This window comes from Cedecea davisae DSM 4568, from assembly GCF_000412335.2.
Taxonomy (GTDB): Bacteria; Pseudomonadota; Gammaproteobacteria; order Enterobacterales; family Enterobacteriaceae; genus Cedecea; species Cedecea davisae.
On sequence record NZ_KE161030.1, the window covers coordinates 4,675,940 to 4,731,724 of the forward strand.

General features: G+C 52.2%; 56 protein-coding genes (1 of these 56 running past the window's edge). 31 read left to right on the forward strand and 25 right to left on the reverse strand.

The annotated features are described in order from the left end of the window. Positions 1-48: 48 nt before the first annotated feature. The gene (gene mobB, locus HMPREF0201_RS21305; protein WP_016538847.1) at positions 49-573 is read right to left on the reverse strand and encodes a molybdopterin-guanine dinucleotide biosynthesis protein MobB; all 525 of its coding nucleotides are present in this window, start codon (positions 571-573) and stop codon (positions 49-51) included. Next, positions 558-1,139 carry a molybdenum cofactor guanylyltransferase MobA gene (gene mobA, locus HMPREF0201_RS21310; RefSeq protein WP_039898985.1) on the reverse strand — a complete coding sequence of 194 codons (582 nt, stop codon included), beginning with the start codon at positions 1,137-1,139 and terminating at the stop codon, positions 558-560. The genes mobB and mobA overlap by 16 nt, the downstream gene beginning before the upstream one ends. A gap of 74 nt (positions 1,140-1,213) precedes the next feature. Here mobA and HMPREF0201_RS21315 point away from each other — a divergent pair, with 74 nt between their 5' ends. From HMPREF0201_RS21315 to dsbA, 3 genes are all read left to right on the forward strand, one after another. After that, positions 1,214-1,483: a YihD family protein gene (locus HMPREF0201_RS21315; RefSeq protein WP_016538849.1), complete on the forward strand. Its 270-nt coding sequence runs from the start codon at positions 1,214-1,216 to the stop codon at positions 1,481-1,483. 76 nt (positions 1,484-1,559) lie between these two features. Continuing rightward, entirely contained in the window at positions 1,560-2,546 is a 987-nt protein-coding gene (locus HMPREF0201_RS21320) for a serine/threonine protein kinase (RefSeq protein WP_016538850.1), read from the forward strand. 27 nt (positions 2,547-2,573) lie between these two features. Next, positions 2,574-3,197, forward strand: a complete 624-nt coding sequence (gene dsbA / locus HMPREF0201_RS21325) for a thiol:disulfide interchange protein DsbA (protein ID WP_016538851.1) — start codon at positions 2,574-2,576, stop codon at positions 3,195-3,197. A 14-nt stretch (positions 3,198-3,211) separates the two neighbouring features. Here dsbA and HMPREF0201_RS21330 read toward each other — a convergent pair whose 3' ends face one another. Next, positions 3,212-4,120, reverse strand: coding sequence for an acyltransferase (locus HMPREF0201_RS21330; RefSeq protein ID WP_016538852.1), 909 nt, complete (start codon positions 4,118-4,120; stop codon positions 3,212-3,214). Between the two features lie 40 nt (positions 4,121-4,160). Here HMPREF0201_RS21330 and HMPREF0201_RS23135 point away from each other — a divergent pair, with 40 nt between their 5' ends. The 3 genes from HMPREF0201_RS23135 (at position 4,161) to spfP (ending at position 7,565) form a co-directional block, all read left to right on the forward strand. Beyond that, positions 4,161-4,319, forward strand: a complete 159-nt coding sequence (locus tag HMPREF0201_RS23135; protein WP_157056728.1) for a hypothetical protein — start codon at positions 4,161-4,163, stop codon at positions 4,317-4,319. 247 nt (positions 4,320-4,566) lie between these two features. Next, positions 4,567-7,353 carry a DNA polymerase I gene (polA, locus tag HMPREF0201_RS21335; RefSeq protein WP_039898988.1) on the forward strand — a complete coding sequence of 929 codons (2,787 nt, stop codon included), beginning with the start codon at positions 4,567-4,569 and terminating at the stop codon, positions 7,351-7,353. 164 nt (positions 7,354-7,517) lie between these two features. After that, positions 7,518-7,565: a small protein SpfP gene (gene spfP, locus HMPREF0201_RS23575; protein WP_071892919.1), complete on the forward strand. Its 48-nt coding sequence runs from the start codon at positions 7,518-7,520 to the stop codon at positions 7,563-7,565. A gap of 81 nt (positions 7,566-7,646) precedes the next feature. On the opposite strand, the gene yihA is transcribed toward spfP, so the two are convergent. Then, positions 7,647-8,282: a ribosome biogenesis GTP-binding protein YihA/YsxC gene (gene yihA, locus HMPREF0201_RS21340; protein ID WP_016538854.1), complete on the reverse strand. Its 636-nt coding sequence runs from the start codon at positions 8,280-8,282 to the stop codon at positions 7,647-7,649. 194 nt (positions 8,283-8,476) lie between these two features. Between yihA and yihI the strand changes: the two genes are divergently transcribed. Both yihI and hemN read left to right on the forward strand, forming a co-directional pair. Further along, positions 8,477-8,989: a Der GTPase-activating protein YihI gene (yihI, locus tag HMPREF0201_RS21345; protein WP_016538855.1), complete on the forward strand. Its 513-nt coding sequence runs from the start codon at positions 8,477-8,479 to the stop codon at positions 8,987-8,989. A 190-nt stretch (positions 8,990-9,179) separates the two neighbouring features. Further along, positions 9,180-10,553, forward strand: a complete 1,374-nt coding sequence (hemN, locus tag HMPREF0201_RS21350; RefSeq protein ID WP_016538857.1) for an oxygen-independent coproporphyrinogen III oxidase — start codon at positions 9,180-9,182, stop codon at positions 10,551-10,553. A 54-nt stretch (positions 10,554-10,607) separates the two neighbouring features. On the opposite strand, the gene glnG is transcribed toward hemN, so the two are convergent. The 3 genes from glnG to glnA form a co-directional block, all read right to left on the reverse strand. Next, entirely contained in the window at positions 10,608-12,023 is a 1,416-nt protein-coding gene (glnG, locus tag HMPREF0201_RS21355) for a nitrogen regulation protein NR(I) (RefSeq protein ID WP_016538858.1), read from the reverse strand. A gap of 8 nt (positions 12,024-12,031) precedes the next feature. Further along, a complete protein-coding gene (gene glnL / locus HMPREF0201_RS21360) occupies positions 12,032-13,081 on the reverse strand; it encodes a nitrogen regulation protein NR(II) (RefSeq protein WP_016538859.1) in 1,050 nt (349 codons plus the stop codon). A gap of 137 nt (positions 13,082-13,218) precedes the next feature. Next, the gene (glnA, locus tag HMPREF0201_RS21365; RefSeq protein ID WP_016538860.1) at positions 13,219-14,628 is read right to left on the reverse strand and encodes a glutamate--ammonia ligase; all 1,410 of its coding nucleotides are present in this window, start codon (positions 14,626-14,628) and stop codon (positions 13,219-13,221) included. A gap of 376 nt (positions 14,629-15,004) precedes the next feature. On the opposite strand from glnA, the gene typA reads away from it, so the two are divergent. The 5 genes from typA (at position 15,005) to fabY (ending at position 19,863) form a co-directional block, all read left to right on the forward strand. Beyond that, on the forward strand, positions 15,005-16,831 hold the full coding sequence (typA, locus tag HMPREF0201_RS21370) for a ribosome-dependent GTPase TypA (RefSeq protein WP_016538861.1): 1,827 nt from the start codon (positions 15,005-15,007) through the stop codon (positions 16,829-16,831). A gap of 152 nt (positions 16,832-16,983) precedes the next feature. After that, positions 16,984-17,580: a glucose-1-phosphatase gene (gene yihX / locus HMPREF0201_RS21375; protein WP_016538862.1), complete on the forward strand. Its 597-nt coding sequence runs from the start codon at positions 16,984-16,986 to the stop codon at positions 17,578-17,580. Continuing rightward, on the forward strand, positions 17,577-18,449 hold the full coding sequence (locus tag HMPREF0201_RS21380) for a virulence factor BrkB family protein (protein ID WP_016538863.1): 873 nt from the start codon (positions 17,577-17,579) through the stop codon (positions 18,447-18,449). The genes yihX and HMPREF0201_RS21380 overlap by 4 nt, the downstream gene beginning before the upstream one ends. Further along, the gene (gene dtd / locus HMPREF0201_RS21385; protein WP_016538864.1) at positions 18,446-18,883 is read left to right on the forward strand and encodes a D-aminoacyl-tRNA deacylase; all 438 of its coding nucleotides are present in this window, start codon (positions 18,446-18,448) and stop codon (positions 18,881-18,883) included. The genes HMPREF0201_RS21380 and dtd overlap by 4 nt, the downstream gene beginning before the upstream one ends. A gap of 38 nt (positions 18,884-18,921) precedes the next feature. Further along, entirely contained in the window at positions 18,922-19,863 is a 942-nt protein-coding gene (gene fabY / locus HMPREF0201_RS21390) for a fatty acid biosynthesis protein FabY (RefSeq protein ID WP_016538865.1), read from the forward strand. Positions 19,864-19,879: 16 nt separating this feature from the next. Here fabY and HMPREF0201_RS21395 read toward each other — a convergent pair whose 3' ends face one another. Together HMPREF0201_RS21395 and HMPREF0201_RS21400 are read right to left on the reverse strand one after the other, a co-directional pair. Next, positions 19,880-21,562 (reverse strand): AsmA family protein, encoded by a 1,683-nt coding sequence (locus HMPREF0201_RS21395; protein WP_039898990.1) that lies wholly within the window; start codon positions 21,560-21,562, stop codon positions 19,880-19,882. 120 nt (positions 21,563-21,682) lie between these two features. Further along, on the reverse strand, positions 21,683-23,074 hold the full coding sequence (locus tag HMPREF0201_RS21400) for a nucleobase:cation symporter-2 family protein (RefSeq protein WP_016538867.1): 1,392 nt from the start codon (positions 23,072-23,074) through the stop codon (positions 21,683-21,685). A gap of 227 nt (positions 23,075-23,301) precedes the next feature. Between HMPREF0201_RS21400 and gltS the strand changes: the two genes are divergently transcribed. Further along, positions 23,302-24,504: a sodium/glutamate symporter gene (gltS, locus tag HMPREF0201_RS21405; protein WP_016538868.1), complete on the forward strand. Its 1,203-nt coding sequence runs from the start codon at positions 23,302-23,304 to the stop codon at positions 24,502-24,504. Here the strand turns inward: gltS and recG are convergent. Genes recG through gmk form a run of 5 tightly spaced genes read right to left on the reverse strand, consistent with a single transcriptional unit; the run spans position 24,501 to position 30,372 of the window. Then, entirely contained in the window at positions 24,501-26,582 is a 2,082-nt protein-coding gene (recG, locus tag HMPREF0201_RS21410; RefSeq protein WP_016538869.1) for an ATP-dependent DNA helicase RecG, read from the reverse strand. The two genes, gltS and recG, sit on opposite strands and share 4 nt — an antisense overlap. Before the next feature lie 3 nt (positions 26,583-26,585). Continuing rightward, positions 26,586-27,275 (reverse strand): tRNA (guanosine(18)-2'-O)-methyltransferase TrmH, encoded by a 690-nt coding sequence (trmH, locus tag HMPREF0201_RS23265; RefSeq protein ID WP_039898992.1) that lies wholly within the window; start codon positions 27,273-27,275, stop codon positions 26,586-26,588. 4 nt (positions 27,276-27,279) lie between these two features. After that, positions 27,280-29,400: a bifunctional GTP diphosphokinase/guanosine-3',5'-bis pyrophosphate 3'-pyrophosphohydrolase gene (gene spoT, locus HMPREF0201_RS21420; RefSeq protein ID WP_016538871.1), complete on the reverse strand. Its 2,121-nt coding sequence runs from the start codon at positions 29,398-29,400 to the stop codon at positions 27,280-27,282. Positions 29,401-29,418: 18 nt separating this feature from the next. Then, complete coding sequence (gene rpoZ, locus HMPREF0201_RS21425; protein WP_008457417.1) at positions 29,419-29,694, reverse strand: DNA-directed RNA polymerase subunit omega; 276 nt, start codon at positions 29,692-29,694, stop codon at positions 29,419-29,421. A gap of 54 nt (positions 29,695-29,748) precedes the next feature. Next, positions 29,749-30,372, reverse strand: a complete 624-nt coding sequence (gene gmk / locus HMPREF0201_RS21430; protein WP_016538872.1) for a guanylate kinase — start codon at positions 30,370-30,372, stop codon at positions 29,749-29,751. Positions 30,373-30,627: 255 nt separating this feature from the next. Between gmk and ligB the strand changes: the two genes are divergently transcribed. Then, the gene (ligB, locus tag HMPREF0201_RS21435) at positions 30,628-32,319 is read left to right on the forward strand and encodes an NAD-dependent DNA ligase LigB (RefSeq protein WP_016538873.1); all 1,692 of its coding nucleotides are present in this window, start codon (positions 30,628-30,630) and stop codon (positions 32,317-32,319) included. Here the strand turns inward: ligB and HMPREF0201_RS21440 are convergent. Then, positions 32,313-32,930 carry a trimeric intracellular cation channel family protein gene (locus HMPREF0201_RS21440; RefSeq protein WP_016538874.1) on the reverse strand — a complete coding sequence of 206 codons (618 nt, stop codon included), beginning with the start codon at positions 32,928-32,930 and terminating at the stop codon, positions 32,313-32,315. The genes ligB and HMPREF0201_RS21440 overlap by 7 nt on opposite strands. 195 nt (positions 32,931-33,125) lie before the next feature. On the opposite strand from HMPREF0201_RS21440, the gene HMPREF0201_RS21445 reads away from it, so the two are divergent. Next, positions 33,126-33,518: a hypothetical protein gene (locus tag HMPREF0201_RS21445; RefSeq protein ID WP_016538875.1), complete on the forward strand. Its 393-nt coding sequence runs from the start codon at positions 33,126-33,128 to the stop codon at positions 33,516-33,518. Between the two features lie 37 nt (positions 33,519-33,555). Here HMPREF0201_RS21445 and HMPREF0201_RS21450 read toward each other — a convergent pair whose 3' ends face one another. Next, on the reverse strand, positions 33,556-34,419 hold the full coding sequence (locus tag HMPREF0201_RS21450) for a YicC/YloC family endoribonuclease (RefSeq protein WP_016538876.1): 864 nt from the start codon (positions 34,417-34,419) through the stop codon (positions 33,556-33,558). A gap of 125 nt (positions 34,420-34,544) precedes the next feature. Between HMPREF0201_RS21450 and rph the strand changes: the two genes are divergently transcribed. Together rph and pyrE are read left to right on the forward strand one after the other, a co-directional pair. Further along, on the forward strand, positions 34,545-35,261 hold the full coding sequence (rph, locus tag HMPREF0201_RS21455; protein ID WP_039898994.1) for a ribonuclease PH: 717 nt from the start codon (positions 34,545-34,547) through the stop codon (positions 35,259-35,261). A 65-nt stretch (positions 35,262-35,326) separates the two neighbouring features. Beyond that, a complete protein-coding gene (gene pyrE, locus HMPREF0201_RS21460) occupies positions 35,327-35,968 on the forward strand; it encodes an orotate phosphoribosyltransferase (RefSeq protein WP_016538878.1) in 642 nt (213 codons plus the stop codon). A gap of 33 nt (positions 35,969-36,001) precedes the next feature. Here the strand turns inward: pyrE and slmA are convergent, their stop codons facing one another. From slmA to coaBC, 3 genes are all read right to left on the reverse strand, one after another. Further along, positions 36,002-36,598, reverse strand: a complete 597-nt coding sequence (slmA, locus tag HMPREF0201_RS21465) for a nucleoid occlusion factor SlmA (RefSeq protein ID WP_016538879.1) — start codon at positions 36,596-36,598, stop codon at positions 36,002-36,004. A gap of 120 nt (positions 36,599-36,718) precedes the next feature. Next, the gene (gene dut / locus HMPREF0201_RS21470; RefSeq protein WP_016538880.1) at positions 36,719-37,177 is read right to left on the reverse strand and encodes a dUTP diphosphatase; all 459 of its coding nucleotides are present in this window, start codon (positions 37,175-37,177) and stop codon (positions 36,719-36,721) included. After that, the gene (coaBC, locus tag HMPREF0201_RS21475) at positions 37,155-38,366 is read right to left on the reverse strand and encodes a bifunctional phosphopantothenoylcysteine decarboxylase/phosphopantothenate--cysteine ligase CoaBC (protein WP_115586372.1); all 1,212 of its coding nucleotides are present in this window, start codon (positions 38,364-38,366) and stop codon (positions 37,155-37,157) included. The genes dut and coaBC overlap by 23 nt, the downstream gene beginning before the upstream one ends. A gap of 164 nt (positions 38,367-38,530) precedes the next feature. Here coaBC and radC point away from each other — a divergent pair, with 164 nt between their 5' ends. The 4 genes from radC (at position 38,531) to mutM (ending at position 40,725) form a co-directional block, all read left to right on the forward strand. Then, entirely contained in the window at positions 38,531-39,208 is a 678-nt protein-coding gene (gene radC / locus HMPREF0201_RS21480; RefSeq protein ID WP_016538882.1) for a RadC family protein, read from the forward strand. Between the two features lie 214 nt (positions 39,209-39,422). Continuing rightward, positions 39,423-39,659, forward strand: a complete 237-nt coding sequence (gene rpmB / locus HMPREF0201_RS21485; RefSeq protein ID WP_008457442.1) for a 50S ribosomal protein L28 — start codon at positions 39,423-39,425, stop codon at positions 39,657-39,659. Positions 39,660-39,679: 20 nt separating this feature from the next. Next, on the forward strand, positions 39,680-39,847 hold the full coding sequence (rpmG, locus tag HMPREF0201_RS21490) for a 50S ribosomal protein L33 (RefSeq protein ID WP_001051798.1): 168 nt from the start codon (positions 39,680-39,682) through the stop codon (positions 39,845-39,847). A 68-nt stretch (positions 39,848-39,915) separates the two neighbouring features. Then, on the forward strand, positions 39,916-40,725 hold the full coding sequence (mutM, locus tag HMPREF0201_RS21495) for a bifunctional DNA-formamidopyrimidine glycosylase/DNA-(apurinic or apyrimidinic site) lyase (RefSeq protein WP_016538883.1): 810 nt from the start codon (positions 39,916-39,918) through the stop codon (positions 40,723-40,725). Here mutM and coaD read toward each other — a convergent pair whose 3' ends face one another. Both coaD and waaA read right to left on the reverse strand, forming a co-directional pair. Further along, positions 40,726-41,205, reverse strand: coding sequence for a pantetheine-phosphate adenylyltransferase (gene coaD, locus HMPREF0201_RS21500; protein ID WP_016538884.1), 480 nt, complete (start codon positions 41,203-41,205; stop codon positions 40,726-40,728). An 8-nt stretch (positions 41,206-41,213) separates the two neighbouring features. Beyond that, entirely contained in the window at positions 41,214-42,491 is a 1,278-nt protein-coding gene (waaA, locus tag HMPREF0201_RS21505) for a lipid IV(A) 3-deoxy-D-manno-octulosonic acid transferase (RefSeq protein WP_016538885.1), read from the reverse strand. A 378-nt stretch (positions 42,492-42,869) separates the two neighbouring features. Here waaA and rfaQ point away from each other — a divergent pair, with 378 nt between their 5' ends. From rfaQ to HMPREF0201_RS22790, 7 genes are all read left to right on the forward strand, one after another. Next, positions 42,870-43,940: a lipopolysaccharide core heptosyltransferase RfaQ gene (gene rfaQ / locus HMPREF0201_RS21510; protein ID WP_039898998.1), complete on the forward strand. Its 1,071-nt coding sequence runs from the start codon at positions 42,870-42,872 to the stop codon at positions 43,938-43,940. After that, positions 43,937-45,061, forward strand: coding sequence for a glycosyltransferase family 4 protein (locus tag HMPREF0201_RS21515; RefSeq protein WP_016538888.1), 1,125 nt, complete (start codon positions 43,937-43,939; stop codon positions 45,059-45,061). Before rfaQ ends, HMPREF0201_RS21515 begins: the two co-directional genes overlap by 4 nt. Next, entirely contained in the window at positions 45,054-45,851 is a 798-nt protein-coding gene (gene rfaP / locus HMPREF0201_RS21520) for a lipopolysaccharide core heptose(I) kinase RfaP (RefSeq protein WP_016538889.1), read from the forward strand. Before HMPREF0201_RS21515 ends, rfaP begins: the two co-directional genes overlap by 8 nt. Positions 45,852-45,871: 20 nt before the next feature. After that, complete coding sequence (waaB, locus tag HMPREF0201_RS21525) at positions 45,872-46,945, forward strand: lipopolysaccharide 1,6-galactosyltransferase (protein ID WP_016538890.1); 1,074 nt, start codon at positions 45,872-45,874, stop codon at positions 46,943-46,945. A 7-nt stretch (positions 46,946-46,952) separates the two neighbouring features. Further along, on the forward strand, positions 46,953-47,963 hold the full coding sequence (locus tag HMPREF0201_RS21530) for a glycosyltransferase (RefSeq protein ID WP_016538891.1): 1,011 nt from the start codon (positions 46,953-46,955) through the stop codon (positions 47,961-47,963). 67 nt (positions 47,964-48,030) lie between these two features. Next, positions 48,031-49,062 carry a glycosyltransferase family 8 protein gene (locus HMPREF0201_RS21535; RefSeq protein WP_016538892.1) on the forward strand — a complete coding sequence of 344 codons (1,032 nt, stop codon included), beginning with the start codon at positions 48,031-48,033 and terminating at the stop codon, positions 49,060-49,062. Positions 49,063-49,077: 15 nt separating this feature from the next. Beyond that, positions 49,078-49,863, forward strand: a complete 786-nt coding sequence (locus HMPREF0201_RS22790) for a glycosyltransferase family 25 protein (protein WP_016538893.1) — start codon at positions 49,078-49,080, stop codon at positions 49,861-49,863. A 66-nt stretch (positions 49,864-49,929) separates the two neighbouring features. On the opposite strand, the gene HMPREF0201_RS21540 is transcribed toward HMPREF0201_RS22790, so the two are convergent. From HMPREF0201_RS21540 to rfaD, 4 genes are read right to left on the reverse strand one after another with little or no spacing between them, the layout of a single operon-like run. After that, positions 49,930-51,177 carry an O-antigen ligase family protein gene (locus tag HMPREF0201_RS21540; protein WP_016538894.1) on the reverse strand — a complete coding sequence of 416 codons (1,248 nt, stop codon included), beginning with the start codon at positions 51,175-51,177 and terminating at the stop codon, positions 49,930-49,932. Between the two features lie 48 nt (positions 51,178-51,225). Further along, complete coding sequence (gene rfaC / locus HMPREF0201_RS21545) at positions 51,226-52,185, reverse strand: lipopolysaccharide heptosyltransferase RfaC (protein WP_016538895.1); 960 nt, start codon at positions 52,183-52,185, stop codon at positions 51,226-51,228. Beyond that, positions 52,185-53,234, reverse strand: a complete 1,050-nt coding sequence (rfaF, locus tag HMPREF0201_RS21550; protein WP_016538896.1) for an ADP-heptose--LPS heptosyltransferase RfaF — start codon at positions 53,232-53,234, stop codon at positions 52,185-52,187. The genes rfaC and rfaF overlap by 1 nt, the downstream gene beginning before the upstream one ends. A gap of 16 nt (positions 53,235-53,250) precedes the next feature. Beyond that, positions 53,251-54,183: an ADP-glyceromanno-heptose 6-epimerase gene (gene rfaD / locus HMPREF0201_RS21555; protein WP_016538897.1), complete on the reverse strand. Its 933-nt coding sequence runs from the start codon at positions 54,181-54,183 to the stop codon at positions 53,251-53,253. 215 nt (positions 54,184-54,398) lie between these two features. Between rfaD and kbl the strand changes: the two genes are divergently transcribed. Together kbl and tdh are read left to right on the forward strand one after the other, a co-directional pair. After that, positions 54,399-55,595, forward strand: coding sequence for a glycine C-acetyltransferase (kbl, locus tag HMPREF0201_RS21560; protein ID WP_016538898.1), 1,197 nt, complete (start codon positions 54,399-54,401; stop codon positions 55,593-55,595). Positions 55,596-55,605: 10 nt separating this feature from the next. Beyond that, positions 55,606-55,785, forward strand: partial view of an L-threonine 3-dehydrogenase gene (gene tdh / locus HMPREF0201_RS21565; protein ID WP_016538899.1) — the 5' end (the start) only. The gene runs 846 nt beyond the window's last position; the window shows 180 of its 1,026 coding nt (coding positions 1-180); its start codon is at positions 55,606-55,608; its stop codon lies beyond the right edge, outside the window.

Sequence of the window (55,785 nt, forward strand, 5' to 3'; positions counted from 1 at the left end):
TCTTATAAGACAGTAAAAATGCCACTTTGCGGCACCTTCTATTATCCTCTACTGCTGTTTTATCCAGTCAAGAATGAAATCAGCAATCATTTCCGGGTCATTGAGATCAAGACCTGGTACCGGGGCCGGCAGCGTGACGTCGCTGGCTACGGCGATAACATGCCGATCGAGCTCCAGATCTTCAGTACTGTGCCCCGTTTCACTCCGATAAAGCACTATTTTCGCTACCGGTTCATGCTTAAAACCCTCAACCAGTACCAGATCCAGCATGCTGGCGTCCATTCTTGAAACCAGATAGTCCAGGTTTAACTCCGGTTCTTCTGGTGTTTCAGTCATCAATGCCCAGCGCTTCTGGCTCGCGACTATGGTTTGGGCCGCGCCGGCCTTACGAAGCTCATAGCTGTCCTTGCCGGGTTTATCGACATCCATATCGTGGTGAGTATGTTTTATCAGCCCCGGGCGGATGCCTCTCGCGAGTAAAAGAGGGATTAATTGCCTGAGCAGGGTGGTTTTTCCTGTCCCACTCCAGGCAGCAATTGCCAGTAAAGGGGGTTTAGTTAGTTTTTTTGCCATTGGGATAGCTCATCTGGCGTGTTGATGTTGGCAAAGCTGGCTTTATCGTTATTGAAAATAACTGCATGCCCGCCAGCACTAAGTAAAAACTGCATCACTCGCCTTTCTCCGGAGCGCAAATACTCGCTCAGAGATGAACGTAGCGAGCGATGAATCAGAGTGACGCCAGGGTGATCTCGTTGGCCGTCATTGGCCCAGACTGCCAGCGAGTTGCCGCGTGCCTGCCAAAGGCGCAGAGCCAGGTCGTAGGGAATATTTGGCGTGTCGCAGGGGCAGAATAATAGCCAATCGCTTTCAACGGCCTCGATAACGGCTAGCATACCGGCCAGAGGCCCCTGATAGTCTGCTAATGAATCCTCAATTACGCGAACGTTCTGCTCGCGGTAAGTTTCGATATTCCTGTTGGCGCTAATAACGACATTGCCGACCTGCGGGGCTAAGGCTTGCAGGACATAGAGAAAAAGAGGCTTGCCGTTTAGCAGGGCTAACCCCTTATCCTTCCCGCCCATTCTGCTTCCCCGGCCGCCGGCCAATACGACACCCGTTATCTCAGTTAATCTCTGCACCAATATCGCCTCTTTTAATGTGGGTTTGAGCCTGCTAACGTGTTGCTTCTCGCATGTGATAAGGGAACACCAACATGAAATGTAAGCGCCTCAACGAACTTCTTGAACTGCTTCAGCCCGCATGGCAGAAGGAGCCAGATCTTAACCTGATACAATTCTTACAGAAACTCGCCAGCGAGTCAGGCTATAACGGTGAACTTACCGATCTCACCGACGATGTGCTGATCTATCACCTGAAAATGCGTGATTCTGCAAAAGATGAAGCCATTCCTGGTCTTAAAAAAGATTATGAAATGGACTTTAAAACGGCCCTGCTGCGGGCTCGTGGAGTAATTAAAGAGTAAAAGCTTGTAAGTCGGGGCACTTAAGCGGTTTTGAAATGTTATCCTGAAGTATTCGTATTTACTTCCGGTTGCCGGGATGACAGACAGCGCTTTTAATTTCCAGACTCTACACCCGGATACCATCATTGATGCCCTATTTGAACAGGGTATAAGGGTGGATTCGGGGCTAACGCCTTTAAACAGCTTTGAGAACCGCGTCTACCAGTTCCAGGATGAAGATCGCCAGCGCTTCGTGGTGAAGTTCTATCGTCCTCATCGCTGGTCACCTGAGCAAATTGAAGAAGAGCATCAATTTGCGCTGGAATTGCAGGCCGACGAAGTTCCTTTAGCTGCCCCTCTGCGTTTTGCCGGCAAAACCCTGTTGCAGCATCAGGGTTTTATGTTTGCCGTCTTCCCAAGCCTGGGCGGTCGTCAGTATGAAACTGATAATCTCGATCAGATGGAGTGGGTTGGTCGTTATCTGGGGCGCATTCATCAAACGGGTCGGCAGAAGCTGTTTCAGCATCGGCCTGGCATCGGGCTGGATGAATACCTTTTCCAGCCTCGCGAGCTGTTCGAGCAAAGTAAGCTTATTCCCGCAGCGCTTAAGAAAGAGTTCCTGATAGCGACTGACTCGTTAATAGAGGAAGTAAAACGCTGCTGGAACGCTGACTTTGAGCCACTTCGCCTGCACGGCGACTGCCATCCGGGCAATATTCTTTGGCGCGACGGGCCGCTGTTCGTTGACCTGGATGATGCCCGCAACGGCCCGGCAGTACAGGATATCTGGATGCTGCTTAACGGCGATAAAGCCGAACAGCGCATACAGCTGGAAACCATCATTGAGGCCTACGAAGAGTTCTCCCCGTTTGATACGGGCGAGCTGGCTCTTATCGAACCGTTACGCGCTATGCGTATTGTTTACTATCTCGCGTGGCTAATGCGGCGCTGGGATGACCCCGCATTCCCCCGAAACTTCCCGTGGTTTAGCGAGGAGGATTTCTGGAGAAGACAAACTGCAACATATCTAGAGCAGGTCCGGGTTCTGCGTGAACCTCCATTACAATTAACGCCAATGTATTAATCAGTAAAATTCAGGAGAGAGTTGATTATGAAGAAGATTTGGCTGGCGCTGGCGGGCATGATCCTGGCATTTAGCGCATCTGCAGCACAGTTTACCGACGGTAAACAGTACGTTACCCTGGACAAGCCGGCTACCGGTGAGCCGCAGGTATTAGAGTTTTTCTCTTTCTATTGCCCACACTGCTATCAGTTCGAACAGGTTCTTCATGTTTCTGATAACGTGAAGAAAAAGCTGCCGGAAGGCACCAAAATGACCAAATACCACGTCGAGTTCCTTGGCCCGTTGGGCAAAGACCTGACTCAGGCGTGGGCCGTTGCAATGGCGCTGGGTGTGGAAGATAAAATCACCTCCCCAATGTTTGAAGCCGTGCAGAAAAGCCAGACCGTGCAGAACGATGCCGATATCCGTAAAGTGTTTATCGACGCTGGCGTGAAGCCGGAAGAGTATGACGCGGCGTGGAACAGCTTCGTGGTGAAATCCCTGGTCGCTCAGCAGGAGAAAGCGGCTGCCGATCTTCAGCTGCAGGGCGTACCGGCTATGTACGTTAACGGTAAATATCAGCTGAATATGCAGGGCATGGATACCAGCAGCATGGATATCTTTGTTCAGCAGTATGCCGACACGGTGAAATACCTGGTCGAGAAGAAATAATAAGGAAAAGCCGGTCATTGACCGGCTTTTTTACCTCCAGCATGTAGCTGTTCAAGCTGCCCATCTTTTTCACTCCACAGCGTATTAAGCCACAGCTGAAAACGGCGTTTAAAATTCTTATCGTTAACGTAATCACCGTGCAGCTCTTCGCTAATCGGCACCAGCGAAATCCTCACCACAATTCTCGTCATCTTTCCTGAGAGCATATCGTAGAACGGTGATGATACATTTTCTGGATAGCACAGCGTAACGTTCAGCATCTTGTCGAACTGCTTTCCTAATACGCCCATCGCCATCGCTATACCGGCCGCTTTTGGTGGCAGCAGGTAGTTAAAAGCTGAGCGAGTCTGAGTCTGCTTTTGTGGCGTGAAGCGCGAGCCTTCGACAAAATTCACGATAGTTGTAGGGTGCGAGCGAAATTTCATGCAGGAGCGGCGAGTGGTTTCCACATCTTTACCCCGGCGTTCCGGATGGCGTAGCAAATAGGCTCGCGAATAGCGCTTCATAAAAGGCATATCCAGCGCCCAGCAGGCCAGCCCCATAAAAGGAACCCAGGCAAGCTGCTGTTTAAGAAAGTATTTATTCATCGGAATATGCTTGCGGAACAGCACGCACAGAATAACGATATCGGCCCAGCTGCGATGGTTACAAATCAGCAGATACCAGTTCTTTTTACTCAGCCCTTCCAGACCTTCCACATCCCATTTTAAATAAGGGTTGAGGCGTAACAGCAGCGCCAGTCCTTCGCACCAGCAATACATCATAAAGTCAGCAAATGCCGAGATCGAACGCCAGATGGCCGGAACGGGTAATAGCAGCTTAACGATCCCGGCAATAATGATCGGAACGGAGCAGGCGACCGTGAGCAAAATAGTCAGCACAACACTTAAAGTCAGGGTGAGCGCTGCGAGTAATCTCGACATAAATAATATTTCAGAAGGTTAGAATAGTGGAGATGCTGGTATGAACGACAATAAGCGGCAAATTTTATCAGAAACCCCTAATGGCGGCTCGGCAAATGAAAAGGATTTTAATCCGTTGCTTTTCGCGGCAGAACAAACTCTCGCCAGTTGTGGCTCGTCTGAGTATATATCCACATCAAACGATCCACTGCCTATTTAGTGCGGCTAAACTATCATTTAGTTAACTTTATGAAAATTATAAGCATTTAATATTTTCCAGAGAAGGATCATTTTATGGAGTGCATAAGCTAAAAAAATATGCACAAACTTATCCACAGCATTGATCCTGCGCAGGATCGCCCAAACTACGAATTCTTTTCAGCATATTGCTGCCAATAGTTCATGTTTTTGTTCAGGCTATGGCATCCTTGAACAATAAATTAATCACAGGCATGGAACGGAACACTATGGTCCAGATCGCAGACAACCCGCTTATCCTCGTTGATGGCTCCTCCTACCTTTACCGGGCATATCACGCCTTTCCACCGCTGACGAACAGCCGTGGAGAGCCAACGGGGGCAATGTACGGCGTGCTTAACATGCTGCGTAGCCTGATTCTGCAATACCAGCCTACGCACGCGGCGGTGGTGTTTGATGCCAAAGGCAAAACGTTCCGTGATGAGCTATTTGAAGACTATAAATCGCATCGCCCGCCGATGCCGGACGATCTGAGAGCGCAGATTGAGCCGCTCCACGCGATGGTCAAAGCCATGGGGCTGCCACTGCTGGCGGTATCCGGCGTTGAGGCTGATGACGTTATCGGTACGCTGGCGCTGGAGGCTGAAAAAGTCGGCCGTCCGGTGCTTATCAGCACCGGTGATAAAGACATGGCGCAGCTGGTAACGCCGGGCGTTACGCTGATTAACACCATGACCAACACGATTCTGGGGCCTGAAGAAGTTCAGACCAAATACGGCGTGCCGCCGGAACTGATCATCGATTTCCTGGCTCTGATGGGCGATTCGTCGGATAACATCCCCGGCGTTCCCGGCGTGGGTGAAAAGACCGCCCAGGCGCTGCTGCAGGGGCTTGGTGGTCTGGACACGCTTTATGCAAACCCGGAAAAAATTGCCGAGCTTTCTTTCCGCGGTGCTAAAACCATGGCGGCGAAGCTTGAGCAAAGCAAAGAGCTGGCCTACCTCTCCTACAAGCTGGCGACGATTAAAACCGACGTTGAGCTGGAGCTGGGCTGTGAGCAGCTTGAAGTCCAGCAGCCGGCGGCAGAAGAGCTGTTGGGGCTGTTTAAGCAGTATGAGTTTAAACGTTGGATAACCGACGTTGAAAACGGTAAATGGATGCAGGCTAAAGGCGCAAAACCAGCCGCTCAGCCGCAGAAAACTATCGAAATTGAGGCCGAACCGGAAGAGCCAGCCAGCCAGCTCTCTTATGACAACTACGTCACGATCCTCGATGAGAAAGTGCTGGTGGAATGGATTGAGCGCCTGAAAAAAGCGCCGCTTTTTGCCTTCGATACCGAAACCGACAGCCTGGACAACATCAGCGCCAACCTGGTCGGACTTTCCTTTGCCACCGAACCGGGCGTTGCCTGCTACATCCCTGTGGCACATGACTACCTTGATGCCCCGGATCAGATTTCCCGCGAGCGTGCTCTTGAGTTGCTGAAGCCGCTGCTGGAAGACGAAAAAGCGCTGAAGGTTGGGCAAAACCTGAAGTATGACCGCGGCATCATGCAGAACTACGGCATTGAGCTGCGCGGCATTGCTTTTGACACCATGCTTGAATCCTACACGCTGGACAGCGTTGCTGGCCGCCACGATATGGACAGCCTCGCCGACCGCTGGCTGAAGCATAAAACCATCTCGTTTGAAGAGATTGCCGGTAAAGGCAAAAAACAGCTGACCTTCAACCAGATAGACCTGGAAACTGCCGGGCGCTATGCGGCGGAAGATGCCGACGTTACTCTCCAGCTGCACCTGAAAATGTGGCCGAAGCTTGAGAAGACCGAAGGTCCTCTGAATATCTTTAAAAACGTTGAAATGCCGCTGGTGCCGGTGATTTCCCGCATTGAGCGCAACGGCGTTAAAATCGATCCGGCTATCCTGCACGCGCATTCCCTGGAATTAACCAAACGCCTGGCCGAGCTGGAGCTGAAGGCTCATGAGATTGCCGGTGAGGAGTTCAATCTCTCCTCCACCAAGCAGCTGCAAACGATTCTGTTTGAGAAGCAGGGTATTAAACCCCTGAAGAAAACGCCGGGCGGGGCACCTTCTACGTCAGAAGAAGTGCTTGAAGAGCTGGCGCTGGACTACCCGCTGCCAAAAGTTATCCTCGAATACCGCGGGCTTGCCAAGTTGAAGTCCACCTATACCGATAAACTGCCGCTGATGATTAGCCCAAAAACCGGGCGTGTGCATACCTCTTATCATCAGGCCGTTACGGCAACCGGTCGTCTGTCTTCAACCGACCCGAATCTGCAAAATATTCCGGTACGCAACGAAGAAGGTCGCCGCATCCGCCAGGCCTTTATTGCGCCTGAGGATTACGTGATCCTCTCTGCGGACTACTCTCAGATTGAGCTGCGTATTATGGCTCATCTCTCCCGCGATAAAGGCCTGCTAACCGCCTTTGCAGAAGGGAAAGACATTCACCGCGCTACCGCCGCTGAAGTCTTCGGGCTACCGCTGGAAAGCGTAACCGGCGAGCAGCGCCGGAGCGCCAAGGCCATTAACTTTGGCCTGATTTACGGCATGAGCGCGTTTGGCCTCTCCCGCCAGCTCAACATCCCGCGTAAAGAGTCCCAGAAATATATGGATCTCTACTTTGAACGCTACCCGGGCGTGCTTGAGTACATGGAGCGCACGCGGGCGCAGGCAAAAGATAAAGGCTACGTTGAAACCCTGGATGGTCGTCGCTTATACCTGCCGGATATCAGCTCCAGCAACGGTGCCCGCCGTGCAGGTGCAGAGCGAGCGGCCATCAACGCCCCAATGCAGGGAACGGCGGCGGATATTATCAAACGAGCGATGATAGCCGTGGATGCCTGGCTGCTGGCGGACAAGCCGCGGGTGAAAATGATCATGCAGGTACACGATGAACTGGTGTTTGAAGTACATCAGGACGATGTGGAAGCCGTCTCCCGGAAAATCCACGAGCTGATGGAAAGCAGTATGGCGCTCGACGTGCCGCTGCTGGTGGAAGTGGGCAGCGGTAAAAACTGGGATCAGGCACATTAATGCTAAAAGCTCAGATCACGTTTTTGTAACTAAGCAACATAAGTCATAGCTTTTTGTGATGATGGTTCAAGAATGTGATGCAAAAAGTGAAAAAAAACTACAAAAAATGCTTTTTTGAGCGATTAAAAAGGAGTAGAGTTATTCGCGTAGGGTACAGAGGTAAGATGTTCTATCTTTCAGACCTTTTACTTCACGTAATCGGATTTGGCTGAATATTTAGCCGCCCCAGTCAGAAATGACTGGGGCGTTTTTTATTGGGCGAAAAAAAACACGGCCTCAGCCGTGCTTCGTGATTACTCTTCAGCCGCGTCTTCTTCTACCGCCGGCGGAAGGTCGTTGTACCAGCTGTCCAGCTTGAGGCGCAGCTTATCAACGCCGATTTTCTTCAGGGAAGAAAACGCTTCAATCTCAATATTACCGCCAAACGCCAGCGCGGCTTCACGCACCATATTGAGCTGTGCTTTGCGTGCGCCTGACGCCAGCTTGTCCGCTTTGGTTAACAGCACCATCACCTCAATATTGCTGGCGACGGCCCACTGGATCATTTGCTGATCGAGATCTTTAAGCGGATGGCGGATGTCCATCAATACGACCAGCCCTTTCAGGCTGTTGCGCTTTTGCAGGTATTCTCCCAGCGCGCGCTGCCATTTGTGCTTCACTTCTTCAGGCACTTCGGCATAACCGTAGCCCGGTAAATCCACCAGACGCTTGCCTTCTGCCACTTCAAACAGGTTGATAAGCTGAGTACGCCCAGGCGTTTTACTGGTACGCGCAAGGCCTTTCTGATTGGTCAGCGTATTCAGTGAGCTGGATTTACCCGCGTTAGAGCGGCCTGCGAAAGCAACCTCAATACCGGTATCAGAAGGAAGATGGCGAATGTCCGGTGCGCTGAGCACGAACTTAGTCAGTTGGTAGTTCCAGTTTTTCACAACGGTGTCCCCGTCAGGTAATCATTTGCCGGGGATTATACCTGAACGAGCAGAAAACGCCGTGTTTCTCGCCAGAAGAGGAACAAGATGAAGAAAATGACGGCTGGTTAACCTGTCGCCTTTTTTCTTTGCTTGCTTTCTGCTAGATTCCGCCGCAATTCTATACTGAATAAAATGGCTTAAGACGACTTATTATGAAGCAACAAAATGCAGCGCCGCAGGGCAAAAAACCGGCAAAAGTACGCCGTAAATCGCGTGAAGAAGTAGATCAGGAAGCGCGTGAGCGTAAACGTCAGAAAAAACACCGCGGTCACGCGGCTGGCAGCCGCGCAAATGGTGAAAGCCAGGCGCAGGGCGGCAAATCCGCAGGTAAGACTAAAGACCCGCGTATTGGCAGTAAAAAACCGATTCAACTGGGCGTAACCGAAGCACCACCGGTCGCTAAACAGCACAAACCGAAGAGCGAGAAACCTATGCTAACACCACAGGCTGAGCTGGATATGCTGGAAAACGATGAGCGCCTGGACGGGCTGCTGGAACGTCTGGAAGCGGGCGAAACCCTGAGTAAAGAAGAGCAGTCATGGGTTGATGCGAAGCTGGACCGCATCGATGCCCTGATGGCCGAGCTCGGCATCGCCTGGGAAGACGATGAAGAGGAAGAAGAGAAAGCCGACGATTTAATGCGTCTGCTCAAGGGCGGTAACTAAAGGTTACTCCCATGGGATTACCTGTTCTTATTATGGTTATTCCGCTGGTGTGTTATCTGCTGTGGTTATTCGTTAAACTACGGCGGCTGTCGCGGCTGCAGAATTCGCTGCGGCGAAGGGCGATGGCTCGTGGAATGAGCGGGCCTCCTTCGCCTCGTCGGCGCCGGCGACATCACCGCAAGGAGTGAGTATGTCTGAGCAGTTAATCGACTGGGATCTGGCCCTGATCCAGAAATATAATTATTCAGGGCCACGTTACACCTCTTACCCGACCGCGCTGGAGTTCTCTGAAGCTTTCGGCGAGCCGGAGTTTTTGCAGGCGGTTGCCCGTTACCCGGAGCGCCCGCTCTCGCTTTACGTGCATATCCCGTTTTGCCACAAGCTTTGCTATTTCTGCGGCTGCAACAAGATTGTTACCCGGCAGCAGCACAAGGCTGACCAATATCTGGACGCGCTGGAGCAGGAAATTATCCATCGCGCACCGCTGTTTAAAGGCCGCCATGTCAGCCAGCTGCACTGGGGCGGCGGGACGCCGACTTATCTGAGTAAAGCGCAAATCAGCCGCCTGATGGCGCTCCTGCGCACGCATTTCAGCTTTAATAGCGATGCCGAGTTATCGATTGAAGTTGACCCGCGAGAAATCGAACTCGACGTGCTGGATCACCTGCGCCAGGAAGGGTTCACCCGCCTGAGCATGGGCGTTCAGGACTTCAACAAAGAGGTGCAGCGCCTGGTAAACCGCGAGCAGGACGAAGAGTTTATCTTCGCTCTTATCAAGCGCGCCAGAGAGCTGGGCTTTACCTCAACCAACATTGACCTGATTTACGGCCTGCCAAAGCAAACCCCGGAAAGCTTCGCCTTTACGCTGAAACGCGTCGCGGAGCTTAGCCCGCACCGGCTTAGCGTCTTTAACTACGCCCACTTGCCAACGTTGTTTGCCGCCCAGCGCAAGATTAAAGATGCCGATCTGCCGAGCGCCCAGCAGAAGCTGGATATTCTCCAGGAAACCATCGCTTCGCTAACGGGATCGGGTTACCAGTTTATCGGCATGGATCACTTTGCCCGCCCGGATGACGAACTGGCGATTGCCCAGCGTGAAGGCAAACTGCACCGTAATTTCCAGGGCTACACCACCCAGGGCGATACCGACCTGCTGGGGCTTGGCGTCTCGGCCATCAGCATGATTGGCGATTGTTACGCCCAGAATCAGAAAGAACTTAAGCAGTATTATCAGCAGGTGGACGAGCGGGGCAACGGGCTGTGGCGTGGGCTTGCCTTAACGCGTGATGATTGTATTCGTCGCGACGTGATTAAGGCGCTTATCTGCAATTTCCAGCTCAACTTTGCTGAGATTGAACAGCTCTGGTCGCTAAACTTTGCCGACTATTTTGCCGAAGACCTGCGCCTGCTGGCGCCGCTGGCGAAAGACGGGCTGGTGGAGCTGGACGAACAGGGAATTAAGGTGAGCGGAAAGGGGCGTTTGCTGATTCGCAACATCTGCATGTGCTTTGATACTTACCTGCGGCAAAAAGCTCGCCTCCAGCAGTTCTCACGCGTGATATAAAAACGGCGGGGTTTAGCCCCGCCGTTATTTTACCCTTCGCAAAGCGCTGAAGCGCTACTCCATTCCCAGCTCTTTTAGCTTACGAGTCAGCGTATTTCGTCCCCAGCCCAGCAGGCGGGCCGCTTCCTGTTTATGCCCCTGAGTGTGGCGTAGCGCGGTAGTCAGCAGCGTTCGCTCCATCTCCGGCTGCGCTTCTGAAAGCAGGTCCTGGTGCCCTGAACGAAGCGCTCTCTCCGCCCACTGAGCCAGCAGCATAGCCCAGCTATCGGGATTGGTTTGCGCCACGCCGCCGCTCTCGGCCACGGTGGTCTCAAACAGCTCGCTCGGCAGGTCCTGAATCAGCACTTCCTGGCCCGCGGCCATCACGGTTAACCAGCGGCAGGTATTCTCCAGCTGGCGCACGTTGCCCGGCCAGGCAAGGCGGGTTAAGGCATTTTCCGTCTCAGGATGCAGGAGCTTGGCTTCTACGCCCAGTTCGCGGGCGGCCACCTGCAGGAAGTGGCGAGCCAGCCGGGGAATATCTTCCCGGCGTTCACGTAGCGGCGGTAAATGCACGCGGATAACGTTCAGGCGGTGGAACAAGTCCTCACGGAATTTGCCTTCCTGCACGCGCAGTTCAAGGTTCTGGTGGGTCGCCGCGATGATGCGCACGTCTACTTTTACCGCGGCATAGCCGCCAACCCGGTAGAACTGGCCGTCGGCCAGCACGCGCAGCAGGCGGGTTTGTACGTCCAGCGGCATATCGCCGATTTCATCGAGGAACAGCGTGCCGCCGTCGGCCTGTTCAAAGCGTCCCTGACGGATCTGGTTAGCCCCGGTGAAGGCCCCTTTTTCATGACCGAACAGCTCAGACTCGATCAAATCTTTGGGGATAGCCGCCATGTTGAGTGCGATAAACGGTGATTTAGCCCGTGGGCTATGGCGATGCAGGGCATGAGCAACCAGCTCTTTACCGGTGCCTGATTCACCGTTGATCAGCACGCTGATGGAGGAGCGCGACAGGCGGCCGATAATACGAAAAACGTCCTGCATCGCAGGCGCTTCACCGATGATATCGGTAGTTGGCCCGCTTGCCGGGGTGTTACGCGGCTGCTGTTGCTCCTGATAATGGCTAATAGCGCGCTCTACCAGCGCCACGGCTTCATCGATATCAAACGGTTTTGGCAGGTAGTCGAAAGCGCCCTGTTGATAGGCGCTAACCGCGGCATCTAAATCAGAATGTGCCGTCATTATGATGACCGGAAGCATCGGATGGCGCTGTTTAATCTGTTTCAGCAGCGCAAGACCGTCCATGCCGGGCATGCGAATATCCGACAGCAAAACATCCGGGGTTTTGGTGGCAAGGGCGTCCAGCACCTCATTGCCACTTTCAAAGGTGGTGCAACTTAACCCGGCCCCGGTTAACGCGCGCTCAAGCACCCAGCGGATTGAGCTATCGTCGTCAACGACCCAAACTATCCCTCGTTGCATAAAGACCTCTACTTCCGAATAGGCAGGTAAACCGAAAATTCGGTATGACCCGGCCAACTGTTGAATTCGATTTTGCCCGAATGCTGATCGATAAGGCTGCGCGCTATAGAAAGCCCCAGTCCGGTGCCGCCTTCTCGTCCGCTGACCATCGGATAGAACAACGTATCCTGCAGATGAGCCGGGATACCCGGGCCGTTATCTTCAATATCAATTCTTGCTGCCAGCCGATAGCGCGTGCCGTGCAGCGTTAGCTGGAAGGCGGTACGGGTGCGCAAGACTATCTCGCCTCCTTCGCTGCCCAGCGCCTGCAGCGCATTACGCACGATGTTCAGCAGAACCTGTTCTATCTGGTCGGGATCATGTGCAAACTCAGGCAGGCTGGGGTCGTAATCCCGCACCAGCGTGACGTTAGCCGGTAGTTCCATCGACACCAGTTTCACAACGCGCTCGGCGACTTTGTGAATGCTTTCGGTGACGTGCATACCGGGCTGCTGCGGCCCCAGCAGCCTATCGACAAGGTTTCGTAGCCTGTCGGCCTGCTCGATAATAACTTTGGTGTATTCCGCCAGCGACGGATCCGGCAGCGCCTTACTTAGCAGCTGTGCCGCCCCACGCAGCCCGCCAAGCGGGTTTTTAATCTCATGCGCCAGCCCACGCACTAAATCTCGGGCGGCAATCTGCTGTGCGTGCTGTAGCTGTTCCTGGCTTAAACGACGCTGGTTATCCATCGGCGCCATTTCCATCAGGATGTACCCTTCGGGCAGCCTTTGCGCCGTCAGGGAAAGAATATGCGAGCGGCTATCTATCACCAGCGTCACTTCGTTATCGGTGAAGCCCTGACCAGCCATCAGGCTTTCCTGCATAACGGCAATATTCAAAGAGAAATAGCTCAACAGATCGGGCAGCGGCGTGCCGTACAGCTTACGTGAGCTTTGCGCCAGCAGTTGCTGAGCCGCAGGGTTGGCGTAATGCACCGCCAGCTCGTCATCCACCAGCAGGATGCTGTTGATAAGAGAGTTCAGAATCTGCCCAGCATCGGGCAGCGCGCCAGTTGCCATACAGCAGTCTCCGTGCACCGTTTTAGTGCATTATAGTGTTTGGGTGACAAAAAGCAGCGTCACAGGGGATTCTGGTGGAGAAAAAAGCCCATCCGAAGATGGGCTAAAGTTTCCACGGCAACAAAAAACAACTTCAATTAGACGCTGTAGTACAGCTCAAACTCTACCGGGTGCGGAGTCATACGCACGCGGTCGTTTTCTTCGGTACGCAGTGCGATGTAAGCATCGATAGCGTCGTCGGTGAATACGCCGCCCGCGGTCAGGAACTCGCGGTCTTCGTTCAGCGCGTTCAGTGCTTCTTCCAGAGAGCCAGCAACTTGTGGGATCTCTTTTGCTTCTTCCGGCGGCAGGTCGTACAGGTTTTTGTCCATTGCTTCGCCCGGATGGATTTTGTTCTTGATACCGTCAAGACCAGCCATCAGCAGCGCTGCAAAGCACAGGTACGGGTTAGCAGCCGGGTCCGGGAAGCGCACTTCGATACGACGTGCTTTCGGGGACGCTACGACAGGAATACGGATAGAGGCAGAACGGTTACGGGCGGAGTAAGCCAGCATAACCGGTGCTTCATAACCCGGGACCAGACGCTTGTAGGAGTTGGTGGTCGGGTTAGCCAGGGCGTTAATCGCTTTAGCGTGTTTGATTACGCCGCCGATGTAGTACAGCGCTTGCTCAGACAGGCCAGCATATTTGTCGCCGGAGAACAGGTTAACGCCGTTCTTGGACAGGGACATGTGGCAGTGCATGCCGGAACCGTTATCGCCAAACATTGGTTTTGGCATGAAGGTCGCGGTTTTGCCGTAGGCGTGAGCAACGTTATGTACGACATATTTGTAGATCTGAATTTCGTCTGCTTTCTTGGTCATGGTGTTGAAGCGGGTAGCCACTTCGTTCTGACCAGCAGTTGCCACTTCGTGGTGGTGAGCTTCAACAACCAGGCCCATCTGCTCCATGGTCAGACACATAGCAGAACGCAGGTCCTGCGCGGAGTCAACCGGTGGAACCGGGAAGTAACCGCCTTTAACAGCAGGACGGTGACCTTTGTTGCCGCCTTCGTATTTGGTGCCGGTGTTCCATGCGCCTTCGATATCATCGATAGCAACGTGGGAGCCGGAGATGGAGCTGCCGAAGCGAATGTCGTCGAACAGGAAGAACTCTGGCTCTGGCCCGAACAGAACGGTGTCTGCGATGCCGGTAGCGCGCAGGTAGTCTTCAGCGCGTTTCGCGATGGAACGCGGGTCACGGTCGTAGCCCTGCATGGTGCCTGGCTCGAGAATGTCGCAGCGGATAATCAGGGTAGAGTCCGCGAAGAACGGGTCAATCACGGCGCTAGTTGGGTCAGGCATCAGCACCATGTCGGATTCGTTGATACCTTTCCAGCCACCAATCGAGGAGCCGTCAAACATTTTGCCTTCTTCGAAGAAGTCAGCATTTACCTGATGAGCAGGAATAGTGACGTGCTGTTCTTTACCTTTGGTATCGGTAAAACGCAGATCGACAAACTTCACTTCATGCTCATTCAGCATCGTCAAAACGTGTTCAGCGGACATACTTAAACTCTCCCGGATTGGTCGTTGTCGTCGTGGTACGAGGTAATCAAACACTTCTTAATGTGGCTTTTCGCCATAAAATCTTTAAAGCGAAATCTGTGCCAACTTTTAAATCACCCTAAAAAGGCGCTATCATGCACACCATAGTGCAAAAGGGCTGCACCAGGATGAATAAATTGCACCAATATAGTGCCTCAGCATCATGCCAGAGCACCATATTGGTGCAATTTACGTTATGGCTCCCTTTTTAGCTCCGTGAAAGCGATCACAAACCCTTACTTTCTACATTGTTTGTAAAGGTTCTTTGTGATCCTGTTCTGTCCTTCGATTAATACGTGTACAATAACGCGCTATTTCTAATGCCTGAGGCAAAGTTGTGATCGAAAATCTGCGTAATATCGCCATCATCGCGCACGTTGACCATGGTAAAACTACCCTGGTTGATAAGCTGCTGCAGCAATCCGGTACTTTCAGTAACGAACGTGCTGAAGCTACTGAACGCGTGATGGACTCCAACGATTTGGAGAAAGAGCGTGGGATTACCATCCTCGCTAAAAACACCGCTATCAAATGGAATGACTACCGTATCAACATCGTTGATACCCCTGGGCACGCCGACTTCGGTGGTGAAGTTGAACGCGTAATGTCCATGGTAGACTCCGTTCTGCTGGTGGTTGACGCAATGGATGGCCCAATGCCGCAGACGCGCTTCGTAACCAAGAAGGCGTTTGCCCATGGTTTGAAGCCGATCGTGGTTATCAACAAAGTTGACCGTCCTGGCGCGCGTCCTGACTGGGTTGTTGATCAGGTCTTCGACCTGTTCGTTAACCTGGATGCGACAGACGAGCAGCTCGACTTCCCAATTATTTATGCATCCGCGCTGAACGGCATCGCGGGTATGGATCACAATGATATGGCGGCGGACATGACCCCGCTGTACCAGGCTATTGTCGATCGCGTACCGGCGCCAAGCGTTGACCGTGATGGTCCGCTGCAGATGCAAATTTCCCAGCTGGACTACAACAACTATGTTGGCGTTATCGGCATCGGCCGCATCAAACGCGGCAAAGTGAAGCCAAACCAGCAGATCACTATCATTGATAGCGAAGGGAAAACCCGTAACGGTAAAGTCGGTAAAGTTCTGACCCACCTGGGCCTGGAGCGTATCGAGTCTACCGAAGCCGAAGCGGGCGATATCATCGCCATCACCGGCCTGGGCGAGCTGAACATCTCCGACACCATTTGCGACCCGCAAAATGTTGAAGCGCTGCCGGCGCTGTCCGTAGATGAGCCAACCGTTTCCATGTTCTTCAACGTAAATACCTCTCCGTTCTGCGGTAAAGAAGGTAAGTTCGTGACCTCTCGTCAGATTCTGGACCGTCTGAACAAAGAGCTGGTACACAACGTTGCACTGCGCGTTGAAGAAACCGAAGATGCGGATGCATTCCGCGTATCCGGTCGTGGCGAACTGCACCTTTCCGTTCTTATCGAAAACATGCGTCGTGAAGGTTTCGAGCTGGCGGTATCCCGTCCGAAAGTTATCTTCCGCGAAATCGATGGCCGTAAACAAGAGCCATTCGAGAACGTGACGCTGGATATCGAAGAGCAGCATCAGGGTTCTGTGATGCAGGCACTCGGTGAGCGTAAAGGCGACCTGAAAAACATGAATCCGGACGGCAAAGGCCGCGTGCGTCTTGATTACGTTATCCCAAGCCGTGGTTTGATTGGCTTCCGTAACGAATTCATGACCATGACTTCCGGTACCGGTCTGCTGTACTCCACCTTCAGCCACTATGACGATATCCGTCAGGGCGAAGTGGGCCAGCGTCAGAACGGCGTACTGATCTCTAACGGTCAGGGTAAAGCGGTTGCGTTTGCTCTGTACGGTTTACAAGATCGCGGTAAGCTGTTCCTGGGCCACGGTGCTGAAGTTTATGAAGGCCAGATCATCGGTATTCACAGTCGTTCTAACGACCTGACTGTAAACTGCCTGACCGGTAAGAAACTGACCAACATGCGTGCTTCCGGTACTGACGAAGCGACCACCCTGGTTCCAGCTCAGAAAATGACCCTGGAGCAGGCTCTGGAGTTCATCGATGACGACGAACTGGTAGAGGTTACTCCGCTGTCCGTGCGTATTCGTAAGCGCCATCTGACTGAAAACGACCGCAAACGTGCGGGCCGTGGCAGCAAAGAAGCTTAAGTTTCTTTTCTGACGTCAAGTGAAGCCCTGCCTGAAAAGGCGGGGCTTTTTTTGTTTTATGTCTCGCAGAATGCTCATCCTCGCCTTCCTCTGATAGTCAAAGCCGCCCTTTCCCGCTACAGTTATTTCTCCATGTCGGAAAGGAGGTGCGCATGCTGTATATCTTTGATTTAGGTAACGTCATCGTTGATATCGACTTTAATCGAGTGCTTGGCGTCTGGAGTGATTACAGCCGGGTGCCGTTAGCCAACCTGCAAAAGAGCTTTGCAATGGGAGAGACCTTCCATCAGCACGAGCGCGGGCAGATTACCGATGAAGTTTTTGCCGAAAGGCTGTGCCATGAAATGGATGTTGCGCTGAGCTACGAGCAGTTTGCCGCGGGCTGGCAGGCCATCTTCGTCGGGCTGCGTAAAGAGACGATTACCGTGATGCAGACGCTGCGCGAGCAGGGCCATCGCGTGGTGGTGCTCTCCAATACCAACCGCCTGCATACCGGCTTCTGGCCGGATGAGTACCCGGAAGTTGCCCAGTCGGCGGATAAGATCTATCTCTCCCAGGAGATGGGCATGCGTAAGCCTGATGCGGAAATTTATCTCAAGGTGCTGGAAGAAGAGGGCTTTGCGGCTGATAAGGCGGTATTTTTTGACGATAACGTCGATAACATCAACGGCGCGCAGAAGCTTGGTATCACCTCTATTTTGGTGACCGATAAAAATACCATCCCCGACTGGTTCAGCAAAAAAGCATGATAAAAAGGGTTCATCGCAAAACCACTCATCGCCTCCGGCCTCTGTTGGCCTGGGCAAAACTGCTCTGGCAGCGCATCGACCAGGACAATATGACTACGCTGGCGGGTAACCTTGCCTACGTCTCGCTACTTTCTTTGGTCCCGCTGGTGGCGGTGGTTTTTGCGCTGTTTGCCGCATTTCCGATGTTTGCCGATATCAGCGTCCAGCTGCGCCACTTTATTTTTACTAACTTTATGCCGGCAACGGGCGACGTTATTCAGCGCTATATTGAACAGTTCGTTGCCAACTCCAACAAAATGACCGCCGTTGGCGCAATTGGGCTGATCGTCACCTCATTGCTGCTGATGTATGCCGTAGACAGCGCCCTGAATACCATCTGGCGTAGCAAGCGTGCTCGGCCAAAAGTTTACTCGTTTGCCATTTACTGGATGATCCTTACGCTCGGGCCGCTGCTGGCCGGGGCCAGCCTGGCTATCAGCTCATATCTGCTCTCCCTGCGCTGGGCTTCCGAGCTGAATAGCGTCCTGGACGAGGTATTACGCGTCTTTCCGCTGCTGCTCTCCTGGCTCTCATTCTGGCTACTCTACAGCCTTGTGCCGACCACCAGCGTACCGGCAAAGGATGCCATGATAGGTTCGCTGGTCGCCGCGCTGCTGTTTGAACTGGGTAAAAAAGGCTTTGCCCTCTACATCACAATGTTTCCGTCATACCAGCTGATTTACGGCGTGCTGGCGGTGATCCCCATATTATTTGTCTGGGTCTACTGGACCTGGTGTATTGTGTTGCTGGGCGCGGAAATTACCGCCACGCTGGGCGACTATCGCCACTTGCGGCAACAGGCAGAGCAGGAAGAACTGGAACAACCATGATTGCATTAATTCAGCGCGTAACCCGTGCCAGCGTCACCGTGGAGGGTGAGGTGACGGGCGAAATCGGCCCCGGACTTTTAGTCTTGTTGGGTGTCGAAAAAGAAGATAACGAGCAAAAAGCCAACCGCCTCTGCGAGCGGGTGCTGGGCTACAGAATTTTCAGCGACGAGCAGGGCAAAATGAACCTGAACGTTCAGCAGGCGGGAGGCAGCCTGCTGGTGGTTTCTCAATTCACCCTGGCGGCAGATACCGAGCGCGGTATGCGCCCGAGCTTCTCCGGAGGGGCGGCACCACAGCTGGCTGAGGCCCTTTATGAATACTTTGTTGAGCGCTGCAAACAGCAGGGGATTGAAACCTCAACCGGGCGCTTTGCCGCCGATATGCAGGTTTCGCTAATTAATGATGGGCCGGTGACGTTCTGGCTGCAGGTGTAAACCTTCGCCACCCGGCCCGCGCAACGAGAGAGCAATGTATGTATCACCTCCGTGTGCCCCAAACAGAAGAAGAACTCGACCGTTATTACCAGTTCCGTTGGGAGATGCTGCGTAAACCGCTGCATCAGCCAAAAGGCTCCGAGCGAGACGCATGGGATGCGATGGCGCATCATCAAATGGTGGTGGATGAAGAGGGCAATACCGTTGCGGTAGGCCGCCTCTATATTAACGCCGATAACGAAGCGGCTATCCGCTTTATGGCGGTGCATCCTTCGGTTCAGGATAAGGGGCTGGGCACGCTGGTGGCGATGACGCTGGAGTCCGTTGCACGTCAGGAGGGCGTTAAGCGCGTAACCTGTAGCGCCCGGGAAGACGCGGTCGCATTTTTCGCCAAGCTGGGCTTCGTCAATCAGGGCGAAATTACCACGCCGCAAACCACGCCGGTGCGCCACTTTCTGATGATTAAGCCGGTAGCGACGCTTGACGATATTTTGCATCGCGCGGACTGGTGTGGCCAGCTTCAGCAGGCCTGGTATGAGCATATCCCGCTTAGCGAAAAAATGGGCGTGCGCATTCAGCAGTACACCGGGCAGAAATTTATTACCACCATGCCGGAAACCGGCAACCAAAACCCGCACCATACGCTGTTTGCTGGCAGTTTGTTTTCGCTGGCCACTTTAACCGGCTGGGGGCTTATCTGGCTGATGCTTCGTGAGCGCCATCTTGGCGGCACCATTATTCTGGCCGACGCACATATCCGTTATAGCAAACCGATCTCCGGAAAACCGGGGGCGAGTGCGAGCCTGGGATCGTTAAGCGGCGATCTCGACAGGCTGGCTCGTGGCCGCAGAGCTCGGGTCGTGCTGGAAGTCGAACTCTACGGCAATGACACCCTCGGCGCGGTATTTGAGGGCGTTTACATGGTGCTGCCCGCCAAACCGTTCGGCCCTCTGGAAGAGGGCGGCAACGAAGAGGAATAAACATCCGGCGCGCAGTTTATGCGCCGGGGACTACTCCGTTATGCATCGTTTGCTGGATTTGTTTCCCACCGGCATCGGTGGCCTTCAGGCTCCCGTTAACGCTCGGCTTCAGGGCCGCGTCTGCCGCCAGATTTCCGCTTGCCGAGAGCTGTAAATTACCGTCACCCTCGAGCGGCAGCGCAGGCCAGCCCCATGCCTGAAGCACGTTAACCGGTACGCTCTGGCCCTTCAGGTTAACGCTCACCGCCCTCTGAGGCGTCTGGCTCACGTTTGCCGTTGCCTCGAGTAATCCTTTACCGGTAAAGGCGCTAATCTCGTTTATCGCAATTTGATTCTGGCTGGCATTCAGCGAAATGGACGGGCGGCGGACATCAACGCGATTAAACGTCGCGGCGGCGGCATTGAACGACGCATTGCCCGCCCAAATTCCCCACTGATGCTCCCGCACCAGCTCAATATTGGTGGCCGTTCCGTCAAGCCCGGTTAGCTGGAACGGCCAGTTAGCATCGATATCAATAATCAGGTTGCGGTTAGCCGAGAATTTTTTCACCGTCACAGAACTCAGCCAGTCAGGCAGTTTCTCCATCCACAGCGCCTTCCAGTTTGCTGGAAGAGTATATTCGAGACCGCTAATCACGGCTTCGTCCACCAGAGCCCGGTTGCCGTCACGCAGCCACTGGCCGGAAGCACGAACCAGGCCGCCTTCCCAGCGCGAGCTGAACTGGCGCAGCGTGGCGCCCTCTGGAGCAAAATCGACATTCACAATCGGATCCTGCAAATGCAGAGAGCCGTTAATAAATTCGCTGGCGTTCATCGATAGCTGGCCGTCATCGCTCTGCCAGCCACCGTTGGCCAGCGTGAGATTGCGCAAGCTGAGAGCCAGGTCGTTTACCGCCCACTCTTTTCCTTCCAGACGGGCATCGGTGATTTCCAGCCGATCTATTTTGAGAGAAGGAACCGACGTGACCGGCGCGAGAAAATCGGTGAGCGACGAGGCGGTTTGCAGTCGAATATCGTTGAGCCGAAGGCTGCCAACCTGCCAGGAGCCATCGGCGTTACGGTGTGCGCTCCCCGTCAGGGAGCCGCGAGCAACATCCGCCCCGATAGTCGTCAGCGTTACCCGATCGTTGTCCAGCGCCCCCTGGAGCAATACATTGCTGGCGTTTATGCCGTTGAGCGTCAGCGAGCCAGCGCTAAAGGCGATATTGGCTTTATTTCCGAGAACCTTGCCCGCTTCCGGTTGCCACGGAGAGACGCCGCCCTCTACGCGCTGTGCGCTGAGGCTCCATTCGCTGCCCGGGCTGTTAATAGCCATATCCTGAAGCTGGAGCTTGTCCGCATCCAGAGGCAGCGGAACGGCGCTGGCGCTGAGGTTTAGCGTGCCCTGTTGCAGAAAAATGGTGTCAACGTAGAAGGGTTGTGAGAACTGGCGCGTGCTCAGCCCAATATCCACATTCTTTGCCACCAGCGTGGCGGGCTGGCCGGACCGGCCAAATGTGACGTTATGAAACACCAGATGAGTGGGAGAAGACCAGCTGTGCTCCATCTCATTAAACGAGAGGTGATACTGGCTCTTTTCATTCACCCAACTGCTGATTTGGCTCGCGCCCCAGCGGGTCTGCAACAAAATATAAAAGGCGACCAGCGCCAGAATCACCAGGCCGAGCAGAGCAAGAATTAGCTTTCCGAGAAATTTCATTGTCTTCCGTCCCATGAAGTTTCGGTAAGGGTGTTATGCCCCATTTACCGCTTTAGCTCAAGGAAGGGATTGTCAGAGGGGGTTTCGCGCCGGCAAAAAGATCGCCGGCGCGTGAGGATATTACTCTTTTTCAGGCGGGAAAATCAGGTTCAGAACGATGGCCGTAATACCGCCGGCGGCGATACCTGAAGAGAGCAGAGTTTTCATCCAGTCAGGCGCGAACTGCAAAATCAGCGGCTGCTGTGATACGCCAAGACCTACGGCGAGAGACAGGGCAATTATCATAATAGCGCGGCGGTTTAACGGCTCGCGGGAGACGATGCGCACGCCGGAGGCGGCGATAGTCCCGAACATGACGATAGTTGCGCCGCCGAGCACCGGCTCAGGGATATGCTGCACGAAGCCGCTTACCGCCGGGAACAGGCCGAGCACAATCAGCATCAGCGCCACCACAAAGCCCACGTAGCGGCTGGCTACGCCGGTCAACTGAATCACGCCGTTGTTCTGGCCGAAGCAGGAGTTGGGGAAGGTGTTGAACACCGCCGAAACGCAGGAGTTCAGGCCATTTGCCAGCACGCCGCCCTTGAGGCGTTTCATATACAACGGGCCGGAAACCGGCTGCTCTGAAACGTCTGAGGTGGCGGTAATATCGCCGATGGTTTCCAGCGAAGTCACCATAAATACCAGCATCAGCGGGATAAGCAGGCTCCAGTCAATGCCCAGGCCGTAATACAGCGGCGTTGGAACCGTAATCAGGCTGGTATTGGTCGGTGCGGTGCTGGCAGGCAGCATGTCGAGTGCCCAGGCCAGCAGATAGCCGACGGCCATCGCGATAACCAGCGAGGCTACGCGCAGGTAAGGGTTACGCTGGCGGTTAAGCAGAATGATGACCAACAGCACGGCTCCGGCCAGCAGCAGGTTTTTAGGCGCGCCAAAAGAGTGATCGGCCATCGCACCATAGCCACCGCCGATGGAGGTCAGCCCGACCTGAATCAGCGACAGGCCGATAATCATGACCACCACGCCGGAAACCAGCGGGGTAATGATGCGGCGGGCGAGATGCAATACGCGGGAAATAACCATTTCCGTGCAGCTGGCGAGCATCAAAGTACCGAACAGCGCGGCCATCATTGTCGGCACGTCGGCACCGCCGTTTTTCAGCGCCATACCGCCCATAATCAGCGGTGAAACAAAGTTAAAGCTGGTTCCCTGAATCGACAGCAGGCCAGAGCCAACCGGCCCCCAGGCTTTGATTTGAATAATTGAGGCTACGCCGGAGGCGAACAGCGACATACTGATGATGTGCTGAGTGTCTGATGCCGGTAATCCTAATGCCTGGCAAATCAGCAGCGCCGGAGTGATAACCGCGACAAACATGGCCAGCAGGTGCTGACAGGCGGCGAAAAGCGTTTGCGGAAGCGGCGGGCGGTCTTCAAGGCGATAGATCAGTTCGCTCGGATGAGTCTGCGCAACCGGTTGCGCATTTTCTGACTCGACGGCATTTACGGACATCAGAGGTTATCTCGTGGCTGGAAAAGCGCTGATTTTAACGGACTGGGCGGCAAAAGCAAACGATTGCCAGTAAAAGTCAATAAGAGTGAAATTTCATAACTCTGCCGTTAGTTATAACTTTCACCCTGTTTTTGGTTAAAATATGGCAGCTGATTTCCCAAAGAGGGGAAATAACAGCAAAGGATAATCAAGCGCGCTGTCAGGCATGCGCAAAAAGGAGCACTGCAATGTTTCATCTTGATACGCTTTCTACTCTGGTCGCCGCCACGCTTGTTTTACTGCTGGGGCGAAAAATGGTCCATTCGGTCCCCTTTCTAAAGAAGTACACCATTCCTGAGCCGGTCGCCGGTGGCTTGCTGATAGCCGTTGCGCTGCTGGTGCTGAAAAAAAGCATGGGCTGGGAAATTGAGTTTGATATGAGCCTCAGAGACCCCCTGATGCTCGCATTCTTCGCCACTATCGGGCTTAACGCTAATATCGCCAGTTTGCGCAAGGGCGGAAGAGTGGTGGGAATTTTCCTGTTTGTCGTCGTCGGGCTGCTGGTGATGCAAAACGCCATCGGTATCGGTATGGCAAGCATGTTGGGATTAGATCCGTTGATGGGACTGCTTGCCGGTTCGATTACGCTTTCCGGCGGCCACGGTACGGGGGCGGCATGGAGCAAGCTGTTCACCGAGCGCTATGGCTTCCAGAATGCGACGGAAGTGGCCATGGCCTGTGCAACCTTTGGTCTGGTTCTGGGCGGTTTAATCGGCGGCCCGGTTGCCCGCTATTTGGTTAAGCACTCCTCAACGCCAAACGGCGCGCCGGAAGACAATGAGATCCCGGGGGCTTTTGAAAAGCCTGACGTTGGCCGCGTGATAACTTCCCTGGTGCTGATAGAAACCATCGCCCTGATAGCCATATGCCTGACGGCAGGGCGTGTCGTGGCCGGGCTTTTGCAAGGTACGGCGTTTGAGCTGCCGACGTTTGTCTGCGTGCTGTTTGTCGGCGTGATCCTCAGCAATGCGCTGGCAATTATGGGCTTTTATCGTGTATTCGAACGTGCGGTTTCGGTACTCGGCAACGTCAGCCTGTCGCTGTTCCTGGCGATGGCGTTGATGAGCCTCAAGCTCTGGGAGCTGGCTTCCCTCGCGCTGCCGATGCTGGCCATTCTGGCGGTACAAACGCTGTTTATGGCGCTGTATGCCATCTTTGTCACCTGGCGTTTGATGGGCAAAAACTACGATGCGGCGGTGCTGGCTGCGGGGCATTGCGGATTTGGTATGGGCGCAACGCCAACGGCGATTGCTAACATGCAGGCTATTACCGAGCGTTTTGGCCCTTCACATATGGCGTTTCTGGTGGTGCCGATGGTCGGGGCGTTCTTTATCGATATTGTAAACGCGGTCGTTATCAAGCTGTTCCTGATGCTGCCGCTGTTTGGCTAAGCGTTTGAATAACGCTCGGTTTCCGGCATCCATCGCTCGATGAGCGCCAGAGCCTGCTCGGGATAGCGCTCATGAATATGGCGCGCCAGGCGCTGAACCTGCGGGATCATCCCCTGGTCCCGCAGCAGGTCGGCAACTTTGAACTCAGCGGTACCGGTCTGGCGGGTGCCGAGCAGCTCGCCAGGACCGCGGATTTCGAGATCTTTCTGAGCGATAACGAAGCCGTCATTACTGTCCCTTAGCACCTGCAGGCGCAGCTGGGCGGTTTTCGACAGCGGCGATTTATAAAGCAGTACGCAGTGGGATGCTACCGCACCGCGGCCAACGCGGCCGCGAAGCTGGTGGAGTTGCGCAAGGCCTAAGCGCTCCGGGTTTTCGATGATCATCAGGCTAGCATTGGGCACGTCCACGCCGACTTCGATGACCGTCGTCGCAACCAGGAGATGCAGTTCGCCCTGCTTAAAGGCCTGCATAACCGCCTGCTTCTCCTGCGGCTTCATGCGGCCGTGCACCAGGCCGACGTTAAGCTCCGGCAATGCGTCTTTTAGCTCTTCCCACGTCACTTCTGCCGCCTGGGCTTCCAGTAGCTCCGACTCTTCTATCAGGGTACAAACCCAGTAGGCCTGGCGGCCTTCATCGCGGCAGGCGCTGCGCACTCGTTCGATAATTTCATTGCGGCGCGTATCGGCTATTGCCACCGTGGTAACCGGCGTGCGGCCCGGCGGCAGCTCGTCAATAACCGAGGTATCAAGATCGGCGTATGCGGTCATCGCCAGGGTGCGTGGGATAGGCGTGGCGGTCATGATCAGCTGATGAGGGTGGAAGCCCTGTATCTGGCCTTTTTCCCACAACGCAAGGCGCTGGTGAACGCCAAAGCGGTGCTGTTCATCAATGATAACCAGCGCCAGCCCGGAAAACTGCACCTGTTCCTGGAAAATAGCGTGAGTACCCACCACCATAGAAACCTGGCCGCTGGCAATGGCTTCCTGTTGCGCAATCCTCGCTTTACCTTTCTGCTTCCCGGCCAGCCAGCCCACTTCTATGCCCAACGGAGCAAACCACTGGCGGAAGTTATTGGCGTGCTGCTCTGCCAGCAGTTCGGTGGGGGCCATCAGGCCAACTTGTTTGCCGTGCGCAATAGCCCGCAGCGCGGCAAGCGCGGCAACCAGCGTTTTGCCTGAGCCAACATCACCCTGTACCAGGCGCATCATCGGCACGTCCTTCGCTAAATCCTGCTCTATCTCAGCGACTACGCGTGCCTGTGCCCCGGTTGGTTTAAACGGCAGCGCCGCCAGCAGCCTATTTTTTAGCTCGTCGTGATGGGTTAGCGGCAGAGCATGGTAGCGCTGCGCTCCGGCACGCAGAGCGAGCATACTCAGGTTATGGGCGAGCAGCTCTTCCAGAATGAGGCGCTGCTGAGCAGGGTGTTTACCGGTTTCGAGGTCGGCAAGCTTCATGTCCGGCGGGGGGCGATGCAAAGTACGCAGAGCTTCCGGCAGGCTAATCATGCCCTGACTTAGCTCGGTCGGCAGCAGTTCGGCAATGGCGCAGGTATCCAGTAACTCAAGCGCCTGATCGGTTAGCTTACGCAGCGTGGCCTGGCGAATACCTTCGGTTGTCGGGTAAACAGGGGTTAGCGTTTCCTGTAGCTCAGGAGTGCTCAGGTCGCCCTGAATACGGTATTCCGGGTGGATCATCTCTGCGCCATATTTACCGCGTTTAGCTTCGCCGTAAGCAAGCACGCGCTTGCCGGTGGCAAGGCTATTTTTCATCGCCGCGTTGAAGTTGAAGAAACGCATCGTCAGTATGCCGGTGCCGTCGCTTATCTGGCAGGTCATCATGCGGCGGCCGCCGAAAGTGATATTGCAGTTCAGCACTTCGCCTTCCACCGTGGCGTAAACGCCGGGTAGCAGGTCGTTAATCGAATAAAGATGGGTGCGGTCTTCGTAACGCAGAGGCAGATGAAGCAGCAGATCCTGGAGGGTGTGCAGGCCAATTTTGGCCAGCTTTCCGCTCTGGCTGGCACCCACTCCGGCAAGCGTGCTTAACGGTATGGCATCCAGCAGGCGGCCTTTCATGGCTTACTCCGCGGACTGCATCGTTGCCCACCATGCGGCATCAGCTTCTATCTCACCTTGCTGATTCACATGTGGGTAAGGCAGGCCTTTGCGGCGGGACACATTCGCCAGCACCGGGTAGCCGCCTTCAAATAACAGCCTTTGCTGCTCGGCTTCCGGCAGTGCGCTATTTTCGCGTTGGTACATGCCCGCGTTCTGACGCTGGCGCTGGGCTTCATAAAGAATCAGCGCGGAAGCGACGGAGACGTTGAGCGACTGCACCATGCCCGTCATCGGAATAATGATGTCCTGGTCTGCGAGAGCCAGCGCTTCTGCGGTAATACCGGTTTTTTCCTGGCCCATCAGAATGCAGGTTGGGCGCGTATAGTCTATCTCGCGGAAATCTACGGCTTTGTCGGAAAGGTTGGTTGCCAGAATTTGCATACCGCTGCTTTTTAGCTGGCTAACGGCTTCGCCGATGGTGGCGTGGGTTTTCACTTCTACCCACGAGTTGCTGCCCGCGGCCGAAGAGGCCATGGTGCGCATACGGCTTCCCGGCCAGACCGCGTGCACTTCATGCACGCCGACGGCATCGGCGGTACGAATTATTGCGGAGACGTTATGGGGCTTGTGCACCTGCTCCATGCAAACGGTCAGGTCAGGCTGGCGTCTGGCGAGCATCTCGCAAATACGCGCATAACGTTGAGGATTCATAACACTAGTTTCTGTTGCGGGTAACTTTAATCACATCCGGCATCACGCGGATCTTGCGCATGATGTTTGCCAGATGGACGCGGTCCCGGGCGGTCAGTCGAATAAAGGCGCTGTAAACGCGGCCGTCTTTCTCTTCGGTATTCAGGCTCTGAATATTAGAACTCGCGGTGTTGATAGCCGCAGTCAGGTTGGCCAGCGCGCCCTGGTGGTTGAACATGTCCACCTTGATCTCGGTAATGAATTCCTGCTCGGTCTCTTTATCCCACTCTACCGCCATAAACTTCTCAGGCTCTTTCTGGTAGCCACGAATATTTCGACAGGACTCATGGTGGATAACCAACCCTTTTCCAGGGCTGACGTGAGCAACGATAGGATCTCCCGGGATAGGGCGACAGCACTTGGCGAAGGTAATCAGTACGCCATCAGCGCCTTTGATTGGCAAGTTGCTGTGGGTTGACGTCGTCGCCGAGCCGGGTTGTGAGGTGACCGGAGCTTCGCCCTGAAGGTTTTTTGCCACCACCACGCTCATCGCGTTGCCGAGGCCGATTTCTGCCAGCAGGTCGTCAAGAGAGGCCAGCTTCATGCGTTCCAGCTCGCGCTGAACGTTCTCGGCCGGGATCTCGGCAAGCTTGCGGCTACCGCCCAGCGCATGGTTGAGCAGGCGACGCCCAAGGCTGACGGAGTCGTCGCGCTTGAGGTTTTTCAGCATCTGGCGAATTTTGGCGCGTGCTTTGGAGCTGACGACAAAATTGAGCCACGCGGCATTCGGGCGTGCGCCCGGCGCGGTAATGATTTCGATAGTCTGGCCGCTGGTCAGCGACTGTGACAGCGGATAAGGCTGGCGGTCTACGCGTGCGCCTACGCAGGCATGGCCGATGTCGGTATGAACCGCATAGGCAAAATCCACCGGCGTTGCGCCCGCAGGCAGCTCCACGATGCGGCCTTCCGGGGTGAAAACGTAAATCTCATCCGGGAACAGATCGGATTTTACGCTCTCGATAAATTCAAACGAGCTGCCTGCGCTTTGCTGAAGCTCCAGCAGGCTTTGCATCCAGCGCTGGGCGCGGATTTGTGCGGTTGTGCTGCTTTCGCCCTGCTCTTTGTAAGCCCAGTGCGCAGCAACCCCCATTTCCGCCATCTGATCCATATCTTCGGTACGGATTTGCACTTCAACCGGCACGCCGTGTGGCCCGATCATTGAAGTGTGCAGGGACTGATAGCCGTTCGCTTTTGGAATGGCAATATAGTCCTTAACCCGGCCTGGACGTGGTTTATAGAGGCTGTGCATCTGCCCGAGTACGCGGTAACAGGTATCCATATCGTGAACGATTACGCGGAAAGCGTAGATGTCCATAATTGAATGGAAACGCTGCTCTTTGAGCGTCATCTTGCAGTAAATGGAGTAAAGGTGTTTTTCGCGACCGCTGACGCGGCATGGAATACCGGCTTCCTGCAAACGTCCGTCGATTTCTGAGAGGATTTTTTGAATCATCTCTTTGCGGTTACCGCGCGCCGCTTTTACCACTTCTTTAATTACGCGGTAACGGTTCGGGTAAAGCGCTTCAAAGCCTAGCTCTTCCAGTTCGGTTTTCAGATGATGAATACCAAGGCGGTGGGCCAGCGGGCTGTAGATTTCGAGGGTTTCACGGGCAATGCGGCGGCGCTTGTCCGGGCGCAGTGAACCCAGGGTTCGCATATTGTGGGTGCGGTCTGCGAGCTTGATCAAGATGACGCGGATGTCCTGCACCATCGCCATGATCATTTTGCGGAAGTTTTCGGCCTGCGCCTCTTTCTTATCGCGGAACTTCAGTTTGTCTAGCTTAGAGACCCCTTCCACCAGCTCGGCAACGCTTTTGCCAAACAGTTGTTCCATATCCTGGTAGGTGGCAGGGGTGTCTTCAATCACATCATGCAGCAGCGCCGCCATTAGCGTTTCATGGTCGAGTTTCATCTCGGCCAGAATGCAGGCGACGGCTACCGGATGGGTGATATAGGGTTCACCGCTTGAACGAGTTTGTCCCTCGTGAGCATCACGCGCGACAAGGTATGCCTGCCGAAGGCGCTTGATTTGCTCCTCGGGCAGATAGTTTTGAATCAGCTGATTCAGGCTCTCAAACAGATACAAGGGCTACCCGCGGGCTAATTAACGACGACCTTCAGCAATAGCAGTAACGGCCTGCAGTTCTGCGGCTTCCTGCTCTTGCTGTTCCTGGCGCTCACGCACATCGAGGATCTGGTTGGTTATCAACCCTTCTTCGATTTCGCGCAGTGCGATAACGGTCGTTTTGTCGTTTTCTTCCGGTACAAGCGGATCTTTACCGCCAACCTGCATCTGACGAGCGCGACGCGCGGCGACAAGTACCAGGTCAAAACGGTTACCAATTTTCTCTACTGCGTCCTGAACGGTTACGCGTGCCATAATTAAAATGCTCCACAGGTGAAGAAATGACTGGGCATGATACTGAAACTGGTGTCAGTCTGCCAATAGTTTGCTGATTAAAGCGTCATGTCGCATCTTTTGGCGACCCATTCGTAGACGCTCGGCACGAATGATTATCTTTAAATCAGACAGCGCGGTATCAAAATCATCATTAACGATGAGGTAATCATACTCCGCATAGTGACTCATTTCCGCAACGGCTTGTTCCATGCGTTTTGCAATCACTTCTTCGCTGTCCTGACCGCGGCCGCGCAGGCGTCTGTCCAGCTCGTCTTTTGACGGTGGCAGAATAAAGATGCTGCGGGCCTGAGGCATTTTCTGACGAATCTGCTGTGCGCCCTGCCAGTCGATATCCAGAAACACATCCACGCCCGTCGCCAGCACGTCTTCAATTGCGCGGCGTGAAGTACCGTAATAGTTGCCAAATACTTCCGCATGTTCGAGGAAAGCATCTTCAGCAATCATCTGCCGGAATTCATCTTTAGCCACAAAGAAATAGTGTTCGCCGTGGTTTTCACCCGGGCGCATACCGCGAGTGGTATGAGAGATGGAAACCTGCGTGTCGTACAGCGGTTGTGTCTTTAACAAAGCCTGGATGAGGCTGGATTTACCCGCGCCACTTGGAGCGGAAACAATATAAAGCGTGCCTTGAGCCATGAGTTCTAACTTAGTCGGTATGCATAAAAGGAAGAGCGTCTACCGGCATATTATACACACCGCCGCCGCGCGACGAAGATTTTGTGATCGGCTACTGTGGTTTTTCTCGCGCTTTACGTGATGTTTCCCTTTTATTTGCTTCATTTTCTGCAACGCCTCAGGTTTTCAGGAAGCACAGCCTCATAAATGAGATTCCTCGTTAGTGACCGGTCATCAATCCGGCTATATCTCCGTTCAGGCAGTTACGGAGGCAATATGAGAACAATAATAGGGGCGTTTATCTTAGTGTTACTGGCAGGCCAGGCTTCGGCCTCAGCGTCCTGTCCGGCATGGCAGGAAGTCAGAACCAGGCAGGAGATTGAAAAGCTGGCTCAGCAGGTCTCTGCCTGGGATGAAGCCTACTATCAACAAGGAAAGAGCCTGGTTAGCGATGCGGTCTACGATAGCCTGCTGGAAACGCTGGCGGCCTGGCGGGGCTGCGTGGGGTCGGGACAGCAGGCTCACCCTGTTCGGCTTGGGGCTGCCGGGCGCTTGTCCCACCCGGTCGCCCACACTGGAGTGAAAAAGCTGCGAGATAAGCAGGCTGTCGCTCTGTGGATGAGGGGGCGGAACGACTTATGGGTGCAGCCAAAAGTCGACGGTGTTGCGATAACGCTTGTGTACCGTAACGGCAGGCTGGAAAAAATGCTCAGTCGCGGCGATGGGCTAAAAGGGGAGGACTGGACTCATAAGGCTACCGGGATAGCAGCAATTCCTCGCCAGGTCCCTGCTTCGCTTGCAAATAGCGTGCTGCAAGGAGAATTGTTCCTTAAACGCAGCGGCCATATTCAAAGCAACATGGGCGGAGTTAATGCCAGAGCGAAGGTAGCGGGTGAAATGCTGCGTATCGGTCCAATTACCGATAGCGACGCATGGGGCGTTTTTATCTGGGCGTGGCCGGATGGCCCTGAAAATATGATTAAAAAGACTGAGCTATTGAAACAGGCCGGATTTTCGCTTACTGCGGCCTGGACGAAGCCGGTCTCTAACGTTGGAGAAATTGCTCTTCTGCGTGATAGCTGGTTTCGCCAGCCTTTGCCCTTTGTTACCGATGGCATCGTTATTCGGCAGGCGCGTGAACCGCAGGCGAAGTTTTGGCGCCCCGGCGAGGGTGAGTGGGTGGTGGCGTGGAAGTTTGCCCCGGCGGAGCAGCTCACCGGCGTCAGAAAAGTCCATTTCACCGTTGGCAGGACAGGGAAAATAGCGGTGGTGCTTGAACTTGAAGAGACACAGCTGGACGACAAACACGTCAGGCGGGTGAATATTGGCTCAGTGAAGAGCTGGCGGGAGTGGGATGTGGTCGCTGGTGATAGAGTGAAAATCAGCCTTGCGGGGCAGGGTATTCCCCGGCTGGAGAAGGTTGTCTGGCGCGTTGGTCAGCGGGATAAACCCAAGCCGCCTGGTGCTCAGGCTAGTGCAGTGAGCTGCCTTTTCGCATCAGTAGAGTGCCACGAGCAGTTTCTTGCGCGACTTACGTGGCTGAGCCAAAAATCGCTACTCGACTTGCCCGGGGTTAGCCAAAGCAGCTGGCGGCAGTTGCTGACGGACACGCGCTTGCAGCATATTTTTTCATGGCTGGCGCTGAGCCGGGAGGCGTTGTTGGGGCTACCGGGGTTAACGGCAAAAAAATCTGAATTGCTGTGGCACCGATTTTCTTTAGCAAGACAGCAGCCGTTTATCCGCTGGATACAGGCGATGGGAATGCCTTTACCGGCAAAGGCCCTGAATGAAATTAAAGAGAAGAGCTGGCAACAATTGTTACGCCGGGACGAAACCGGCTGGTGTCGCCTGCCGGGCGTAGGCGCTACCCGGGCAAGGCAACTTATAGATTTTATGAAGCATCCTCAGGTTGCTGCCCTGGCGATTTTCCTGGGGCAGCAAAAGATCGGCGGCTTTAGCCCTCAGTGATCGGCATGTTTGTAATGAAAAACGGGCAGGCCAAGCCGCAGGCGAAGCGCCAGCAGGCGCGTAGTGAAACCGAAGAGCAGGGTTGCTATCACCACAATATCGTGGCTGCTGACATAGTGCTGGAGTGCGATGTAAAGCACCGCTGAGGCAAAGGCGATGCCAGCGTACAGCTCTTTCTGGAAGACCAGAGGAATACGTTTGCAGAACATATCGCGCAGTACGCCGCCAAATACGCCCGTGACCACTGCCGCAATAGTCGCAATGATTGGGCCTTCACCCATATCAAGGGCGACCTGTGCGCCAATGATGGAAAAAACAACCAGCCCCAGCGCATCAAGAACTAAAAACAGCTTACGCAGGTGCGGCATAACCGGCGCCATGATGGTGGTGAGCACCGCGGCAATAGCCACGATAACAACATACTCAGGGTGTTTGACCCAGCCGAGAGGGTAATGGCCCAGCAGAATATCGCGTACAGAGCCGCCGCCGAGAGCGGTTGCGGTGGCGATAATGATGACGCCAAAGGTATCCATGCGGCGACGGCCGGCGGCCAGTGCACCTGTCATAGCTTCCGCCGTGATACCGATAAGATAAAGGATGTGTAGCAGCATGAATGTCCCCTCAGAAGTTGCTCCGAGGGTAGCGTTTTGTGCGTTGTGTCACGATTGAGATTTTCTAAATTGAATCTGTATTGATTAGTTTTATTTATGCGAAAATATTATTTTATCCTCAAATAGAGGGTTATCTATGAAATTAATATTTAAAAAATGGATTAGTAGAACTATCGGTAATCGGAGGGGCTGACGATGAAAACTGTCTCTGCGGTGCTCAGGGCGTTAGCGAAAGGTATCAATCCTGAAACAGGAGAGCTGCTGGCATCCGGTTCGCTGGCGAATCAACCCGATGCGATAAGAATGCTGTTTGCACTTTCTGAGGAGCTGGCGGAGAGGCCGGAGAAGCAGAAACAGATCAAACTCACTCCCGAAGAACGGCAGCGAAAGAATATTGCTGAAGGCAGGCCGGCTAAAGCTTATTTTCCCTGGGCTGCCGATGAGAAAGTATTGCTGGACGTGAAGTATCGGCAAAATGAAGACATAAATGCATTAAGTCAGCAGTTCGGTCGCTCGGCGCGAGCGGTCGCTATTCAGCTGGAAAAGATGGGTTTAATTACGGCGGAACAGCTTCTGGCGACGCGCTGAGAAAGTTGAGAGGCCCATAAATCAGGGCCTCGCGGTATCACTCGATGTTCTGAATCTGCTCGCGCATTTGCTCGATCAAGACTTTCAGCTCGATGGCTGAGGTGGTGACATCTGAGTTTATCGATTTGGAGGCCAGCGTGTTCGACTCGCGGTTGAACTCCTGCATCATAAAGTCGAGGCGACGGCCAACGGCTTCTTTTTTCTTCAGGATGTTATAGGTCTCTTTAACGTGAGCTTCCAGGCGGTCAAGCTCTTCAGCGACGTCGATTCGCTGTGCCATCAACACCAACTCTTGCTCAAGGCGGCTATTTTCAAGCTGTACTTCGGCTTCTTCCAGCTTGCTGACCAGGCGCTCACGCTGCCATTTAACCACTTCTGGCATTTGCGCTCGTACTTTCACCACTTCGGCGCTGACGCCTTCGAGGCGTTGCTCGATAAGCGCTTTTAATGCGTGGCCTTCAGTTTCGCGGGCAACAATAAAATCATCCAGTGCGCCATCCAGTGCGGCAAGGATCTCCGCGGCGATAGCGTCCAGGTCCTGCTCCTGAGCGGACATTACGCCGGGCCAGCGCAGAATATCAACCGGATTTATTTCCCCTTCGTCACTCTGCATTTTGACCCAGTTAGCGGCGTCAACCAGCTGCTTAGCCAGTTTTTCATTAAGGAGCAAAGCGCCTTGCGAGCGGGAGTCTGGTTCGAAGCGCAGGTTGCACTCGATTTTGCCGCGAGTCAGTCGATTGCGGATGCGTTCGCGCGCTACAGGCTCAAGGCTGCGGAACTGTTCCGGCATGCGGATGTAAGTTTCGAGATAGCGCTGGTTAACCGAGCGTAATTCCCAGGAGGCTGAGCCCCATTCACCTTTTACTTCACGCCGGGCGTAGGCGGTCATACTGCGGATCATAGCAGGTACCCGTTTTCAGCTAATGTATGAGGGGATTATAGCCATCAGGGGTCTTGCAGGATAGGAATAAGCGCCTGAAGTCCGTATAATGCGCAGCCACATTCGTTTTAGCCGGAGATAAGCCCATGCGTCCATCAGGTCGTAGCGCCGAACAAGTGCGCCCAGTTACCCTGACCCGCCATTACACTAAACACGCAGAAGGTTCCGTGCTTGTCGAGTTTGGTGATACCAAAGTGCTTTGCACCGCCACCCTTGAAGAAGGCGTTCCTCGCTTCCTGAAAGGTCAGGGCCAGGGCTGGATCACCGCCGAATACGGCATGCTGCCGCGTGCAACTCATAGCCGTAATGCGCGTGAAGCTGCAAAAGGCAAGCAGGGCGGCCGTACCCTTGAAATTCAGCGTCTGATCGCCCGTTCTCTGCGCGCGGCGGTAGATTTAAAGGCGCTGGGTGAATTCACCATCACTCTGGACTGCGACGTCCTGCAGGCCGATGGTGGCACCCGCACTGCTTCTATCACCGGTGCCTGCGTGGCGCTGGCCGATGCGCTGAACGGCCTTGTGGCTGCCGGTAAGCTGAAAACTAACCCAATGAAGGGAATGGTGGCGGCGGTTTCCGTCGGCATCGTCAAGGGTGAAGCGCTTTGCGATCTGGAGTATGTCGAAGACTCCTCGGCTGAAACCGATATGAACGTAGTGATGATGGAAGATGGACGCATGATTGAAGTGCAGGGCACCGCTGAAGGCGAGCCGTTCTCCCATGAAGAGCTACTGGCGCTGCTAGCACTGGCCCGAGGGGGAATTGATTCCATTATCGCGTCGCAGAAGGCGGCGTTAGAAAATTAATTTTTAAAAAGCGACTGAGAAGTCGCTTTTTTTATGTCCGTGTAACAACGCTAAGGAGCGAATCCATGAAACCGTATCAGCGCCAGTTTATTGAGTTTGCGCTTAACAAACAGGTACTCAAGTTTGGCGAATTTACGCTGAAATCCGGGCGTACCAGCCCCTATTTCTTCAACGCCGGGCTGTTTAATACCGGGCGCGATCTGGCGTTACTGGGGCGTTTTTATGCCGCCGCGCTGATGGATTCCGGTATCGACTTCGACCTGCTGTTTGGCCCGGCCTATAAGGGCATCCCTATCGCGACAACCACCGCGGTTGCGCTGGCCGAGCATCATGAACGGGATGTGCCTTATTGCTTCAACCGTAAAGAAGCGAAAGATCACGGCGAGGGTGGCAATCTGGTCGGTAGCCCGCTGCAGGGGCGTGTAATGCTGGTGGATGACGTGATAACCGCCGGAACGGCCATTCGTGAGTCGATGGAAATCATTGCCGCTAACGGTGCCAGCCTTGCGGGTGTTTTGATTTCTCTCGACAGGCAAGAACGCGGGCGCGCTGATATTTCTGCAATTCAGGAGGTTGAGCGTGATTATAAATGCCAGGTCATCTCTATCATCACTTTGAAGGACCTGATTGCCTATCTGGAAGAGAAACCAGAAATGGCCGACAAACTTGCTGCGGTGCGTAAGTATCGCGAAGAGTACGGCGTATAAGCCAGAAAAGAAAAGGGCCATCAGGCCCTTTTCTTAGTACAGCTGTGCGGCAATCAGCGGCCAGCGGGTATCGAAATCATCCGTGGGCAGATAGCGGAAGTCGCTGCGAACAAAACGCGAAAGCATCCCTTCACAGAAAGCCAGTAGCTGGCTTGCCAGCAGGGCTTCATCGGTAGTAAACCCTTCGCCCTCACGCATTTTCTTTTCGCGCATTACCTGACGCAGCTGAACCTCAATACGCTCAAATAGCTGATTGATGCGGTCCTGCAGGCGATCTTGTTCAAACATCAGCGCATGGCCGGTAAGAATGCGGGTTAACCCCGGGTTACGTTCACCAAAACCCAGCACCAGCAGAACGATCAGCCGCAGGCGAGCCAGCGTATCTTTCTCATCTTTCAAAATCAGGTTAATGCGGGTAATCAGGCTGTCTTCGATAAACTCAATCAGGCTATCGAACATTTTCATCTTGCTGGGAAAATGCCGATAGAGCGCCGCTTCGGACACGCCAACCGTTGCCGCAAGTTTCGCGGTGGTAATGCGCTGGCTGCCGTCGCTGGATTCAAGCATTTGGGCCAGAGACTGAAGTATTTCCTCGCGACGATTCCTTTTCGCGGTCTGTTTTTCTGCCATGTTCTAAAATACCCCTGAAAATTACCTTGTCAGGCAAGCACCGCACCGCGCCCGCAAACGCCTGGTTTGCGGTCTGTTATAACGTTATCTACGCGGTAGGGTTACGTTTATAAAACGGTATTACTGGCGGCCAGAATGGCCAAAGCCGCCTTCGCCACGGTCGCTGGCATCAAAATCTTCGACCAGATTAAATTCTGCCTGTACCACAGGTACAAAGACCATTTGCGCGATGCGCTCGCCAGGCTGGATGGTGAAGCTGTTCTGGCCACGGTTCCACACGGAAACCATCAACTGCCCCTGATAATCGGAGTCGATTAAACCCACCAGGTTGCCCAGCACAACGCCATGTTTATGACCCAGGCCTGAACGCGGGAGAATCACCGCCGCCAGGGATGCATCGGCAATGTGAATAGCCAGGCCGGTAGGCAGCAGCGTTGTGGCACCTGGAGCCAACTCTACGGCGTCATCTAAACAGGCGCGCAGGTCAAGACCGGCTGAACCGGAGGTGGCGTAGGTCGGCAGCGGAAATTGTTGGCCAACGCGCGGGTCCAGAATTTTAACGTCGATTTTTTTCATCATAGCGGGTAACGATCTCGTCCAGTAAAAGGTGGCCAAGGAGCTCTTTACGCTCAAGCGGTAAGACTTTATCTCCATCCTGCCAGAAAAGGTGTAATGCATTGCTGTCGCTGTTAAACCCCTGATTTTGCTTAGATACGTCATTAGCACAGATCAGGTCGAGGTTTTTAGCAGCGCGCTTTTTCCGGGCGTATTCTTCCACATTATTTGTTTCGGCGGCAAACCCTACAACATAGGGGCGACCTTCTGAAAGTGCGGCAACGCCGGCAACCACATCCGGGTTTTTCACCATTTTTAGAGTAATTTCATCACCTTGCTTTTTGATTTTCTCGTCAGCAACGGTGGCTGCCCTATAATCGGCAACGGCCGCACAGCCGATAAAAATCTGCTGGCTTGTGGCCTGCCGTTGTACGGCTTCGTTCATTTCCAGCGCGGTTGTTACATCTACCCGATTTACCCCGGCAGGCGTTGGCAAAGTTACCGGCCCGGCAACTAAAGTCACGTTTGCTCCGCGGGCGGCTGCGGCTGCGGCGATAGCAAAGCCCATTTTACCGGAGCTGTCATTGGTAATGTACCGAACGGGATCCAACCGCTCGCGAGTGGGGCCGGCGGTAATCATGACGTTCAGATGTTGCAGATCTTTGACTACCGAGAAATGCTCCACTGCCATGTCGACGAGTATTAACGGGTCCAGCATACGCCCCGGGCCGATGTCGCCGCACGCCTGGCTGCCGCTATCCGGCCCCCAAATCAGCAGGCCACGAGAGCCGAGTACGCCAAGATTATGTTGGGTTGCCGCTGCCCGGTACATTTGCTGGTTCATGGCGGGAACGACCGCAACCGGTGCCGCAGTAGCAAGGCAGATGGTGCTGACCAGGTCGTTTGCCATCCCTGCTGCGATGCGGGCAATCAGGTCTGCGGTGGCGGGAGCAATAATGACTAAATCAGCCCATTTTCCCAGTTCGATGTGGCCCATTGCCGCTTCGGCAGCCGGGTCAAGCAGGCTGTCCGACACCGGATACCCGGAGACGGCCTGTAAGCTTAATGGTGTGATAAAGGCCTTCGCCGCCTCGGTCATTACCACTCGTACATCCGCTCCGCGATCGCGCAGACGACGCACCAGCTCAGGTGTTTTGTAAGCAGCAATACCGCCGCTGACACCAAGAACAATTTTCTTGCCGGAAAGCCCCATCATGATTTTTATCCGTTGGAAGTCACAGTCAGGAGGCTATTTTATCACAATCCCCGGCAGGGGACTTTTTGCTGTTTGCGAGGCATTACGCAAGACAGTAATCCGGAATCGCCCGATAAGAAAAAACGTCGCACTATAGCGTGGGTAAGCCAGGAGGGGATGCCATGAAAGGGAATAATGCTATTGAAAAATCGACGTTGCCGCGTGAAAAGTTGCTGAAGTTTGGCGTCAGTTCGCTAACCGATACCGAACTGTTGGCGCTATTTTTACGAACCGGGTGCCGGGGGATGCACGTTCTGGTTTTTGCCAACATGTTATTGCGTGAGTTTGGTTCACTGCATCGCCTACTGTCAGCCGACTTTTCTCATTTCGAAAAAGTGAACGGAATCGGTGTTGCAAAATATACCCAACTGAATGCAATAGCCGAGCTGGCAAGGCGCTATTACTCTTCTCAGGGAGTGAGTGAGCTTTCTCTGCTCAACCCTGGGAAGGTGCGCGAATACATCCAAAGCCAGATAATGACCGAAGAACGAGAGGTTTTTCTGGTGTTGTTTCTGAATAATCAGCATCAGGCCATCAAATGTGAGCGCCTTTTTGCCGGTACGCTGGGGCACGTTGAGGTTCATCCGCGACAAATTGTGCGCGAAGCGATGAAATGTAACGCCGCAGCTATTATACTGGCGCACAACCACCCTTCAGGTAAGGCTGAGCCGAGCAAAGCCGACCGGGCCATAACAGAGCGTATCGTTAAAGTCTGCCTGTTTATGGAGATTCAGGTGCTTGATCATCTGGTTATTGGCCATGGAGAGTACGTTTCTTTCGCTGAGCGAGGGTGGATTTAGGCCAATGAGCGCGATCCATAGGGATCTTTGTCTGTTCGGGACTTGAGCACATGCCTCACACAGCGTATACTACGCCACCTTTGAGAATCTCGGGTTTGGCATTATGCGCCTGGCACTGTGGTTCACATTGAACCGCCAGGGACCAGGCTTGCAGCCTGACGAGGCGCCTAACCCTATACGAAGCTCGAGCTAATTTGATTTTTGGAGAATAGACATGTCCCGAGTCTGCCAAGTTACTGGCAAGCGTCCGGCGACCGGTAATAACCGTTCCCACGCACTGAACGCGACTAAACGCCGTTTCCTGCCGAACCTGCACTCTCACCGTTTTTGGGTTGAGAGCGAGAAGCGTTTTGTCACCCTGCGCGTATCTGCTAAAGGTATGCGTGTAATTGATAAGAAAGGCATCGATACAGTTCTGTCTGAACTGCGTGCCCGTGGCGAAAAGTACTAAGTACTTAGAGGAAATAAATCATGGCTAAAGGTATTCGTGAGAAAATCAAGCTGGTTTCTTCTGCTGGTACTGGTCACTTCTATACCACCACGAAGAACAAGCGTACTAAGCCGGAAAAACTGGAACTGAAAAAGTTCGATCCAGTTGTCCGTCAGCACGTTATTTACAAAGAAGCCAAAATTAAATAATTCTGGTAACTTTGTTGAAGAAACCCGGCTCAGGCCGGGTTTTTTTATGCCTGTTTCCCGGAGGAGCGATGCCTGAATTACCAGAGGTTGAAACCAGCCGCCGCGGTATTGAACCGCATCTGGTCGGCCAAACGATTTTGCATGCCGTGGTACGCAATTCACGTTTGCGTTGGCCGGTATCCGATGAAATTCATGCCCTGAGCGATAAGCCGGTGCTGAGCGTACAGCGTCGGGCAAAGTATTTACTGCTGGAACTGCCGGACGGCTGGATAATCATCCATCTTGGTATGTCCGGTAGCCTGAGGATCCTTCAGGACGAGCTTCCCGCAGAGAAGCACGATCATGTTGATCTGGTTATGAGTAACGGCAAAGTTCTGCGCTATACAGATCCGCGCCGTTTCGGGGCGTGGTTATGGGCTAAAGAGCTTGAGGGCAGTAATGTTCTGTCTCATCTTGGGCCAGAACCGCTGAGCGATGAATTTAACGCTGATTACCTGCGTGAGAAATCGGCGAAAAAGAAAACGGCGATCAAACCGTGGTTAATGGATAACAAACTTGTGGTTGGCGTGGGGAATATCTATGCCAGCGAGTCGCTGTTTGCCGCCGGGATCCACCCTGACAGGGCAGCAAATTCACTCTCGAAACGTGAGTCTGAAATTTTAGTCGCGACGATCAAAGCGGTACTGCTGCGTTCAATTGAGCAGGGCGGGACAACGCTAAAAGACTTTCTTCAGTCTGATGGTAAACCGGGATACTTTGCGCAGGAACTGCAAGTTTATGGTCGGGCAGGTGAACCGTGCCGGGTATGTGGTGCGCCGATTGTTGCCGGTAAGCACGGGCAGCGCAGCACTTATTATTGCCGTCGCTGCCAGCGGTAATTATTTAAGCCGTTCGATAAGAGCTTTGCAAACATGCTCTGGCAGGAAGTGGGCGACGTCTCCGTGATGGCGGGCCACTTCTTTTACCAGTGAAGAAGAGACAAACGACCACTCTTTCGACGGCATCAGAAATACGCTTTCCAGCTCCGGCATTAAATGGCGGTTCATATGCGCCAGCTGCATCTCATATTCAAAATCAGCGGCGGTGCGCAAACCACGAACCAGCACATTTGCCCGCTGCTTACGGGCAAAATTTGCCATTAAATCACTAAAGCCGATCACCTCAACGCCGGGAAGATGCGCCACGGCCTGTTGTGCCAGAGCAACACGCTCTTCCAGCGTAAATAAAGCATTTTTGCTGGGGCTGGCAGCAATCGCAAGGATCACCCGATCAAACATACTGGCAGCACGGGTAATGATATCAAGATGGCCGTTGGTGATGGGATCGAAGGTTCCCGGATAGATTGCCCGCTTTTGCATATCAGACCTTAGTGTGTTTTTGGGGGGAGATAGGGTTCCAGCAGCTGTAGCAGGCGCTGTAAGGCGCCCTGATTCTGATAGAGCACTTCCACGGCATGGCGGCCATAGAAGTTACGATAATCTTCATCGGTGAGCAAAGACGCAATCTCTTTTACTAATGACTGGTCGTCGATCACTGTAATCAGGCCGTCTGCTTGTGACAGGCGGGCACAGATATCTTTGAAGTTAAAAGTGTGTGGCCCCATCAATACGGGAATGGCGTGTGCAGCAGGCTCCAGAGGGTTATGGCCGCCTCTTTCTACTAATGAGCCCCCCACAAAAGCTAAGTCTGCGATGCCGTACAGCAGCATTAACTCACCCATCGTATCGCCGATAACAACCTGAGTACCTGAGGACGGGACTTCGCCGGATGAGCGCGTTGTGTAACTTAATCCGGCATTTCGCACCAGGTTTACGGCGTCCGGGAAGCGTTCCGGGTGACGTGGCACGAGAATCAGCAACAAATTAGGGAATTGTTTGAGCAGCGTTTGATGGGCCTGAAGAATAATGCTCTCTTCACCTTCATGCGTGCTGGTTGCTATCCAAACCGGGCGATGAGGTGCCCACTGGCGGCGTAACGTTACCGCCCGGGCGGCAAGCTGAGGCGTAACTGAAATATCAAATTTCAGGCTGCCTGTTACCGTTAGCTGGCTGCGCTTTGCACCAAGCGCGACAAAGCGCTCGCCGTCTTCTTCATTCTGCGCAGCAATCAGCGTAATGCGCTGCAGCAGCGTGCGGACAAACTGGCCCAGTTTTGCATAACCTTTAGCGGAGCGAGCAGAAAGCCTGGCGTTGGCTATGACTAATGGAATGTAGCGTTTGTGCAATGCTGCTATCAGGTTTGGCCACAGCTCTGTTTCCATAATCAGCACCAGCTTCGGATCGACTTTATTCAGGAAGCGGTTGAGCGCGCAGGGTAAATCGTAAGGCAGGTAGACGTGCTGAACGTCTTCCCCAAAAGCGGACATAACCCGCTCCGAGCCCGTTGGTGTCATAGTGGTGACGGTAATCGGGAGCTCAGGGTAGCGATGGCGCAGGGCCCGGACCAGTGGTATGGCCGCGAGCGTTTCCCCGACGGAAACGGAATGCAGCATGATGCCGCCTGGCTTAAGCGGTTTTTTATAGAAACCGTAGCGTTCGCCGATGCGTTTGCGGTATGCGGGAGCTTTACGACCGCGCACCCACAATCGCAGCCAGATGAGTGGCTGTATGAGGTAAAGCAGTGTGGTGTAAAGCAACTGAAGCATAGGACATGACTGACATTATGAATGTGCTGGGGATTCTATGTATTTAACCTGAGCTTTGCCATTACTTTTCCCCTATTTGGCTTAAAAGCTATGCGCATTGCACCGGGATGGTGCGCACCCGGGTTTTCGCTTTCTGCTTAGGTTAGCTATAAAGGGGCTAAAATTGACCGGAAATAGCCTTTCGTCATGATGTACACGTAACAATATTTCTATTCTTATCATGTTGTTATGCTTAGGGATATTCGTTTCGGAATGGCCGGGAATAAGTGATACACTAGATATAAAAATGAACACGTTGTCAGTGGACAGGTAGCTGTTGAGCCTGGGGCGGTAGCGTGTTTTTTTGTTTTTCAGTATTGCTGATATTAAGAGCCGACGGTGAATACGACATTTAAAAGAATTCTGGTGATAAAAATGCGCTTTCACGGCGATATGTTGCTGACAACGCCCGTGATCGGTACCCTCAAGCGCAACTATCCTGAAGCAAAAATAGATGTCCTGCAGTATCAGGATACGATTCCGATTCTTTCTGGAAACCCAGAAATCAATGCAAGTTACGGTATAAGCAACAAAGGCGTAAAGACCGGAAAGAAAATCAGTAATTTCCTCTCGCTGATAAGCCGCCTGCGAAAGAACCAATATGATCTGATAGTAAACCTGACCGATCAGTGGAGCGTGGCAATGATGGTTCGTTGCCTTGGCCCGGCGGTAAAAATTTCCCAGGATTACGATCATCGGCAATCATCGTTCTGGAAAAATAGCTTCACCCATCTTGCTCCTGTTGTTGGCGATCATGTGGTTGAAGCCAGTCTTTCCGTTCTGGCTCCTTTGGGCATTACCGATTTCTGTACCGAAACGACCCTGTTTTATGCCCCGGCGGACTGGCAGAAGATTCGTGGAATGCTGGATGAGCAAGGTGTCAGAGATAACTATGTTGTCATCCAGCCGACTGCCCGGCAGCTGTTTAAATGCTGGGATAACGACAAGTTTTCACGGGTTATTGATTTCTTGCAGGATAAGGGGTTTCCAGTTGTATTGACTTCCGGCCCAGGCGCTGCCGACCTTGCCTGCGTTAACGAAATTGCACAGGGTTGCCAGCGCCCCCCGATTGTGGCGCTCGCCGGCAAGACGAGTTTCCCCGAGTTGGGCGCATTAATCGATCATGCGGCATTGTTCATCGGCGTTGACTCTGCTCCCGGGCATATTGCTGCTGCGGTGAAAACGCCGGTAATTAGCCTGTTTGGCGCAACGGATCATATTTACTGGCGTCCATGGACCGAGCAGATTACCCAGTTCTGGGCGGGTAACTATCAACCGATGCCCCCTCGAGCTCAGCTCGATCGGAATAAAAAATACATGTCGGTTATCCCCGCAGAGGATGTGATTGCCGCCGTTTCAAAAATGCTCCCCGTAACTGAGGCAGAGCCACAAACTGGCGGAACACTATGACCGTTGCTTTTTGCCTGTATAAATATTTTCCCTTTGGTGGCCTGCAGCGGGACTTCATGCGTATTGCGCAGGCGGTTGCAGCGCGTGGTCATGTTGTTCGCGTTTACGTGCAGTCCTGGCAAGGGGATAAGCCTGAAGAATTTGAGATTATTACCGTCCCGGTTCGCTCGAAGACAAACCATGGCCGAAATGCCGAATATTATCAGTGGGTGAAGGCGCATCTAAGCCAGCATCCGGTCGCGCGGGTGGTTGGCTTTAATAAAATGCCGGGCCTGGATGTTTATTACGCCGCCGACGTTTGTTACGCCGAGAAAGTGGCAAAAGAAAAAGGTTTCTTTTACCGCCTGACTTCCCGCTATCGACACTATGCGGAGTTCGAACGAGCCACATTCGAGCAGGGAAAACCGACAAAACTGCTTATGCTGACGGATAAGCAAATCGCTGACTTTGAAAAACACTACGGCACGGAATCCTCCCGTTTCCTGATCCTTCCTCCCGGCATCTATCCCGATCGTAGATTCGATAACCATCAGCCAGGAAGCCGGGATCGTTATCGGGAAAAAAATGAGATTGGCGCAGAGGACTACCTTGTATTGCAGGTAGGTTCCGATTTTTCGCGTAAAGGGGTCGATCGCTCTATTGAGGCGCTTGCTGCTTTGCCAGAAGCCATTCGCAACAGGACCACGTTATTTGTCGTCGGCCAGGATAAACCTGGGCGCTTTAAGGCATTAGCGCAAAAACGTGGCGTGGAAAACCGGGTTCGTTTCTTTTCCGGGCGAAATGACGTCTCTGAACTGATGATTGCCGCCGACTTGCTTATCCACCCTGCCTATCAGGAGGCGGCCGGGATTGTGCTGCTCGAGGCTATTGCAGCCGGATTGCCTATCCTTGTGACGGAGGTTTGCGGCTACGCGCATTATATTGCGGATGCAAAATGCGGCAGGGTAATTGCCGAGCCGTTTAATCAAAAGTCGCTAAATGAGGCTTTATCTGGCGCTCTGACGAACACAGAGCAGCGCCAACTTTGGGCCGAACATGCCCGTCATTACGCCTGCACCCAGGACATTTATAGCCTGGCAGAAAAAGCAGCTGACATTATTGTGGGGGAGCCGCGTGGTTGATTTAAAAGAGCCTTTTGCCTCCCTTTGGCGGGGTAAGGATGTTTTTGCTGAAGTTAAAAAGCTTCAGGGTGAGGTTTTTCGCGAGCTGGAAACCCGGCGCACGCTTCGCTTCGAAGCCGCAGGAAAGAGCTATTTCCTGAAATGGCACCAGGGCACTGCCTTTAAAGAAGTCGTAAAAAACCTTATTTCATTCCGTATGCCGGTCCTGGGTGCCGACCGTGAATGGAAGGCTATTCATCGCCTGAAGGCGCTGGATGTGGACACCATGCAGGGCGTTGGATTTGGTGAAAAAGGGCTGAATCCAATCAATAAAACGTCATTTATCATTACCGAAGATCTGACCCCAACAATTAGCCTCGAAGATTACTGCGCCGACTGGGCAACTAACCCGCCTGATGTGAAAGTGAAGCGGATGCTGATCGGGCGTGTTGCCGCTATGGTGCGCAAAATGCACGGCGGCGGCGTGAACCATCGTGATTGCTACATTTGCCACTTTTTATTGCATCTGCCGTTTGATGGTCAGGAAAGCGACTTAAAGATTTCGGTAATTGACCTGCATCGCGCGCAGATTCGTTCAAAAGCTCCTCTCCGTTGGCGGGACAAGGATCTCATCGGACTTTACTTCTCATCGATGAATATTGGGCTGACTCAGCGGGATATTTGGCGGTTTATGAGAGTTTATTTTGATCGTCCGCTCAGGGAAATCGTCTCTCAGGAGTCCGCTTTATTGGCCAGAGCTGAGGCTAAAGCGGAAAAAATCCGTGAACGTACACAGCGTAAATCTCTTTAATTTATTGATATAGAATCCTCATGAAAATAGCGTTCGTCGGTGAGTCCGTTTCCGGGTTTGGCGGAATGGAAACGGTAATTAAAGATGTTATCGGTGCTTTTCAAAATAAAGCTCAGCCTGATGATTGCAGCATGTTTTTCTTTTGCCGTAATGACAAAATGGACAAACAATGGCTGCAGGGTGTGGACGTTTCTTATTCTTTTAGCAGCCAGAAAATATCATTTTTGCGCAAGCTAAAGCATGTTTATGCATTTAGCCAATGGGTAAAGGAAAACCGACCAGAAGTGGTGATTTGCATCGATGTGCTTTCCTGCTTACTGGTGAACAAAGCCAGAAAAAAAGCGGGCGTGAAGTTTAAAATTTATTCCTGGCCGCATTTCTCGCTGGATCACAAAAAGCATGCTGAATGTATCATTTATGCTGATCGTCATTTAGCCATCAGTTCCGGTATCAAAAGACAAATGCAGGCACGAGGAGTTCCGGAATCGGCCATTAGTCTGGTGTATAACCCCGTAAGCCGGAAGTCAGAAATCATCCCCGCTCCGGCTAAAGGGGAAGTGGCAATCTTTCTCTATGTCGGACGCATGAAATTTGAAGGGCAAAAGAGAATCAAAGATTTACTCGACGGTTTGGCAAACACTACCGGGCCATGGCAGTTGCATGTAATTGGTGACGGGTCCGATTTTGCAAAGTGTCAGGAATACGGTAAGCAGTTGAATATTGATGCCAATATTACCTGGCATGGCTGGCAACCCGATCCATGGGGGCTGGTTAAAAATCAAATAAAATCAGTAACTGCACTGCTGCTTACCTCATCGTTTGAGGGGTTTGGCATGGTATTACTTGAGGCAATGTCTTACGGTATTCCGTGTATCAGCTCTGATTGTGTTGCGGGGCCAGAAGATATTATTCAGAATGGCATCAATGGCTATCTCTATAATCCTTCGAAAATTAATGACTTTGTTGATTTATTAAATAAGGCCATATCAGGTGATATAAATATTAACCACCAAAATATTCCTTTGACGATATCTCATTTTTATAATGAACTTTATTTTGAGAGAATGAGTTCAACCATATTTTCTGAAAATTGAGTATGTTATGACTTCTACTTATTTAAATATCTCTGATGTGATCTGCGAGAAAATAGAGCTCGATTTTCAGAGTGATAGTCATCCTGAAGCATTAACTATTGCTTTTGGAACGGATAAGAATTTTTTGCTGGGTTGTGGAGTCGCAGTTGCTTCCGTGATTATCAGCAACCCTCAACATAAATTCTCATTCCATATTTTCACCGATGAATTCTCTGCGCAAACCAGGGATGATTTTTCTACTTTAGCTAAAACATATAAAATAAAGATAACTGTTTATGTTATCGATGGTAGCGAATTGAATGGTTTGCCAATAACGAAAAATTGGACTAAGGCTATTTACTATCGATTCATTATTTTTGATTATTTTAATGAAAAATGCGAACGAGTACTGTATCTCGACTCTGATATTGTTTGTCAAAATCCTTTAGATGAACTTATTAGGCTGGATCTGGGGGATAGCATCGCCGCAGTGGTTGCAGATGAGTCGAAAGAATGGTGGGAAAAGCGAGCCAGTCAGCTGCGATGCCCGGCGATCAAGAATGGTTATTTCAACTCAGGTGTACTGCTGGTTAACCCTGGGCGATGGGCTGAACAGGAAATAACTAAAAAAGCACTGGCATTACTTAACGATCGTGAGGTTCAGGAGTATATATCTTATCCCGATCAAGATATTCTCAACATTTTACTGGCCGGTGATTTGCTCTTCCTGGATGTAAAGTATAATACACAATTCAGTCTTAACTATGAATTGAAAGATAATGTCAGCGTCCCTATTAAATCCGAAACGGTTTTTATTCATTATATAGGGCCAACCAAGCCGTGGCATGCCTGGGGGAATTATGCATCAAGTCAGCCTTTTATGGATGCCAAAAAACAGTCGCCATGGGAAGGTAAGAAGCTACTTGAACCTGTAACCGCGACGCAAAGCCGTTATGCAGCCAAGCATTTCACCAGGCAAAAAAAATACTTTCTTGCTATGGTGTGCTGGGCAAAATATTATTTGTATAAACTTAAATAAATTGCTCTAGCGTACAGCAGCGAAACGTGAGTTTACTGTTTTTCCGTATTCTTTCTCGCAGGTAAAAATGACCGCATTCAATCAATACATTAATAAAAAAGACTCCTTTAGCTATGGAGCGCAGGATATTGAAAGCAGACCTGGTTTTCATATTGCTTATGGCGCTGACGTTAACTATCAGTTAGGTGCTGCAATTTCTATTGCTTCTATTGCTGAGCACAACCGGGACAGCGATCGCTACTATTTCTTTCATATTTTCTCGAAAAGCATATCCGATCAATATTCTTCACGCCTGAATCAGCTTGCTCAACAATTTAACATTACAATTGTAACTTATGAAGTTGACGAAAAAGTATTAAGCGCTCTACCTGTTAATGCAATATGGCCACTTTCAATTTATTACAGGCTATTGGCATTTGATTATTTATCAGAACAGGTTGAGACTCTTTTATATCTGGATTCTGATATTATTTGTAAGGGCAGTATTTCTGAGTTGGAGCACCTATCCTTAGGTAGTTACTATGCTGCAGTCGTCCCAGACATTGAAAGCACACAAGCGAAAACACATCATCGGTTGGGTATCGATTTCGCCAAAAAATATTTCAACTCAGGATTTGTTTTCGCTAATTTAGTCATCTGGAAACAGCAGCAGCTGACGACCAGGATATTTAAAATGATTCAGGATGAAAAAGATTCTGGGCGTTTAAAATATCCTGATCAAGATGCTCTAAATATATTGTTGTTCGGCAATTTAATTTATCTTGATAAAAAATATAATACTATCTATTCACTTAAGTCAGAGTTTGAATTTAAAGATAAATTATATTACAAGGAATTTATTTCTGATAACACCGTGTTTATCCATTATACCGGCGTGACTAAGCCCTGGCATCACTGGGTAAACTATGATTCAGCATTATATTTTCAGAGAATATATGACCTGAGCCCGTGGTCAGGTGAAGACTATATTGTGGCAAGAAGCAAATCAGAATATAAAGAAGAGTATAAACATTATCTCTATCAGGGGCGATATCTAAAAGCTTTACGATCTGTTATAGCTTATCGCAGATTAAAACAGCGTGACCGCGGTTCTCTTTAAAAATGTAGAATGCCTATGAATACTGATTTCCCCGTTTTTGTTATCTCTCTGAAAAGCGACACTGAACGCCGGAGAAAGATAGCATCTCTCTTTGCTGAATATGGCATTAGTTATCAATTTTGGGACGCAACAGATTATAGATCTGATGAATTTAATATCCGGATACGAGATATTCAACCGAAGCAGAATTCTTCGTATGGTGAGATGACTCTTCCTGAAAAGGCATGCGCGCTCAGCCACCTTTCAATTTATCAACATATACTTGATAACAATATAGATTGGGCGCTGGTACTCGAAGATGATGTTACCTTTGATAGACGGCTTGCAGATGTCTTACGAGAACTTTCTTCCCGGCAGGATTGCCTTAAGCAACACAGCACCTACGTTCTGGGGGGCCAACAGGGAACATCAGAGTATCAGTTGTTTGGGCTAAGCCTGCGTCATACTCAGGTCATCGGAAATGTACGTTTTCGCCGCGCTACTTATAAAAAACACAAGGTCACACGAGCGTGCTCTTATATTGTAGATCGGATATATTGCCAACGTGCTCTTGAACTTTTTGAATCTCATGGATTTTTCCTGGTTGACGATCGAAAAATATTATTTATCCATAATGTGATGAAATACTTATATTTTTCTGATGTTGTTACTCATCCATTAGTGAATATTAATAACTCGCATTTGGAAAAAAGCCGTTGCGATATAAGAAAAAACAATGATGATAAAAAGGTAAGTAAATTTAAAAAATCACTTCGTTTATGGCGTTATAAGTTACGCGTTATGCTTGGTAGTTTTGAGTAAAAAAAGCATCTCGAGAGAGATGCTTTTTTATTATAGGCAATAAACTACTTTCTTGAGCGATTTTTTCTAATTATCATTGATTTTTTTATTATTACGCACTGAGCAAGTTAGCATTAATGTTAATAGCCATGCTAATGGTACCGGAGTGGCATAAGTTAGCGTGTCACTTAATCCAAATAGTAGAAAAAGAATTGCATAGGCACTTATTAAAAGACACTTATTATTAAGCGAAAAGTGTAATATGCTGGCTAAGAATAAGATATCTAAAATTACTCCAATCCAACCGATGGTCGAAAGGGTATCGATGAACTGATTATGAAGATGCACGCCCAGGTATGGTTTAGCTCCTGACCAGTCTGGATTATCCTGGATAATGCTTAAGATTTTCTGATTTCTTTTCTCAAGTGATTGCCATGCATAGTTATCAATAGATGAGTCTATCCCAACTTGATACATAGCAAAGCGTGCTCCGATTGAGGTCGCTGAGTTTCTGTTTTCATATTGAGTCAAATCACTCTTCATTTCAATTATTCTTTTTGCTACTGGCTTTGCCAGAAAAACAGCGGACAGAATACTCAGAAATATTAATAACAAAATACTATTTAATTTTGTTTTTTTATCCCGTTGTTTTATTTCATGCCAAAAGATAAATAGCAATACAATTGGAAATGCAATTATTGCGGCTCGGGTTCCAGTGAGGGATATCGCAACAATATTAGCAAAAGCGAAAATAAGTATGAGTGGGATTTTGAATTTTTTTACAGTCCAGCTAATTGTTATGAGTGTATATGTGGCAATAAATGAGATAGTATAGGCAGCCCCAGTGGAGTTTGGGCCATATGCCAGCGATAATGTTACACGAGGCTCTTTTAAAATCGCGATTTGATAAAAAGAATAAGCGACGTAAAGGATATTGACTAGCAATGCGATCAATAGATGAATATTAATTATTGAAGCTGAATTTTTTCTGTTACTAGATAGTACCGGGAAGGCAAATGCCGCAAACAATCCAGCCAGGCTCCAGTCGCGATAATTGATATAAGCGCCAAAATATAGTGAGTCTGGTGACCTATATGTCCTGAACCATAAAAATGACAGTAGTGCCAGAATAAAAAGACACGCAGAAATATATTTTGTATTACCGTTGAGATATTTTTTGGGTGATATGAAAATTGCCAGCAAGCCCAACTCTCCGGCTGCTCTTAGCGCTTTCATGGCGTAACCTTGCTGGAATGGCAGCAATAGTAAGGATAAAAAACCTAGCGCTAATATTAAAATATATAAAAGTTGATCAAATTTTTCTCGCATCATCATAATAATTTCTTCTGCTATCTATAATGTTGTGGCCAGGTTGTTAAATTTTTAGACATCAGTAATTTTTTGTAGAACTATTTTCGGTGCGAGATCGTTAAGATCGTGAGTGGTTGAAATACACTCGACCTGATTTTTCCCATACCCACCAATGAGACCCGGATCTGTCGGTCCGTAAAGCGTCACATTCGGCCGGTCTAATGCTGCGGTAAGATGACTTAATCCTGTATCAACGGAAACGACATATTTTGCCCCCGCCAGCACTTTAGCCACTTCCTCGAGCGTCATCCTCGGTAACACATCAACAAAATCAAACCCTTCTGCCAGTCTTTTTGCACGTGCTTCTTCATGAGGCGCTCCCCACGGCAGCTTAATGCGAATCCCTGAATCCTCCAGCAGACCAATTAGCTCTCGCCAGTTCGTCTCCGGCCAGTGTTTATCATCCCGAGTGGTCGCATGTAAGAATACGGCATATTGGCCGTTATCGGCGTTCAGATTGTTCAGGAAATGCCGCGCGATGGCGTAATCGCCCTGAGTTTGCGGCTTGCTATAGCCCAGACTTTTGGCAAAAAGCTCACGCACACGTTCAACGGCATGTTGCTGTTTGGCAACGCTGTGTTTTACGTTGTAGAACAGGCTTGCTAAAGGTTCGCGGGCGCTGTTCCAGTCCATGCCATGCTTGATGCCACGCGCATTACGAGTCACCAGAGCCGCGCTCTTTACCAGGCCCTGAGCGTCGATAATGCAGTCATATTTTCTGGCTTTCAGGGTCTGGTAGAATGCTTTGCGCTCGGCGCGCGTCTCAGAAGCAAACCAGCTCTTTCTCCAGCGACGGATAGCGACCGGAAACACATTCTCCACGGCAGGATGCCAGCCGGGGATCTGAGCGAAACCTTCTTCAACAACCCAGTCGAATTTGATACCCGGAATAGCATGCATCGCGTCGGTCAACGCGGGAAGGGAATGCAGTACGTCGCCCATTGAGGACGTTTTGACCAGAAGCACCCGCATTAGTCTTCCTTACTGGTAGTTAACAGCTCGGTTAACGCGACCAGCACGCTGTCCGGAGTAATATCAATCAGGCTCTGGTGATACCCTTCTGCTGCATCACCTTTGCGTACTTTATGGTAGCCGCTAATCAGGCGGATTACTTTTGCTTTGTGGGACAGCGGCGGCGTGAAGTCAGGGCTGCTTGGGCCATATAGCGCCACCAGGGGGCGCCCTAGCGCGGCGGCAACGTGCATCAGGCCGGAATCATTAGTCACTACGCCCTGGCAGGCGGAGAGCAGGATAACGGCCTGTTCAAGCTGAGTATCACCGGCAAGATTACGGCACCAGGCCTGCTGTTCGGTAGTAAGCGTGGCGAGAATATCGTTACCCGCATCTTTGTCTTTGGCTGAGCCAAATAGCACGACCTGATAGCCAGCATCGATGAGTTTGGCTGCCAGATCCGCGTAATGATAATGTGGCCAGCGTTTAGCCGGGCCAAACTCTGCACCAGGACAAAAACCTATCATCGGGCGCTGCTGGTCGAGATTGAAGGCGGCGCAGGTCTGCGCTTTTTCACCCTCATTAACCTGTAACTTAGGCCACAGAAGCGGCTGGGGTAAGTCTTTGGCGGATTGCATCACGCCCTTGTCGTATGCAAGAGCGACATAGCGTTCCACCATTAGCGGCCACGCCTGTTTGTCCAGCTTCCGGCTGTCGTTGAGCAGGCCATAGCGCATTTCGCCAAGCCAGCCGGTGCGATGAGGGATTTTGGCAAAGAAGGGAACCAGAGCGGACTTGAACGAGTTTGGCAGGACGTAAGCGCGATCGTAGTGCTTATTACGCAGGCTGTGGCCAAGACGGCGACGTTCGCCGATTTCCAGCGCGCCGTGGCCGAGCGGCATGGCTATTGCCTCGTTAACTTCCGGCATGCGGGATAATAATGGACGGCACCACGCGGGTGCCATCACATCAATTATCGCCTGGGGATAACGCGCCTTGAGCGTGCGATAGAGACTTTGCGACATCATCATGTCGCCCACCCATGACGGGCCAATCACCAGAATTTTCATGCTTCAGTTGGCCTGCTTATGCGTCACGATTTAACCATGTCATATACTCCGCAACCCCTTCGGCTACGGTTTTAAACGGCTTGTCGTAGCCGGCGGCGCGCAGGTTTGTTAAGTCGGCTTCGGTGTAAGCCTGGTAGCGGCCTTTCAGCTTATCCGGGAAAGGAATGTACTCGATACTGCCTTTCTTGTGGAACGCCAGTGCGGCATCCGCTACGGCCTGGAAGGACTCTGCACGGCCTGTTCCGCAGTTGAAAATACCTGACACGCCATTCTGCCAGAACCACAGATTGACGGCAGCCACGTCGCCCACATAGATGAAGTCACGTTTGAAACTGTCGCTGCCTTCAAACAGTTTTGGGTTCTCGCCGTTGTTTAACTGGGTATTAAGGTGGAATGCTACGCTTGCCATGCTGCCTTTGTGGCCTTCGCGCGGTCCGTAGACGTTGAAGTAGCGGAAGCCGGTAACCTGTGAGTTGGCTTCAGGTAGGATCTGGCGTACATATTCGTCGAACAGGAACTTTGAGTAGCCGTAAACGTTCAGAGGCTGCTCAAACTCACGGGATTCAATGAAGTCTTTATTGCGGCCGCCGTAAGTGGCTGCGGAAGAGGCATACAGGAACGGAATTTCGTGCTCCAGGCAATAGTGAAGCACCTCTTTGGAGTACTGATAGTTGTTATCCATCATGTACTTGCCATCCCACTCGGTGGTGGAAGAGCAGGCACCTTCGTGGAAGATAGCTTCGATATCGCCAAACTCTTCACCGGCCATAATCTGGATCAGGAAGTCTTCCTTATCCATATAGTCGGCGATATCCAGGTCAACCAGGTTGGCGAACTTGGTGCCGTCCTTCAGATTGTCGACAACCAGGATATCCCGGTAGCCCTGATCATTCAGGGATTTAACAATGTTGCTGCCGATCATTCCGGCGCCGCCAGTTACGATAATCATAAGCTTAACCTTTAATAAATGGGGCTTTCAGGCCAAATGCCCGATGCGCTAATGGCTCTTATCATACCATTACAATTAAAGACCCGCCTAATGAGCGGAAGTTTTTCACCCTCGTGATTTATCCTGCAAAAATCAGATTCCCTGAAGCGTAATCTCGTCTCCTGGTATAGGTTTGGGTAATATGTGCCGAAATTTGCCATGCCTGGAGAATCGCGATGCGCGAAGATTTTTACAAGCAGTTGACCTCCCAGCTCGAGACGGCTCGTGCGGAAGGGTTATTTAAAGAAGAGCGTATTATCACCTCCGCCCAGAATGCGGATATCACCGTTGCCGACGGCAGCCACGTTATCAACTTCTGCGCCAACAACTATCTGGGACTGGCTAACCACCCGCAGCTGATTGAAGCAGCTAAGCAGGGAATGGACAAGCACGGGTTTGGTATGGCTTCTGTGCGCTTTATCTGCGGAACTCAGGACAGCCATAAAGCGCTGGAAGGCAAGCTGGCGGAATTCCTTGGAATGGATGATGCGATTCTGTATTCCTCCTGCTTTGACGCCAACGGCGGGCTATTTGAAACGCTGCTCGGCCCGGAGGACGCCATCATTTCTGACGCGCTGAATCATGCGTCAATCATCGACGGCGTTCGCTTGTGCAAAGCCCAGCGTTACCGCTATGCCAACAACGACATGCAGGAACTGGAGGCTCGCCTCAAAGAAGCGCGTGCGGCCGGTGCTCGCCACGTCATGATTGCTACCGACGGCGTGTTCTCCATGGACGGCGTGATTGCCAACCTGAAAGGCGTTTGTGATCTGGCGGACAAATACAACGCGCTGGTGATGGTGGATGACTCCCATGCCGTCGGTTTTGTCGGCGAAAACGGGCGTGGGACTCATGAATACTGCGAAGTGATGGATCGCGTGGATATCATCACCGGTACTTTAGGTAAAGCGCTCGGCGGCGCATCCGGCGGTTATACCGCAGGCCGCAAAGAAGTGATTGAGTGGCTTCGTCAGCGTTCCCGCCCGTATTTATTCTCCAACTCTCTGGCTCCGGCCATTGTTGCCGCCTCCATTAAAGTGCTCGAGATGCTGGCTTCAGGCGCCGACCTGCGTGAGCGTCTGTGGTCTAACGCCCGCCTGTTCCGTGAAAAAATGAGCGCTGCGGGCTTTACCCTCGCAGGGGCTGACCACGCAATCATTCCGGTGATGCTGGGCGAGGCGGTAGTGGCGCAGAACTTTGCTCGTGAACTGCAAAAAGAAGGTATTTACGTCACCGGCTTCTTCTACCCGGTGGTGCCAAAAGGTCAGGCGCGTATTCGCACCCAAATGTCGGCGGCGCATACCCCTGAGCAAATTGAACGTGCGGTGGATGCGTTTACGCGTATCGGTAAGCAATTAGGCGTTATCGCTTAAGGGAGCGGTCATGAAAGCATTAGCAAAACTGAAAGCAGAAGAAGGTATCTGGATGACGGATGCGCCCAAGCCGGAAATGGGCCATAACGATTTGTTAATCAAAATCCGTAAAACCGCCATCTGCGGCACCGACGTGCACATCTACAACTGGGACGAATGGTCGCAAAAAACGATTCCAGTGCCGATGGTT

What these genes read in the sequence shown, in the direction of transcription:
- HMPREF0201_RS21530 (WP_016538891.1), top strand. Translation starts at nt 46,953, where the DNA reads ATGACTTCTACTTATTTAAATATCTCTGATGTGATCTGCGAGAAAATA.
- HMPREF0201_RS22790 (WP_016538893.1), top strand. Translation starts at nt 49,078, where the DNA reads ATGAATACTGATTTCCCCGTTTTTGTTATCTCTCTGAAAAGCGACACT.
- waaB (WP_016538890.1), top strand. Translation starts at nt 45,872, where the DNA reads ATGAAAATAGCGTTCGTCGGTGAGTCCGTTTCCGGGTTTGGCGGAATG.
- dsbA (WP_016538851.1), top strand. Translation starts at nt 2,574, where the DNA reads ATGAAGAAGATTTGGCTGGCGCTGGCGGGCATGATCCTGGCATTTAGC.
- rfaD (WP_016538897.1), bottom strand. Translation starts at nt 54,183, where the DNA reads ATGATTATCGTAACTGGCGGCGCCGGAATGATCGGCAGCAACATTGTT.
- mutM (WP_016538883.1), top strand. Translation starts at nt 39,916, where the DNA reads ATGCCTGAATTACCAGAGGTTGAAACCAGCCGCCGCGGTATTGAACCG.
- yihI (WP_016538855.1), top strand. Translation starts at nt 8,477, where the DNA reads ATGAAGCAACAAAATGCAGCGCCGCAGGGCAAAAAACCGGCAAAAGTA.
- HMPREF0201_RS23135 (WP_157056728.1), top strand. Translation starts at nt 4,161, where the DNA reads ATGAACGACAATAAGCGGCAAATTTTATCAGAAACCCCTAATGGCGGC.
- HMPREF0201_RS21445 (WP_016538875.1), top strand. Translation starts at nt 33,126, where the DNA reads ATGAAAACTGTCTCTGCGGTGCTCAGGGCGTTAGCGAAAGGTATCAAT.
- HMPREF0201_RS21320 (WP_016538850.1), top strand. Translation starts at nt 1,560, where the DNA reads ATGACAGACAGCGCTTTTAATTTCCAGACTCTACACCCGGATACCATC.
- trmH (WP_039898992.1), bottom strand. Translation starts at nt 27,275, where the DNA reads ATGAATCCTCAACGTTATGCGCGTATTTGCGAGATGCTCGCCAGACGC.
- HMPREF0201_RS21540 (WP_016538894.1), bottom strand. Translation starts at nt 51,177, where the DNA reads ATGATGATGCGAGAAAAATTTGATCAACTTTTATATATTTTAATATTA.
- mobB (WP_016538847.1), bottom strand. Translation starts at nt 573, where the DNA reads ATGGCAAAAAAACTAACTAAACCCCCTTTACTGGCAATTGCTGCCTGG.
- HMPREF0201_RS21440 (WP_016538874.1), bottom strand. Translation starts at nt 32,930, where the DNA reads ATGCTGCTACACATCCTTTATCTTATCGGTATCACGGCGGAAGCTATG.
- rfaF (WP_016538896.1), bottom strand. Translation starts at nt 53,234, where the DNA reads ATGAAAATTCTGGTGATTGGCCCGTCATGGGTGGGCGACATGATGATG.
- slmA (WP_016538879.1), bottom strand. Translation starts at nt 36,598, where the DNA reads ATGGCAGAAAAACAGACCGCGAAAAGGAATCGTCGCGAGGAAATACTT.
- rpmB (WP_008457442.1), top strand. Translation starts at nt 39,423, where the DNA reads ATGTCCCGAGTCTGCCAAGTTACTGGCAAGCGTCCGGCGACCGGTAAT.
- glnG (WP_016538858.1), bottom strand. Translation starts at nt 12,023, where the DNA reads ATGCAACGAGGGATAGTTTGGGTCGTTGACGACGATAGCTCAATCCGC.
- pyrE (WP_016538878.1), top strand. Translation starts at nt 35,327, where the DNA reads ATGAAACCGTATCAGCGCCAGTTTATTGAGTTTGCGCTTAACAAACAG.
- HMPREF0201_RS21400 (WP_016538867.1), bottom strand. Translation starts at nt 23,074, where the DNA reads ATGTCCGTAAATGCCGTCGAGTCAGAAAATGCGCAACCGGTTGCGCAG.
- HMPREF0201_RS21315 (WP_016538849.1), top strand. Translation starts at nt 1,214, where the DNA reads ATGAAATGTAAGCGCCTCAACGAACTTCTTGAACTGCTTCAGCCCGCA.
- HMPREF0201_RS21330 (WP_016538852.1), bottom strand. Translation starts at nt 4,120, where the DNA reads ATGTCGAGATTACTCGCAGCGCTCACCCTGACTTTAAGTGTTGTGCTG.
- kbl (WP_016538898.1), top strand. Translation starts at nt 54,399, where the DNA reads ATGCGCGAAGATTTTTACAAGCAGTTGACCTCCCAGCTCGAGACGGCT.
- fabY (WP_016538865.1), top strand. Translation starts at nt 18,922, where the DNA reads ATGTATCACCTCCGTGTGCCCCAAACAGAAGAAGAACTCGACCGTTAT.
- HMPREF0201_RS21380 (WP_016538863.1), top strand. Translation starts at nt 17,577, where the DNA reads ATGATAAAAAGGGTTCATCGCAAAACCACTCATCGCCTCCGGCCTCTG.
- dut (WP_016538880.1), bottom strand. Translation starts at nt 37,177, where the DNA reads ATGATGAAAAAAATCGACGTTAAAATTCTGGACCCGCGCGTTGGCCAA.
- rpmG (WP_001051798.1), top strand. Translation starts at nt 39,680, where the DNA reads ATGGCTAAAGGTATTCGTGAGAAAATCAAGCTGGTTTCTTCTGCTGGT.
- rpoZ (WP_008457417.1), bottom strand. Translation starts at nt 29,694, where the DNA reads ATGGCACGCGTAACCGTTCAGGACGCAGTAGAGAAAATTGGTAACCGT.
- radC (WP_016538882.1), top strand. Translation starts at nt 38,531, where the DNA reads ATGAAAGGGAATAATGCTATTGAAAAATCGACGTTGCCGCGTGAAAAG.
- hemN (WP_016538857.1), top strand. Translation starts at nt 9,180, where the DNA reads ATGTCTGAGCAGTTAATCGACTGGGATCTGGCCCTGATCCAGAAATAT.
- HMPREF0201_RS21395 (WP_039898990.1), bottom strand. Translation starts at nt 21,562, where the DNA reads ATGAAATTTCTCGGAAAGCTAATTCTTGCTCTGCTCGGCCTGGTGATT.
- yihX (WP_016538862.1), top strand. Translation starts at nt 16,984, where the DNA reads ATGCTGTATATCTTTGATTTAGGTAACGTCATCGTTGATATCGACTTT.
- rfaC (WP_016538895.1), bottom strand. Translation starts at nt 52,185, where the DNA reads ATGCGGGTGCTTCTGGTCAAAACGTCCTCAATGGGCGACGTACTGCAT.
- HMPREF0201_RS21450 (WP_016538876.1), bottom strand. Translation starts at nt 34,419, where the DNA reads ATGATCCGCAGTATGACCGCCTACGCCCGGCGTGAAGTAAAAGGTGAA.
- glnA (WP_016538860.1), bottom strand. Translation starts at nt 14,628, where the DNA reads ATGTCCGCTGAACACGTTTTGACGATGCTGAATGAGCATGAAGTGAAG.
- polA (WP_039898988.1), top strand. Translation starts at nt 4,567, where the DNA reads ATGGTCCAGATCGCAGACAACCCGCTTATCCTCGTTGATGGCTCCTCC.
- coaBC (WP_115586372.1), bottom strand. Translation starts at nt 38,366, where the DNA reads ATGGGGCTTTCCGGCAAGAAAATTGTTCTTGGTGTCAGCGGCGGTATT.
- glnL (WP_016538859.1), bottom strand. Translation starts at nt 13,081, where the DNA reads ATGGCAACTGGCGCGCTGCCCGATGCTGGGCAGATTCTGAACTCTCTT.
- HMPREF0201_RS21515 (WP_016538888.1), top strand. Translation starts at nt 43,937, where the DNA reads ATGACCGTTGCTTTTTGCCTGTATAAATATTTTCCCTTTGGTGGCCTG.
- gmk (WP_016538872.1), bottom strand. Translation starts at nt 30,372, where the DNA reads ATGGCTCAAGGCACGCTTTATATTGTTTCCGCTCCAAGTGGCGCGGGT.
- HMPREF0201_RS21535 (WP_016538892.1), top strand. Translation starts at nt 48,031, where the DNA reads ATGACCGCATTCAATCAATACATTAATAAAAAAGACTCCTTTAGCTAT.
- recG (WP_016538869.1), bottom strand. Translation starts at nt 26,582, where the DNA reads ATGAAAGGCCGCCTGCTGGATGCCATACCGTTAAGCACGCTTGCCGGA.
- ligB (WP_016538873.1), top strand. Translation starts at nt 30,628, where the DNA reads ATGAGAACAATAATAGGGGCGTTTATCTTAGTGTTACTGGCAGGCCAG.
- coaD (WP_016538884.1), bottom strand. Translation starts at nt 41,205, where the DNA reads ATGCAAAAGCGGGCAATCTATCCGGGAACCTTCGATCCCATCACCAAC.
- dtd (WP_016538864.1), top strand. Translation starts at nt 18,446, where the DNA reads ATGATTGCATTAATTCAGCGCGTAACCCGTGCCAGCGTCACCGTGGAG.
- gltS (WP_016538868.1), top strand. Translation starts at nt 23,302, where the DNA reads ATGTTTCATCTTGATACGCTTTCTACTCTGGTCGCCGCCACGCTTGTT.
- waaA (WP_016538885.1), bottom strand. Translation starts at nt 42,491, where the DNA reads ATGCTTCAGTTGCTTTACACCACACTGCTTTACCTCATACAGCCACTC.
- rph (WP_039898994.1), top strand. Translation starts at nt 34,545, where the DNA reads ATGCGTCCATCAGGTCGTAGCGCCGAACAAGTGCGCCCAGTTACCCTG.